Origin of the sequence: Bacteroides sp. AR29, from assembly GCF_900217715.1 — a bacterium.
In the GTDB taxonomy this organism is placed as follows: domain Bacteria; phylum Bacteroidota; class Bacteroidia; order Bacteroidales; family Bacteroidaceae; genus Bacteroides; species Bacteroides uniformis.
Genome location: NZ_OBMS01000003.1, coordinates 239748 through 297418, shown reverse-complemented (window position 1 = coordinate 297418; position 57671 = coordinate 239748). Strand labels below are relative to the sequence as shown.

Sequence of the window (57671 nt, the reverse complement as noted above, 5' to 3'; positions counted from 1 at the left end):
ATAAAGCCGTGAGTTGTATCATTTTCCAGATGGCAGGCAGTAATGCCACGCAGACCATCTCGGATATCGAGGCCCTACTGGACGACTATTCCAGCAAACTGCCCGCCGGCTTAAAGATAAACATTGCACAGAGTGCCAACGACTTCCTCTTCGCTTCCATACATGAGGTAATCAAGACATTGATCGAGGCCTTTATCCTGGTGTTCATCGTAGTGTATATCTTCCTGCAGGATATGCGCTCCACGTTGATTCCCGCCATCGCCATTCCCGTGGCGTTGATTGCCACCTTCTTCGTATTGAAACTGATTGGCTTCAGTATCAACTTGCTGACCCTTTCGGCCATGGTGCTTGCCATTGCGATTGTGGTCGATGATGCCATCGTCGTCGTCGAGGGCGTCCATGCCAAGCTGGACCAGGGCTACAAATCGGCCCGTACAGCTTCCATCGACGCCATGAGTGAACTGGGTGGTGCCATCGTCTCCATTACGTTGGTGATGATGTCCGTATTCGTTCCCGTGAGCTTCATGGGAGGTACGGCAGGTACTTTCTACCGTCAGTTCGGTTTGACCATGGCGATTGCCATCGGTTTCTCGGCTCTGAACGCCCTGACCCTGAGTCCTGCGCTGTGTGCCATCTTCCTGAAACCTCACAACGGCGGACACGAAAGTCTGAAAGAGCGTGTAGGCGTTGCCGCCAAGGAAGCCCGCAAGATTATGATTGCACGTTATGCCGACTCTATAGGCCGGTTGATGCGTCCCGGCATTACACTGCTCTTCGTGACGGTAGCTATCCTGGGCATGATTTTCGGTCTGTTCAGCTTCAGCGAACACCCCATTCTGTGTAGCTTGATGATTATCATCAGTGTGCTGGCGTTGGCAGGTATGACTACCGACAAGTTCAAACAATCCTTCAATGACTCATACAACGGTATCTTGGGCAAGTATAAGAAACAAGTGTTGTTCTTCATCCAGAAACGCTGGATATCGGCAGGACTGGTTATCGGCTCTATTGTACTGTTGGGCGTATTCATGCAGATAACCCCGACCGGTATGGTGCCCAACGAAGACACCGGTACCATCATGGGCGCTGTGACACTGCCTCCGGGCACTTCACAAGAACGCGCACAAGAGATTTTGAACCGTGTGGACAGCTTGGTTGCTGCAGACCCTGCCGTACAGTCACGTACCGTTATCTCAGGTTATAGCTTCTTGGGCGGTCAAGGCCCCTCCTACGGTTCACTCATCATCAAGCTGAAGAACTGGGAAGAACGTTCCACGATGCAGAACTCCACGATTGTGTACGCCACTTTGTACATGCGCGCCCAAAAGATTATCAAGGAAGCGCAGGTATTGTTCTTCGCGCCGCCTATGATTCCGGGTTACTCGGCTTCAAGCGACATCGAGTTGAACATGCAGGACAAGACGGGTGGTGATTTGAACCACTTCTTCGACGTGGTGAACAACTATAACGCAGCCCTGGAAGCACGCCCTGAAATCAACTCTGCCAAGACATCCTTCAACCCTCACTTCCCGCAATACCAGCTGGACATTGACGCTGCCGCTTGTAAGAAAGCAGGCATCAGCCCCAATGACATCTTGACTACCTTGCAGGGATATTACGGTGGTTTGTATGCTTCCAACTTCAACAGCTTCGGTAAGATGTACCGCGTAATAGTACAAGCCGAACCTGATGCTACCAAGAATATGGAAACACTGCAAAGCATCAAGGTGCGCAACGGCAACGAGATGGCACCTATCACGCAGTTCATCTCCATCAAGAAAGTATATGGTCCTGACGTCATCAGCCGTTTCAACCTCTACACCTCCATGAAGGTGATGGTGGCTCCCGCATCAGGCTACACTTCCGGTCAGGCTCTGCAAGCCATTGCCGAAGTGGCGCAGGAAAACCTGCCTGCCGGTTTCGGTTATGAGTTGGGAGGTATGGCGCGTGAAGAGGCCGAAACGAGTGGCAGCACTACGGGACTCATCTTCATATTGTGCTTCGTATTCGTTTATCTGTTGCTGAGTGCCCAGTACGAAAGCTACATCCTGCCTTTATCCGTATTGCTGTCCGTGCCGTTCGGTCTGCTGGGTAGCTTCCTCTTTGTAGGCGGTATAGGCGCATTGGGCAGCATCCCGGCACTGAAAATGATTCTGGGTACGATGTCCAATGACATCTATATGCAGATTGCCCTCATCATGTTGATGGGTCTGTTGGCCAAGAATGCCATCTTGATTGTAGAGTTTGCCCTCGAACGCCGCAGAATGGGTATGAGTATCACCTGGGCAGCCGTATTGGGTGCCGCAGCCCGTCTGCGTCCTATCTTGATGACGTCGTTGGCAATGATTGTCGGTCTGCTCCCGCTGATGTTTGCTTCCGGTGCGGGTGCCAACGGTAACCGTACGCTGGGTACGTCTGCCATCGGCGGTATGTTAATCGGTATGATTCTGCAAATCTTCATAGTGCCCGCACTGTTCGTGGCATTCCAGTACCTGCAGGAGAAATTCAAGCCGATGGAATGGGAAGATGTGGACAACTCGGATGCAGAACCGGAGATTGAACAATATACAAAATAGTGATTAACGATTAGCGATTATGAAGAAAATAATATGCCTGATGTGCGCAACTGCTTTATTGAGCAGTTGCCACATCTACAAATCATACGACAGACCCGAAGACATGACAACTGCCGGACTGTATCGCGACACGGCGTCCGTGAACGATACATTAGCCGCAGATACGGCCAACTTCGGTAATCTGCCTTGGAGAGAAGTGTTCACAGACCCACAGCTGCAGACACTTATCGAGCAAGCACTCACCAACAACGGTGACCTGCGCAGTGCCGCCTTGAACGTGAAACAAGCACAAGCCGCACTGATGTCTGCCCGCCTTGCCTATGCTCCGATGCTTGCCTTGTCTCCGCAAGGAACCGTCAGCAGCTGGGACAAGGGAAAGGCTACACAAATCTACTCCCTGCCCGTCACCGCAAGCTGGCAAGTCGACCTCTTCGGTCAACTGCTGAACCCGAAGCGACAAGCAAAGGTTAGCTTGAAGCAGACGCAATTCTACGAACAAGCCGTTCAGACGCAAGTCATCGCCGGCGTAGCCAACATGTACTACACCCTGCTGATGCTGGACCGCCAACTGCAAATCACCGAAGGCACCGTCGAGATTCTGAAAAAGAACCTGGAGACCGTGCAAGCCATGAAAGATGCAGGCATCTACGGAACCACTTCTGCTGCCGTAGAGCAGAGCCGCACTGCCTACGCTCAAGTCATGGCATCACTGCCCGACATACGCCAGAGCATACGCGAAACCGAAAACGCCCTCTGCCTGATGTTGCACCAACCGGCACAGAGCATCGCACGCGGTGTACTGGAAGAGCAACAGCTGCCTACGGAATTTTCAGTAGGTATCCCCTTGCAGTTGCTATCCAACCGTCCGGACGTGAAAGCTGCCGAGATGTCACTGGCTGCCAGCTACTATAATACCAACAGCGCCCGTGCCGCTTTCTACCCGCAGATTACATTGAGCGGTTCGGGAGGCTGGACCAATAACTCCGGTGCAGGTATCGTCAACCCGGGTAAACTGCTGGCTTCCGCCATCGGTTCGCTGACGCAACCCTTGTTCTATCGCGGTGCCAACATTGCCCGTCTGAAACAAGCCAAGGCACAAGAGGAGCAGGCTAAGATTCAGTTCCAAACCGCCCTGCTAAATGCCGGAAATGAAGTGAGCAACGCCCTGCACCTGTATCAAATGGAGAAGGACAAAGCCGTTTCACGCACTATTCAAGTAAATTCTGCCCGCCAAGCTGCCTCAGATACAAAAGAATTGTTTAACTTAGGCACGTCGACCTATCTGGAAGTCTTGTCTGCCGAGCAGTCTTACCTCAGCGCACAGCTTGCAGAAGTATCCGACACCTTCAGCAGCATGCAGGCAGTCATCAGTCTGTATCAAGCGCTTGGAGGAGGAAGAGAATAAAATGAGCGATAAGTGATTAGTGATTAGCGATTAATGAAATAGTAAATCCTAATCACTAACCATTTATCACTAATCATTAATCATTAATCGCTAATTACTATGATAAGTCCGTTAGCTTATGTAGATTCTGCCGCAAAAATCGGCAAGAATGTAACCATCCAGCCCTTTGCTTTTATCGAAGGGAACGTGGAAATCGGTGATGACTGTATTATTATGTCGGGTGCAAAAATTCTGCACGGTACCCGCATGGGAAAAGGGAACAAGGTGCATCACAATGCCGTTCTGGGTGCCGAACCGCAAGACTTCCACTATACGGGAGAGAGCAGTATGCTGATTATCGGTGATAATAACGACATCCGCGAGAACGTGGTTGTCAGCCGTGCTACCCATGCAGGAAGCGCTACCCGCATCGGTAATGAGAACTACCTGATGGATGGTGTACACCTCTGCCACGACGTGCAGATAGGCAACCATTGTGTACTGGGTATCAAGACTACCGTAGCCGGAGAATGTCAGATAGACGACTGTACCATTCTGAGCAGCAATGTCATTCTGCACCAATACTGCCACATTGGAAGTTGGGTACTGATTCAGGCAGGCTGCCGCATATCAAAAGATGTGCCGCCCTATATCATCATGAACGGTAATCCGGCAGAATACCACGGCATCAACGCTGCTGTGCTTCAACACAAACACCAGGTGACCGAACGTGTATTGCGCCATATCGTAAATGCCTACCGTCTGGTATACCAGGGAAACTTCAGCGTGCAGGATGCCTTGCAGAAGATTGAAGACCAAGTACCGATGAGTGACGAGATACACAATATCATCAACTTCATCAAGAATTCCAAAGGAATCGTGAAGTAAACACCCTTCTTCGGGCACGAATCACGCAGACAATACGGATGAATAAATTCTTTTCTGTAAGTCTGCGTAGTTCGTGCCTTTTTCTATATTCCTCTACAATAGTTCCTGCATTATCTTTTACTATTTTTTGATGCATATTCATTCCAGGCAGTATGCTAAGTAAAACAAACTGTTTCCTTTAACTAAACATTTTGTTTCCTTATAGAAAACACTTTGTTTCCCTTAACAAAACAGTTCGTTCCATTATATGAAAACAAAGTGTTTTTCTATACTGAAACAAAGTGTTCTCTAATGCTGGAACAAACTGTTCTGTGTTGTGAACTAACGGATTAAGTATATAAAGGGTATTTATTATACTGTTTCTGTAGACAATGGTCTGTCTTGTCCTATAAAAGACGGGGAAAGAAGCAGGAAGCAACCGGGTACGCTCGGAAGGGTGAGGGTAAAATTTGCCCTCACCCTTTTTATTTGCTCTCACTCACCCTTGAAAGGGCGATGAATAGGGAGTTTCAGAAAAGCGGTGATAGTGGTGAGGGCAGGTTGAGTAATTTTTTGTTCTACTACTACTCGAAATGCAGGGTACCGAAGAACTCCGGGCAATGGAAGTTCGGCTTCTCCAGACCTATCGGATTCCAGGAAAGGAAATGGGGAGTCTGGAGCTTGTCACCGCATTTATAAAAATTGGCACGGAGCGTCTTTCCATCCAACGAAGTGATGTCATGCAGGAAGAAAGCGGAATAAGGGATGACCAGGGCCACTTCCCAGGCACACTCACCTACTCTTTCGTCGAAAGCCTCACGTCCCAAAGAAGCCCAACGCTGTACTTTATCGAGCACCTCTTGCGGGGCATGCTGGCGGTTTCCACGTCCGGCACCTGCCCCAATAAGCAGAGTCCCGGCACAATTACACTCCATATTGTAGTACACTCCGTCATCGGCAGGCACAGAGAAGAACTCTACACACGCATCTTCCCAAACCGGACCGTTATCGTGGCCTGCAACTGCGCGTACACTCGCTTCCCTTACCTTGAAATGCAGCAGAATGGCATCTTCCGTATGCGCTATGCGGAATTCCACATCGGGAGTATAAGGAAAAGCAGCCCAATTCACAGTGTTTACGGGCTGAAACGCCACCTTCTCTTCATCCAGAAGAGCCGGAACCGACTCTACCGGTATATTGGCCACACTTACTTTCTTTACATTCAATTCTTTCATTTTACTATTTTGGGGATTAATTGCAGACAGCGGCAACATGCAAAGAGCTGCCGCCATCGTCATTAAAAACTTTTTCAGATACATGAGTCAATGAACTTTTTCATCTCCGGTGTATGTTCCTCCACACTCTGCAACAGTTTGAACTGAGCCTTGGTACGCACAAGATTGTGCTCCGGATACTGGATTTTATAATAAGTATCACCGTTGATATAATCTGCCAGGAAGCGTACGCACTGCATGTATGGGAACAAGGCAGCCGCATAAGGCAGATTCTCAATCTCTATCGGCAACAGGAAGGACTTGCCCGATTCCAGATAGCCCTTGGTAAATGCCCGGAATATTTCCATATTGAAGTTCACATTATCCGGATTCTTGTCGTCTTCCAACCCCGTGTTGGCACCTGAGCGAAGGAAATCGCCATAATCGGAGAAGATGAAGCTGGGCATCACCGTATCCAGGTCGATGACACAAAGCACCGTACCGTCTTCGTCGAACATCATATTGTTCACTTTCGTATCACAGTGGCATACCCGTTTGGGCAGTTTGCCTTCACGGAACAAGCGTTCTGCCTTGCACATTTCATCAGCGCGTTTTTCTATCTCATCCAGAAAATACCGCACCTCCTGCACACGTCCCGCCGCATCGGCAGCCACAGCATCACGGAGTTGCTTCAGGCGGAACTCCATGTTGTGGAAATCGGGAATTGTCTCGCCCAATGTATCTGGAATGTCGGCAAGCATAGCCTGGAAATTACCGAAGGCAGTTCCCGCATAATAGGAATATTCGGGGTTCACCGTCTCGTAAGTCTTGGCACGGGGAATAAAAGTCATGATACGCCAGTAGTTCTCACCGTCATACCAATAGGTTTTCCCTTCGGCCGTGGGGATGAAATGAAGCACTTTACGCTCGACATCGGCCTCTCCTTTCTCTTCCAGCTTCTTACGGATATGCCCGGTCACAGCCTCGATATTAGACTGTAACATCTCTACATTCTGGAAAATGGCATGATTGATACGTTGCAGAACATAGTCCGGCGCATCGGCCTCAACGGTGGTCACTTTGTACGTATCGTTAATCAGGCCTGAGCCTAAAGGCTTGATTTCACGAACCGTACCCTGCATTTGAAAATGAGATACAATAGATAAAAGGTCTTTCATGATAATAAATGAATTAATTTGTTTACAAAGATACGCCGATTGCCATCTATCAAAAGACAAGTATCGTTCGGCGCGCTTCCAAAATTATACATTTATCCAAACATAACCGCAAAAACTGCCTAATAAATAAGAAGTCTTGTACAAAATATACCTATATTTGTAACTGAAACCTTAAAAACTACCCGAAAAGTGCGAACGTTTATCATCCGGCTGCTTCTTGTTTCAGTAAGCATGATTGCTGCAACCCTGCAGGCGCAGAACATCACCTTCAACCATCTGACAACCGACGACGGTCTGTCACAATTCTCCGTGAACAGCCTTTACATCGATGAAAACGGTGTCTTATGGATTGGAACCCGAGAAGGCTTGAACCGTTATGACGGAGAAGACATACAAACTTACAAGCTGCAGAAGAACGACCCTTACAGCCTTTTCTGCAACACCGTGCTGCGCATGGCCGGCAACCGTAACGGAAAAATCTACCTGCTCTGTACGGAAGGAGTAGCCGAGTTCAATCTCGCCACCCAAAGATTCACCACCCTGCTGCAAGGAAATGTACACAGCATATATTACAAAGAGGCCCTTTTCATCGGAAAACAGAATGAAATCTACCGCTATAACGAGCAGACCGGGAACTTTGACCTCTATTACCAGCTTCCCGGAAAAAGTCTGGAAATCTGCTGTATGCATCTGGACAAAGGACAAATGTGGATTGGAACGACCACCGACGGAGCATACCGCCTGCAACTGGACAAGAACGAGCTGACCCACCCCATCCTGAAAGGCAACATCACCAGCATATACCAAGACAGCGAAGGCGAGTTATGGATTGGCAGCTGGGAAGAAGGGCTGCACCATGTAAAGACCGACGGAACCATCGAAATCTTTGAATACGACGCAAAGAACCCTTACAGCATCTCTTCCAACTTCGTGCGAGCCTGCTGTGAAGACAATCTGGGAAACATCTGGATTGGGACATTCAACGGATTGAACCGGTATGACAAAAGTACGGGACTCTTCCAGAACCACACTGCCAGTGATGCCCAGAGCGACGGACTGACACACTCTTCCATCTGGTGCATCGTAAAGGACAACCAAGGAACGCTGTGGCTGGGGACCTACTTTGGCGGCGTCAACTACTTCAACCCCGAGTACGAGATATACAGCCGCTATATGTATTCGCCCATCGAAAAGAAGGGGCTGAGCAATCCGGTTGTAGGCCGCACCATCGAAGACAAGGACGGCAATCTGTGGATTGGCACCGAAGGGGGCGGACTGAACTATTACAACCGCCGTACCCGTGAGTTCAAATGGTTCCGCCCGGAAATCGGTCCCAACAGTATTTCCCATAACAACATCAAGGCTCTCTATTATGATGCCTCCAAAGACATCATCTGGATAGGAACCCATCTGGGCGGACTGAACAGACTGGACATACGCTCGGGGCAATTCACACACTACCGCATGGAAGCAGGTAATCCGGAGACCTTGCCTTCCGACATCATCCGCGATATCGCGCCTTACCAAGACCACCTGGTGATAGCCACCCAAAACGGAATCTGCCTCTTCGACCCTGCCAACGGGAAATGCCAACAACTGTTCCAGGACAGCAAAGAAGGCAAAAAAATCAAGATGGTGGCAGATGTCACTTTCGACAGCAACGGTACGCTCTGGATTGCAGCCACGGGCGAAGGTGTGTTCAGCTACCGTTTCGATACCGGCAAACTGACCAACTACCGCCATGATACTGCCGACCCACACAGCATCAGCAACAACAATGTAAACAACATTACCCAAGACAGCAAAGGCAATCTGTGGTTCGCCACTTCGGGCAGCGGACTGGACTTATACCGCCCTGCCAGCAACGACTTCGAGAACTTTGACCAAGCGAAGAACGGCCTTTCCAGCGACTGTATCTATGAGACGGAGGAATCCCCCACCAGCGGCAAACTGCTGCTCATCACCAACGAGGGCTTCTCCATCTTCGACTACCGGCAAAAGGCATTCCTGAACTACAGTGCCGAAAACGGTTTCCCAATGACTGCCGTCAACGAGAATGCCCTTTGCGTGACCCGTGACGGAGAGATATTCCTGGGAGGCACGCAGGGAATGATTTCTTTCCATGAAATGGAGTTGAACTTCACGCCGAAACCCTACAAAATCATCCTCTCCCGCCTCATTGTGAACGGAACGGAAATACAAGTGGGAGATGAGACCGGTATCCTGCAGCAAGCCTTGTACTGCACCCCCGAGATTACGCTCAACGCTGACCAGTCCATGTTCAGCATAGAGTTTGCCACTTCAAACTATGTAGCCGCCAACAAAGACGACATCATCTATAAGCTGGAAGGCTTCTCCAACGACTGGAACAGTGCCCGTGGACTGCACAACATCACCTATACCAACCTGAACGCCGGAACCTATAACTTGATTATAAAGCCCAACGGAAAAGACGAGAGCCTTTGTCCGCAAGTCCACCTGACCATACACGTGTTGCCTCCCTACTACAAGACTCCCCTTGCCTATCTTATCTACCTGATAGTGACGGGAATCCTGCTCTGGTATCTGGTGCGTACCTACAAGTCCAGAATCAAGTTGCGTGAATCACTGAAGTACGAACAGAAGCACATCCGTGACGTAGAGGCCCTGAACCAGTCAAAGCTACGTTTCTTCACCAACATTTCCCATGAATTCCGCACCCCGCTGACACTCATCGTGGCCCAAGTGGAAACGCTGATGCAACTCCAGAACTTCACGCCTGCCATATATAACAAGGTACTGGGCATCTACAAGAACAGCATACAGCTACGGGAACTCATCACCGAGCTGCTCGACTTCCGCAAGCAGGAACAAGGGCACATGAAGATAAAGGTAAGTCCACACAACATCGTGAACTTCCTATACGAAAACTATCTGCTTTTCCTGGAATATGCCAGCGCCAAACAAATCAGCCTCTACTTCGAGAAGGAAACAGACAGCCTCGAAGTATGGTATGACCAAAAACAGATGCAGAAAGTGATAAACAACCTGCTGTCCAACGCCGTCAAGCATACCAAGGCGGAAGACAGCATCACCCTCAGCATCAAGACCGAAGGCAGCAATGCCGTCATCCGCGTAACCGATACCGGCAGCGGCATAGATGCCCGGGAAGTGGACAAGATATTCGACCGCTTCTACCAGATAGACCAAATGGACTCTACGGATGCAAGCAAGACGGGTACGGGTATCGGCCTGGCATTGACGAAGGGTATCGTGGAGCTCCATCACGGCACCATCCGTGTGGAAAGCGAACTGGGCAAAGGTAGCAGCTTCATCGTAAACCTGCAATTGGGGAACGCACAGTTTGACGAAGAGCAAATAAATAAGAATGCAGACAGTGTGCAACAAATAGAAATTCCCAAACCGGAAAACGATGCCCTGCTCAAGGCGGAGCTGGAAGAGAGTGCTCCCATCAAACGACTCCCGGATGCAAAAATCCTGATAGTGGAAGACAACGACTCCATCCGCGACATGCTGGCAGGTATCTTCAAGCCCTTCTACGAAGTGCTGACTGCGGCCGACGGAGCGGAAGGACTTGCACTGGTGCGCAGCGAAATGCCCAATATCGTAGTCAGCGACGTGGTGATGCCCAACATGTCGGGAACGGAACTGTGCAAACAGATAAAGAGCGACTTCAACACCTGCCATATTCCCGTGGTACTGCTCACGGCACGTACTGCCATCGAACAGAATATCGAGGGACTGCGCATCGGTGCGGATGACTATATCACCAAGCCGTTCAACACCAATCTATTGATTTCGCGCTGCAACAACCTCGTGAACTCGCGCATCCTCCTGCAGGAGAAGTTCAGCAAGCAGCCGCAAGCCTTTGTACAGATGCTTGCCACCAACCCCATAGACAAGGAGATTCTGGACCGTGCCATGGCAGTCATCGAGCAACATCTGGACGATACGGAATTCAACGTCAACGTCTTTGCCCGTGAAATGGCAATGGCACGCACCAATCTGTTCACCAAGCTGAAGGCTATCACCGGACAAACTCCGAACGACTTTATCCTGACCATCCGCCTGAAGAAAGGCGCTCTGATGCTGCGCAACAATCCGGAGCTGAATATCACTGAAATTGCGGACCGGATCGGTTTCAGTTCTTCACGCTATTTCTCCAAATGCTTCAAGGACATTTACCATGTCAGCCCACTGGCCTACCGCAAAGGAGAGAATGGAGGAGAGGAAAGTACGGAAGACAGTGAAGAGACATCTTAATATTGTACATCAAGCCATCGCATGATACGGTTTGTACTTTTTCTCCCTTCCCTTGTACTTCCTTATACACCCGATTCCATAAAACCTCTTACCTTTGACCTCAGAATTACAATCTAAAGTCAAAGAACTATGAAGCATTTTTCCCCCTTGTGGTCTCTGATTCCCGGTGCAGCCCTGATAGCGGGATGCGGAAGCCAACCTAAAGACAAGACTTCGGAGCACTCGCCGCAGAAGCCCAATGTAGTATATCTGATTGCTGATGACCTGGGTATCGGCGACCTGAGCTGTTACGGTGCCACCAAAGTAAGCACTCCCAACATTGACCGCCTTGCCGGACAAGGCATGCAGTTTACCAACGCTTATGCCACTTCTTCCACCAGCACCCCTTCCCGCTTCGGCCTGCTGACAGGCATGTATCCCTGGCGACAGAAGAATACCGGCATTGCTCCGGGCAATTCCGAACTCATCATCGATACCGCCTGCGTCACTATGGCCGATATGTTCAAGGAAGAAGGCTACGCCACTGCAGCAGTGGGCAAGTGGCACCTCGGCCTGGGCCCTAAAGGCGGTACAGACTTCAACCACTCCATCAAACCGAACACCCAAGACATCGGCTTTGACTATGAATACATCATCCCCGCTACCGTCGACCGCGTTCCCTGCGTCTTTGTAGAGAACGGACATGTAGTGGGTCTCGACCCCAACGACCCTATCACTGTGAGCTACGACCACAAGGTCGGTGACTGGCCCACCGGTCTCGAAAACCCCGAACTCGTCAAGATGAAACCCAGCCAGGGGCACAATAACACCATCATCAACGGCATCCCCCGCATCGGCTGGATGACCGGCGGCAAATCCGCCCTTTGGACAGACGAAGACATTGCCGACGTGATTACAGACAAAGCTAAGAACTTCATCACAGCCCATAAAGACGAACCTTTCTTCCTTTATATGGGTACGCAAGATGTACATGTTCCCCGCGTGCCACATCCGCGTTTCGCCGGCAAGAGTGGTTTGGGCGTACGTGGCGACGTCATCCTCCAGCTGGACTGGACCGTGGGTGAAATCATGCACACTTTGGATAGCCTCGGCATTGCCGACAACACCATTTTTGTATTCTGCAGTGACAACGGTCCCGTCATAGACGACGGCTATCAGGACCAGGCACGCGAACTGCTGAACGGCCATACTCCCATGAAGCACTACCGCGGCGGGAAGTACAGCGCTTTCGATGCCGGTACCCGCATTCCCTTCATTGTACGCTGGCCCAATGGCATCAAGCCCGGCAAACAACAAGCCCCCTTCTCCATGATTGATGTATACGCTTCACTCGCCGCCCTGCTGAACCATCCGCTGGAAGCAGGCATCGCTCCCGACAGCCGCGACCAGCTCAACAACTTCCTGGGAACCGATACTGCCGGATGTGACTATATTGTACAACAGAATCTGGACAATACACTCTCCATTATCCAAGGAGACTGGAAATACATAGAGCCCAGCGACAAGCCGGCACTGGAGTATTGGACAAAAATAGAAATGGGCAACGCCCCGCAGCCCCAACTGTACAATCTTTCCATTGATCCGTCCGAAAAAGACAATGTGGCAGAAGCCCATCCGGGCAAGGTAAAAACGCTCTCTGCCCTACTGGAAGAGGTGAAGGAAGCAAAGAACCAAAGTGAAAGGGAATAAAAGTACAAGAGTGGTATAGTTCGCAAGTTTTGTACGAATTCGTACTTTTTGCGAACTATTAACTAATGCATTTGTATATTCCATCCCCTACATTTGCGATGTGATTCAACTCTGAAGTGAGTACAAAACAAAGAAACAACCTTTATTAATAACTAATTAAATTAATATTTATGAAACAGAAATCCAGCTTCTTTAAAGCATTAGGTATTATGTTGCTTTCTGTCCTATTTGCCACGCAGGCCAATGCACAGAATCTCACAGTAACAGGTACAGTGACTGACAACTTAGGTCCGGTGATTGGTGCTTCTATCCAGGTGGAAGGAACAAGTAACGGATGTATCACAGACATTGACGGAAACTACACCCTTCCCAATGTTCCGGCAAACGCAACTCTCGTATTCTCCTATATCGGATATCAGACACAAAAGATTGCCGTAGGCGGAAAGACCAAAATCGACGTAAAACTGGCAGAAGACAGCCAATTGCTGCAGGAAGTTGTCGTAGTGGGTTACGGCGTTCAACGTAAGAGTGACCTGACCGGTGCAGTTGCTTCTGTAAAAGCAGCAGATGCATTGAAGAATACCCCGACCGGTAATGTATCCGATGCATTGCAGGGACGTATGGCCGGTGTATCAGTTCTCTCTGGTTCCGGTAATCCTACTGAAGACAATACCATCCGTGTACGTGGTATCAACTCTATCACAGCAGAAACCGGTCCTTTGGTTGTTATCGACGGTTTCATCGGTGGTTCCCTTCAGTCGTTGAATCCTTCCGATATTCAATCTATCGAAGTATTGAAAGACGCATCTGCAACAGCTGTTTACGGTTCTCGCGGTGCAAACGGTGTAATCTTGGTTACTACCAAAAACCCATCCCAAGACAAATTGACTGTATCTTTTAATGCATTTGCCAACATCAAGACTGTAGCCAAGTATGCTGATAATCTTTCTACCTATGAATATGCCAACCTGGTTAATGACTATGGTAAGGAATATTTTGGATACGGCGACAATCACTATTATAGTGCAGAGCAATTAGCAGCCTTCAAGTCTGGCAAAGCAGGTTATGATTACTCAAGAGAAATCTTCCGCAGCCCTGCCGTTACACAGAACTATGAAATGTCTATTGCAGGTGGTGGCGAAAAGACTACTTTCCTGGCATCTCTCCGCTATCAAAACGATGAAGGTATCATCAAGGAGTCAAGTAGCCAAATCTACAGCTGGCGTTTGAAAGTAGATACCAAAATCAAGAAATGGCTGAAAGCTGGTATGAACATCTATGGTCACTACAGAGAAACAAGTACTCCACGTGTCAATGAATATGATGGTTTAATCCAACAAGCAATGTACTTTCCCAGTACTATTGAACCGCAAGATGAAGATGGAAACTACAATAATTCATTTTTTGAGGGTAGTTCAACTTACAATCCAATGGGGCATATTTGGGAAGCAGACAATGCCAACAAGACAATAAATAATCGTATACAAGGTTATGTCCAGTTTGACATCATGGACGGTTTGAGCTTCCGCTCACAACTGGGAGTTCTGCTTGACAATAGACTAAACACTTCCGTACAAAATGACAAAAGTTACTATGCTTTCAAGAATAGCAATTTATCGCAAGGTCAAGCACGTAGTTACTGGAACACTTCCTGGTTAAACACCAACACATTAAGTTATGTAAAAGAATTTAATGCTAATCATCGTGTCAACGCAACTGCTGTTTTCGAACAGTCTTATGATAATAATTTCAATCATACCGGTACTGCTTATGGTTTGGATTATATTGATAGGATCGGTATAAACAACTTGGCATGGTCAAATGCAGAGCTTGCTACCAATAGCTCCGACCGTGTTATCAATACATTAATGTCAGGTATGTTACGTGTAAACTACGTATTTATGAACCGTTACATGGTTACTGCATCTATTCGCGCAGATGGTTCTTCACGTCTTGTTGATAAATGGAGCTATTTCCCATCTGCAGCTTTGGCTTGGGACTTGAAACAAGAAAGTTTTTTGAAAGACAACAGCTTTATCGACCAATTGAAACTTCGCCTCGGTTATGGTTCTGTAGGTAACCAAGCTGTAGAAGCTTACCGCCCCTATTCCAAACGTACTCCAATAAGAAATAGTGATGGCTCCACCTCTTATAAAGTAGACCGCCCTGCTGCTCCTTACCTAAAATGGGAACGTAACGACCAGTTCAATGCAGGTGTTGATTTTGGTATACTCAACGGTCGCATACGCTTGACTGCCGATTGGTATAGCAAATTATCCAAAGATATTTTGTTGGATCTGGCACAACCAACACACATGGGATTTCCCTCATTGTTGATGAACTCTGGCGAAATCAAGAATACTGGTATAGAGTTCACAATCAGTGCAGACCCATTTACCGGTAAAGGCTTCAGCTGGCATACCGACGTTACTTTATCGCATAATAAAGGAACTTTCAACAGCATACCTACAGCTAACCATCGCCAACAGCAAGCCGGAAGTTTCCAAAATCAATTATTCCAGATGATTGAAGGTGAAAAATTAGGTACATTCTGGGGATATACTTTCGGAGGTATCTGGCAGGAAGATGAAGTGAACGCTCCATTCGTAGACGCCAACGGTCAAACAAATGGCAAAACAAACGGTGAAGTCTATAAAGTCGTAGCTGGTAACTCTAAATATGTAGATACCAATAAAGACGGAGTACTGAATGATGCAGACCAAGGTATCATCGGCTGTGGTCAACCGACATTTAACTGGGGTTGGAACAATAGCTTCAATTACAAGAATTTTGATTTCTCATTCTTTATGGTAGGTTTCCATGGCTTTGATATATACAATGCAACTCATCAAATGGGATTCAATACAGTTTCCGGTCAGAACATGGCTGCAGTAACTCCAATGCGTGACTTCTTGAACCGTTGGACGCCAACCAATACAAATACAGATGTACCGGGTTTCGTACAAGGAGGCACAGAAAACAAAGTATTCAGCAGTCGTTTTGTAGAAAATGGAAGCTTTATCAAGATGAAAAGTATCACCTTGGGTTACACTTTGCCCGAATTAGCCTGCAAATCACTTGGTATCAGCAATCTCCGACTTTATGTTTCCATCCAGAATCCGTTCCATATCACCAACTATTCCGGTCTGGATCCTGAAGCAACAATGGGAAGCCCACTGATACAAGGTGTTGATTGGGGCTCATATCCTAACAGCCGTAATTATCTGATTGGTTTAAATTTTGCATTCTAATGATTTACCTTTTAAACAAGAATAATATGAAAAAATTAGCATATATAGCAACAATAGCCTGCAGTATGTTCCTGACAACTTCTTGTGTAGACCTGACCCAAGAGCCACAGTCTTTCATTACTGATGAAGATTACATTGCCAGCATGGACCTAACAGGTCTTCAACAAGCTGCAACAGGACTTTATAACGATTTATGGAATGGGAACTATGGTTTTAACTGCCGTTTACAACGCATAAATGTATGTGCAGATGATATTACTTATCGTGCGGCAAAAGCAAATAATGAATTGGCCAATTACTATAGACTATCTCCCAATATCACAGCCAACACTGCAGATTTCGATACTACTTGGTCACTATTTTTTGCCGTTATCAACCACTCCAATACACTTATTAATAAGACGGTATTACCGGAAAATGCAGACCAAGCCAAGAAGTTTGAAGAAGTATTAGGAGAAGCTTACTTCCTCCGTGGACTTTCTTATTTTTATTTGGTACGCATGTATGGTGATGTACCCCTAATTCTAGCAGAAACAGACGCTTCAACGTACATGCCGAGAACTGCTGTTGCAGAAATCTATGATCAAGCGATTATTCCTAGCTTGAAAAAAGCAGTAGAAATATTACCGGCAAAAAGTCGCAGCGGCTTCAGCTCTACTCCTTCCAAATGGGCAGCCGAAGCTTGTCTGGCAGACGCTTACATGACAATGGCCGGTTGGCCTTTGAAAAGAGGACAAGAGTATTACTCACTGGCAGCGGCTGCAGCTAAAGACATCATAGACAACTCTGGTTTGTACCTGACCGAAGAATATGCAGAATTGTGGAAAGAAGCCAATAAAGCACAACCCAATGAAGTAATGTTTGCCATCCACCATAATGCGAAGATGAAGACGGCAAGTAACTATGGAAAGTCTTACTACCCCAGCGATTTTGCCCCCAATGCCGGTTGGTCTGACTACTATGCAAACGAAAGCTTCTTTCTAAATTATCCGGATGATGCACGTAAAGAGTGGAATTATATGACAGAATGGGAAACTAAAAACGGTCATGTCACTTATAAAGAAAGTGCCGATAAGCTTCCCGCCATTTCCAAGTATTATGACTATGACAACGGCGCACCCGGTAAGAGTGCCCAAGCTAATGGTATCACTTGTATCTACCGTTACGCCGATGTCCTGCTGATGTACGCAGAAGCTTCCACCCGTGCCACAAACAGTGTAAACGCACAAGCTTTGGATGCCATTCAGAAAGTACAGAAACGTGCCGGTTATGCACAAGACCAGCTGACCACAACTACTGATCCTACAGCTTTCACAACAGCTGTATTCAACGAACGCGGTTGGGAATTCTTTGCAGAAATGAAACGTTGGTTCGAACTTGTTCGTCTGGAAAAGGTAAGTGAAGTTAGAGCCGAGACTTGGAATGGTTCGCTTTTCCAAAGCAACAACCATTATTACTTCCCCATACCTTATCAGCAAATCCGTCTGACACAGTGGACTAATAATGCAGGCTACTAATACTGATAAAAACGTAATAACACAAAACTTCTAACCTTATTTATCAAGAAATCAAATAGACCTTAATCAATTTGATATGTACGAAAGGGAGGGGCCGTGAGGTTCCTCCCTTTTATTTATCAATACAATGTAATACTACCCAAACAACATCCAACTAAATCAGGGAAAAGACATCCAGCTGGAAACTAAAAGCTTCATGCTGAAAACTAACAATATAAGACTATCCCTAATAGATAAAACAACGATATCACTCTATTTCCAATACTCTCATTAGAGCGTGATAGATAGGTATGAAAAAACACCTATCACACCCTAATAAATTTATAATCACATATATACTCCTTTGCGTGATAGCGTGACAGATGTTTTTATTTTTTTGTGTAGAAACAAAAATACCAGTAAATGCTATTTCTTTTCCGTACTTTCAAAGTGGCGTTGCTGCTGTTCCACCTGCTTCATTTCATTGATACGTTCCTGCTCTTCCCTGGCAAGGCGCTCTATTTCATTGAAGTCAATCTCTCCGACTTCAGTTTTTCCAAAGATTTCCGTCTTTTGCGGAACCGGAAGCTCTCTATACAAGGCTACACGTTCCGCAGGCAAAGTAGCTATTTCAATCACTGCCTGGGGATGGAACTGTATACCTGGATGCAAAAGACGTGCTTTTATTTTGATAGTACCTGCTTTCGTTGTTGTACGGATCAGTGCAGGTGCAGTCCCCCAACGACTGACACGGGGATTGGCTTCTACCTCTCTTCCACCGACCAACTCTCCTTCTCCTTCCACCTCAAAAATAACGGTTTCTTGAGAAAGGCGCTTTACATAGCCATCCTTATCGGTAATGGAAGCAATCACCGTGACCATATCCGAACCATTGGCACGCAGGGGTAGTCCAGAATCAACAGTCAGTACAAGCTGTTCATTACGTTTGGAAGGCATATTCTTGGTCCTAGCAACAATCTTGCCATCCAGGAATCCCTCAGCCACAATACTACATTGTTCCGGTTTCCCGGCCCGATGAAGTGCCCGGACATCCACAAAGCTATAAGCACCCTTAAAAACAACGGGAGGATGACGAATCCCCTTCTCCTCCAGCAACGGCACTTGCACAAGGGTGTCTTTTTCGTTCACAATGACACGTACACTATCACAGTTGGTATAAACCACTATATCCTCGGGGGAAAAAGGAGTCATGGCATTAGCTATATACACCATCGGCCCACTATCAGCCTGCTCCAAGTGCAGGTGCGGATCACGCTGGCTCATCATCATGTAATAGGAATACTTTGGCTGACGGAACATATCCATCAGTCCTCCCCAGAAAGGGTCAGGATGATAACCACGCTGGTGGTCAAACGAATGCCACAAGGCACCTCCTATATGCCCCCGAGGAGATTTGTAGAACTGATCAACCGTAAGAGAGCCGCCATAATCCTTGCGGGCATAGTGCTGGGCCTGGCGAATCTGTGGCTCTTCACCCCATTCACGTGCCACACGGCTGTAAGAATTGTGGGAATTCCAGTCATCCACACAGTCACCATACTCCCGGGTAAAGCAGGATTTGCCTGCATTCCGGTAAAACGCCTCGTTCTTGGGGGCTGTATAAACTACATCATATCCCATTGCTCCTTTGCTCTTGTCATCAATGGCAGCATAGCAACCCGGAGCCGGATACTCTTCATGAGTAGCCCGATAGGCATTCTGTGCGAAAGACTCCGGAAAAGCCGTCTCATTAAGTACCGGTTCCCACAGAAGGACAGACGGATGATTACGGTCTCGACGGACCATATTACGGATGTCGGAAAGGATACGTTCTTCAAACACCGGTTCCGGATTCCAGTACTGCCAGCCGGGAGTGGCTACAATAATGAACATGCCCAGTTCATCGCAGGCATCCATAAATGCAGGGTCTTGGGGATAGTGTGCCGAGCGTATAATCCGGAAACCAGCATCACGCATTTTCTTCACGTCCAGCCAATGCAGGTTGTTGGGTACGGCATTCCCGATATAAGCATAGTCCTGATGGCGGTTTACCCCCATCAGCTTGTCTCCGAACGGCTTACCGTTGATATAGAGACCGTCGGCACCGCGAAACTCAATGCTTCGGATACCGATACGGGAAACAACAGCGTCGCACAGCTTGCCGTTAAGATAGACAGAGGTGCGGAGCCGATACAGATTCGGAGTATCGGGATGCCACAAAGACGGATTTCTGACAGTGAGCTGCTGCATGACGTGTCCATCACTTCCGGCAGACAAGCTGAGACTTTTCCTTGTACTGGCCACCTGCTTGCCAACAGCATCCAGCAGGGTTGACTCCACTACCACCCGGCAACCACTCTCTCTATCATTGACGATATGAGTCTTGACATTCACCCGAGCCTTTTGGTCCGACACATCCTCATAGCTGACAAACACGCCTCCCCCAGCCACCTGGCCAGCCTCATTGGCATCGCTTACATGCACGTCACCGGTACAGATAAGATAACAATCACGGTAGATGCCACCAAATACACAAAAATCCATCGTATACTGTTTGCGCCCCGGCGGGAAAGAAGGGTCATCACTGTTATCAGCACATACGGCAACGGTTACCTCATCACCTGGACGCACACCAACAGCAGTCAAATCTATACTCACCGGGAGAAAACCACCGAAGTGCTCCTTTACCTTGTAACCATTGATATAAAAGCTGCTTTTACCCATAACCGCCTCAAAATAGAGGGACAACCGCTTACCTTGATACCGAGTATCGACAGTGAAACGCTTGGAATACCAGGCCGGCCCCTGATAATTGCGAGAACCGCTCGCCTCGGAAGGAACCAGCTGTACGGTATGCGGTAGGTTTACCAGCTCCCACTTGCTGTCATCCAGTTGCAAAGGATCAGCTTTTAAAGGAATATCCCCCCGATGAAAACGCCATCCGGGATTAAAGTCCAATACCTCGCGGCCGGAATTGGGCACCGGATAAAAACTGGCAGCAGAAAAGTGTTCTTGTGCTTGCAGTACACCGATGCAAGCCCAGAAAATAATTAATAAAAGAATCTTTTTCATAATCTATATCATTGATTTGTCATTCTATCCACACGTATTACCGCCGGTTTTCCACAAAGCATCCCCTGCGGCATAGGTACTTTGATTTCCCTTCCATTGAGAACAATCCGAATCCCTTTCAGAGCCGCATTCATGCAAGCATCGGTGACAGAAACCACAATCTCCCCTGCATCTTCCCTTATCAGCACCGCACACGGGGCAGAAGCGGAAAGAGACAAACCTTCTGCCTGCAAACCTTTATTGCCGGGATACAAGACAGCTTCCACCACCTTTCCATCCATAGAGCAGACCGCCTGCACCAGGGTATCGTTCTGCAATACCCGGAACGGCAGTTCATCCGACGGCATCTGCCGGCCTGCATAAACCACATAGCCATAGGTATCATCAACCGGACGCTGTCCATGATTTGCCCACAGACGGAGGATTCTGGCTTCTGAGGGCAAGCCTTGTTTCTTTTCATTCACCTTGTTCCGCTTCACCCAATCTGTGGGACGAGTCTCGCAAGTAACAAATGCTTCACGGGTATACTCAGGAAGTATCCGATAGGCAAACTTACCTTTCTGCACCAGCCAGAGGGGAGTACCATCTGCCGACAAAAGCGAGTGAGTGCCGGAAGCGACAAGCTCCATTTTTCCCCTTTTCATCGAGAAAACTTCATCCGTCCAAGCCGTCTGGTCGATGGTGGTACGAATCTCCCCATCCAGTTCAGGACGCTTATTGGTTACGCCCGCACCCAAAGCTACCATGTAATCTCCCAGAATGAAATAAGACTTATATGCCTTGAAGCCATAAAGAACCTCGTTCAAGCCCTCACTGTTCCCCTTGTCGTTCACACCCTCTTTCGCAGAAGCGTTCATCTTTTCGAAGATATATCCTGCAACGGCATTACTCCCGCCATCCGTAGCACCGGCAGCAAAATTACTCCTGCTGCAATAACCACGCCAATTCTCTACGGGAACCAGCTTGTCCATGCCTTCGCGTGCAGTCACACCCGGGGAAGCGGTGACATCCCAACCGCCCATAATCCGGAAATACTCATCGCCGCTGCGCTGGAACAACGTCATTCCATCCGTCGGATAGAAATTGTAGGCATCAGCAAAACTGGCGGCACTCTCCAGTCCGTCACAACGGACAGAGGCCATATTAATCGTGATATGATAGTCGGGGGTCTTCTTTATCAAGTCGTCGTTGTTGAAGAACCAACGGGTACCGGAATAGATGCCCGGAGCATACTCCTCCATCATGATGCGATTCTTCTTCACCTCTTGCTGCAATTGCAACAGTTCCCGCTGCTCTTCGGGGGTGAAAGAGTCCATCCAGTTGCCGATAAGGTTATCCAGCATTCCGGCATAAGGGATGGAAAGCTCTGTGGGATTATATACATACGAGCCACGGTCCAGGCAAGGAAGGCGATATCCCTTATAATAATACCAGGCACCACCACGCAGGAAATTAAGAAGTGCCTGCACATTATCCCGGCCCAGATTCTTGGCCCAGGGAGAGCCTTTCAGCATATTCAGCATTTTAAGTGCATTGGAAGTCCCGTCAATGGGATAACCCCAAATCAGGCATTGCTTTCCATGTCCCCAACCTGCTCCGTCGGCAGTGAATCCCTCAGTCCAAAAAGCATCGGAATACGTAGTTTGGGAGGTCATACTGATACCGCGCTGGCAAACTTCCGCCAGCAAGTCTATCATAGGAATGGAACGGTACATGGCGGCCACGGGCAATAGGGAACGATAGGCCAATGCATTGCCGCCCACCCACCACACATGGTTGCGGAAACGGGAAATGGAAACTACATTCTCATCGGTTTCGTCGTGGCGGAGAGGTTGGGTCCAAGCTTGTAAGGCAATGGTTTTCAACATATCGCACGCCTCTTGCAGCAATGTGCCGCCTTTCCCACCTTCAGCATCGTCCATCTGTTTCAGATAGCAGAAATAAGTATTGACCGCTGCCGTAGGTATGGCAAAGCAAGATGCATGGAAACGGGGACCGTCATTGGGGCGTCCTGCCTCGATACCGCCGTAATGCAAGATTGCCTTCAGCACTTTACCGGACAAGGCCTGCTCTTCTGTCAGTTCACCTTTACGATAGGCATCCGCTACTTTCCAGATACGGTTGAAGGCATCCGCCACGAACAAGCCTATTTCGGCCTGCGGGTTGGAGTAAGGCTTCTGAAAGGCATTCTCTTTGCGGAATTGCTCTTCCTGCTCCCTTAAACCAGAAAAGATACCGTCGGCAGTGAGTTGTGCCAGACACTCCTGCGCACTCAACCGGGTGTCCAGGGAATGATAACGGTAAGGATGCTGCGCAAAGGAAGCGCGGAAAGCCTTGATGGACTTCTCCTTCTCTGCATCCCCCCGCTGCCGGGCTTCGTTGTAGTAACGGTGATAATTATTGAAAGCAAACTGCGTTTCCTTCTCCTGCGGAAAAGCGGTTGCGGCCAAGCAAAGGCCGAGAATGGTCAGAATAAGGTTTCTCTGCATATTAGAATCGTATTGGTTATTGTATAATGTCCGATTATATTTTCAGCAAATATAATGAAAGGCAGAGGGAAGAAATGACGGCAATCATACAAAACAGATGCAGTTTTCGTACGGAACTGGCTGAGTGCGGCAACAGGCATAAAAAGATTGGCTATCTTTGTTTCATCATAATAATCTTATTAACAACACTCCCCATGAAAAGACATCATCTGCTTTTTCTCTTTGCCGCTTTCATAGCTATAACGTCTTCTGCCCAGAAGCTGGACAATCTGGTAGAACTGAAACAGAAGTCGGAAAACCCACTGTTTCATCACTTAGACAAAGCTCCACGTACACCAGCTTTCGAGTGCGAAGGCTATTGGGCCTGGGGAAGTTCGGTAGTGAAAGGAGATGACGGCAAGTACCATATGTTCGTTTCCCGCTTTCCCAAGAGCTTGCCGTTCCATCCGGGATGGATGGTAGCTTCGGAGATTGTACATGCCGTGTCCGAGGTACCGCAAGGACCTTATCGGTTCAGCGAAGTGGCCCTCCCTGCCCGTGGTGCGCAATACTGGGACGGACGCTCCACACACAATCCACGCATTTTGAGGCAGAACGGGAAATACTACCTTATCTATATGGGTTCCACCCACCCCTTTGCCGACCCTACTTACGAACAACTCACCCTGGAAAGCCCCTGGTGTACCGTTGCCCGTGCCAACAAACGTGTGGGACTGGCCGTTGCCGACTCGCCCTACGGTCCGTGGAAACGCTTGGACGAGCCCATCTTGAAGACCAAGCCCAATACTTTCTACAGTTTTCTGACCTCAAATCCCTCGCCTATCATTCAAGAAGACGGTTCGGTGATGATGATATTCAAGGGGCGACATTACACGAACGGTTACCTGCACTCGGCCATGAGCCTCGGAATGGCTTATGCTCCTACCATAGAAGGCCCTTATCGGGTGCTGAACAATGACCGTCCCATCTTTGAAGTAGACGGTCAGGGCGAAGCGGAAGACCCTTTCCTCTGGAAAGATGCAGACGGCTATCATGCCATCTTCAAAGACCATGTAGCCAAGTTTACCGGCGAACGGGGCGGAGGCGTCATGGCACATTCCAAAGACGGCATCCAATGGACGGTGGACAAAGACCCGAAAGCCTACTCGCTCACTGTGGAGTGGGAAGACGGCAGCGTGGAGAAGCAAGGACAACTGGAACGCCCCTTCATCCTCTTCGAGGACGGAAAGCCTGCCTACATCTTCTTTGCCACGATGGACGGGCCCGGAGGATTCGAAAATGCATCCCGTTCTTGGAATATGGTGATTCCCATCAAAGATCGGAAGTAAAAATGTGTATCTTTGCAGCCATGAACGAGAACATATTACCCATCCACTTCGCCCCGCTGCAAGGCTACACCGATGCCGTCTACCGGCGGGCGCATGCACGCATATTCGGCGGCATAGAGACCTATTACTCTCCTTTCGTACGCATGGAGCACGGAGAAATCCGGCGGAAAGATGCCCGTGACATTGAGCCGGACAACAACCCGGACCTGCACCTCATCCCCCAGCTCATTGCTCCGGATGCGGACAAGCTGGAGCACATAATGTCCCTTTTCATCGAAAAAGGATACCGGGAAGCGGACATCAATCTGGGTTGTCCTTTTCCGATGCTGGCCCGGCGCCACAATGGCTGCGGCATGCTGCCCTATCCCGAAGAAGTGAAGGCGCTGCTCTCCGAAGCCATCGACCGACATCCCGACATCCGTTTCTCCGTGAAGCTGCGTCTGGGCTGGGAGCAGGCAGAGGAGTGTCTTGCCCTGCTACCGCTGTTCAACGAACTCCCCCTCGCACACATCATCCTGCACCCGCGTCTGGGCAAGCAGCAATACAAAGGAGAGGTAGACCTGGAGGGATTTGAAGCTTTCTACAAAGAGTGCACCCACCCTCTGTTCTACAACGGAGACCTGCATACCGCGAATGATATCCGTTCTATCACCACACGGTTCCCCCGATTGGCAGGTATCGTCATCGGCCGCGGGCTACTCGCCAATCCTGCCCTGGCGCTGGAATACAAGCAAGGAACCCCGATTTCTTCCGATGAAATGGCGAAAAAAGTGGGACAACTACACACCGAGGTCTTCAACGCCTATCAAGAGCTACTGCAAGGCGGTGAGGCACAGCTATTAATGAAAATGAAAAGTTTCTGGGAGTACCTATTGCCGGACGGAGACCGCAAAGCGAGAAAGACCATTCATAAGACCAGCAAACTGGCAAACTATCAGTCAGCAGTAAGCAATCTGCTCGGAACATATTAAACAACCGTTTCCAGTATCTTTCTCTATAGGAGAGAAAGGCTAAGACTCCTATACCGAATACCCACAACACCCGGATGTATTACCCCAAAACATCCCCATGTTTTATAGCACAACACCCGGATGTTATGGGGTAAAACATCCGGGTGTTGTGGGTATTCAGTATCAATGTCTAACCTATACTCTCCCTACCTCTTTAGCTCTACCTCTAAGCTTGCAGCATCCCGGCAAGTAAAGCGCAGCACAGTCTGATTCTTGTCTGCCGACAACACCTTGCAATAGGGCGTCTCGGCAACCTTCCACTGTCCCTTCAAAGTAACGGTTACGGGAATCTCCTGACTCTCATTGTCAGTCCACGGGCGTGAATAGATACTGCGCTCAATACGTTTTCCGTCTTTATCGAAAGCCTCGTCACTCGGACCACGATACAAGGCCAAGTCGGGCTGGGAAACAGTCAGCAGAAGCTTGTCCTTATATTCGCGTATCATGACAAGGCACGATGTATCGGCTTTCTGCAACAATCCACCGTCGGGCAGAGCCTGCGGAGTCTCAAACAAGACGTAAGAAGTAAGACCGTCTGCCGGAGAACGCACAATGTGGGCGTTGCGGTCTTGCCGGAGAATCTTGTAAGTGGGTTTCTTGGCGAATGCCTTCAAAGCGGCGGCATCCGTGTGGGGCAGCACTGCATATTCGTAGGAAGCGCCTTTCGGGGCTTTGCCATGTTGCAATGTCAAGGACACCCAGTCGCCGGAAGTAGGCTTGGTGCTACGCTCGCCTACGGTCACTTGCGGGAAGTTCTTCTCATATCGGGCAGTAGGACGGGAAGCTTTGGAAATGTAATAACCTACGCCGTTGGGGTCTATATAAGTCTGTCCATCACTCTGATAGGACTCCCAGTACCGGCGGGTTTCGGGAGTGGTGGCGGCAAGCTGGAACACGGTGGTTTCCGTTGGATATTCGGTATTTAGGTTTTCGATGTCCGTACCGAGGCATACAATGGTGCCGTCGAAGAAATGGAACGACTTGCGGGCACGGTGAGAACCGTTATACTTATCATGTTCATGCAGCACCATACCGAAGTTACCGTTCAGATGTGCTTGGGACAAACCGCCGGCAAAAGCTTCGTCGGAATAGAGCATCTCCTCCATGCCGGAGAAGGTATCGACATTCAATACCCGGGCACGCAGCTGGTCGAAAGGCAAATGAATGCTCGTGACACCCGGAATACGATTCCAGTCGAAACCGGCCTCCTGCCAGCCACTGGTGGCAAAAGTAACCATTTCATCGGGTTTTCCGGTAAGAATCTGCATGCTGCCATGTGCCAGATAACGGCCATAGAAGTTGGCGGGGAGATAGTGCTCGGCAGCCCAGAGGTAACGGGAATGTCCGCGTACTACGGCAGCCCAGTTGCTGCGACGCTGTACGGATACACAACCGTAACCCAAAGCCAGATTGCCTTGCGGGTCGGGTTCCGGACGGAAGCCTTGGGCTTCGAGCAACTTCTTCATCTCCAATTCGTGGCAGGTAGAAGCCTTCGGCAGATAGTCGGGCGCATTCTTGTCCGGAGCTTCTGTATAGGCAACCAGGCGCAGATAGGCAGCAGCCATTTCGGGGTCATACTTCTGCTTGCCATCCGGCGTACCGGCAATGGCCATCGTGGCATATTGGATAGGTATCAGGCTTCCTCCCCCGTTGGGATGGCGTCCGGACATGGAGAGAGACCATTGCTTCAGATTGCAATAGAAACGCATGGTGAGAAGCACTTTCTTCACCGTCTCGTGTGCCTGCTCGGACAGACGGAACTCGGTACCACTCAGCAAGTAAATCATATTAGTGGCACCGTCCAGACCGCCCACTGCATAGGCAGGATAATTGTTGCAATGATGGAAGCAAGCACCGTCCGGCTTGAAAGAACCGGCCAATCCCGGCGCAGGAAGGCAGCCATTGTCCAGCCAACGGGAGAAGGAACGCAGGTATTGCAGTTTCTCCGGTGTATCCTCCATAATCAGAATGCTGGCTATGCGGCCTTGCAACTTGGTGTTGAACGTATCTATATCAATACCGTTGACGGCAGGTTCGGGATATACCTCATTGGTGATGGCATACCAGTTGAGCGTACGTACCGCCTCTTCCAGCTTACCTGCCTCACGCAACACGTCCTTCATCAAGAAATAAGCCACAAACAGACCGCGCATACTATATCCGTAATGGTGGATATTCCCCCAGCAACTGCCGTAGGCAATACCCTGGTCGGTGGCGTTATCGTACATGGCGATGAATTTCTGCTTCAACTCGTGTTTCAGCGCCGCATCCTCCGCATTGTTGTAGGCGATGGCGACGCGTTTCATCAGGTTGAAATAGTCGCTTATCTCTATCCCCAGTCTGGAGAACATATCTTTGTCCCAATCGGGTACCATACGTTCGTATGCCTCGGAGTGACGTACGAAATAGATAGGACGTCCTGCTACCTTGCCGTTCTTGTAGGTAATCCGATAAAAATCATACTTCTCACGGATGGACTGCATCTCCTTGTCCGAAAGCGCGGAAGGTGTGTAGAGCATGCCGCGGAAACGCTTCTCCATAACCCGTATATCCTGCTTCTGCGCCTCGGTCACGTCTGTTAGAGGGATGTCCGGTTTCCACAAGGAGTGTTCGTAGATAACCAGCCAGTGGTTGGTGGTTCCCTTATTTACAAACGGTACCTGCAAGTCGGCAGTCTGCTGGCGGGCATCTACCTTGCTGGCAGTAATCAGATGGTCGAAAAAGAGTTTCCCTTTCACGTCGGGGGCTACAATGCGGATTTCGTCCATCCCTTCTTCCGGGGTGCCTTGCATATCGCGTTCATAACATACCCATGCTCCGCGCCAACCGGTGAAGTTGATGCCAAAAGGAAAAGAGGTGCATACCTTGCCATCCTTCAGGAACTCGAACCGAATCTGCTTGTCCTGGGCCTGCTCATTGTACACCCATACGATGAAAGCCGAAAGATAGGTGTCTTTCCCCGTCGGGTCTTTCTTCTCAAACTTCAAGTCTTTTTTGATAGACAGTGCGGCACCCGGCTCGAAAGTCCAGCTCAAACTGTGGTCGCCATCCCTATAATGTTCGTCGCTAATGCCCAACTGCGAACCAGCTGCCGTAGTGACAAACGCCGGAACCTGCTTCTCCTCAAAAGAAAGCAAGCGCTCATTCTTCACGATTTGTGCGTGTACACTGCCCGGCAGCAACATGCAAACGAGCGCTACCGCTCCTATTTTCCATTTACTGAATTGCATCATGTCTGTTTATTTAAGGTTATCGATATTTGCTACTTGGAAATCTGCAAAACGTACGTGGTTCTGCCACAACCGTAAGGCGAAATAGCCGTCTCCTTTGCCATCGGCAACCGGTAAGCTGAAAAGCTCTTCACCATCCATGGCATAAGTGGTGGCTCCATTCTCCACACGGATTTTAACTTCATACCAATGGTTGGGCTTCAAAAGGTGGGCGGCATCGGTATACTCTTTCAAGATGGGTTTAATCTTTGCATCGTCCACTCCATAATACTCTCCATGGTATTCACGGAAACGCGTAGTTCCATTATCATTACCGCCGTAGCCCACATAGTAAAGGTCCAGCGTATTGTAATTCTTGAACTCGCCGTTGCGCCATGCACTGCGGGCAAAGAAGTCATCCGGATGCCGGGGGTCATCGGCCCCCCAAAAACAATTCAAGTCACTGAGACGGTCGTAGCTACCATTCTCAACCACCACTTGTACCCGGTAGGTAATCTCATAGTTTCCCGTCAACCGTTCCTTATACCAAAGGGACAGCCCGTCCGGAGATACAATATCCATCGTATCGCCGATACATGTAATTTCCACTTTTCCGGAAGAATCCTCCACGACCCAGGCGGTAAGCCGGCAGGAAGCGCCCATCTCCATACCGGGGAGGACACATAAGAGAAGTTGCATCAAAAGAAGTTGTAACCGCATATTTCAATGTATTAGTACGGTACAAAGAAACCCCTCTTTTTGGAAAAAGAGGGGCATAAATCGTACAGAAGAAGGATAAAATAATGATTGAGGCGGATTTCTGCCCCCACTTCATCAAGGATGAAGTTCTTCGAAAGCCTTGTTTTCCTCTTGTACCGCCTGAATAGTTTCTTCCAGTTCATTGATAGGGAGATCGAAGTTGTACCAGTCGTTATAGCAGTCGGTGACATACCACTTGCCATCCGTCAGTTCAAAGACCACACGAAGGGAAGGTTCTGATTCATCATAGCCTGCTTCGAACTCTTTATGGGCAGGCTCATTGACTGTGAAGTGAGAAATATAGGTACCTCCCTCCTCTTCGGTAGTACGTCCTTCCTTCAGCGTTTCTTCGTCTAGCAATGCCCACTTCTCGCGGGTGAAGGGAAAAGTCTGTTCCGTCTCACCGTCATCCTTCAAGAGGGCGATGGGAGACTTCAAAGGAAACTTGATTCGGGAATACTGGAATGAAGCACTGGACGTGAATTTCTGGAGAAATGTCTTGAAATCCTCCTCTTCGGCAGCCAGACCATTGAGAGTCGTCAGCATGAGTGCCGCAAACAGACAAAAAACAAAGCGGATAGCCTTCATATACTCGGATTATTTTTCAATGCGCAAAGATAATATAAAAGTAATAAAATGCTAAGGCTATGGGGCGATAATTATTATCATCTATGTTTCAGATACTCGTAACCAAACCGGCAACGCAAGCAGTCTTTCTTGTCACAATATTCCTTTTGAAGTTGAAGCAGAGCCTGCGAATCGGCAGCGGTAGATACCGGCAAACCGGCACCATCCCAAAGTCGGGTTACGTGATTGTTTTCGGCCTTCAAGGATTCAAGGAAACGGGTGGCACGGTCACACAAAACGTCATCGGCCTTGTGCAGGCCATAAGCATAAAGAAACGGGATGACCGTATTGATGGCAATCAGATTCAAGGCACCGTCCCCTACCCGCTTTTCCCTCCGGGGTGAAACCTTTCTGAAATTGAAGTGCTCCTCCCAATACGCGGAAGTCTTGGCAGCCAGTATCTTCTTCACCGCCTCCAGCGTTTCAGCCTCCATAACACGCGAGAAGAGCGACTGCTCCTTGTGATACAGACAGGCAAGCTGGGCGAGGCGTACATGTGGAAAGTTATCGGGACGAAGACGCAGAAACCGCCACTGCTCAACAGACATGGGAGCTGGCAGCTCGAACTTGTGTTGCAGGTAGCGGAACTCTTTCTGAAGTATCAAATAATAATCATCTGCCTCTGCCGAGACCTCCTCCAGCAGGCCTGCCTGCCCCAGGAAGAAAGCCTCCACTTGAAACAGACTGTCCCGATGCTTGTCTACGGCGCGGAATGGAAGGCGGTTTGCCCATGCCTCGAAAGCATCCCCATTCAGCCCGAAGCCGAAGTTACGAGCAAGAGTAATGAAGAAAACATCTTCCCAATGATGATTGCAGCGTTCGAGCCGCTGGGATATGACGCATGCTTTCTGCTCAAAACGCTCTACCTGCAAAGCGGACAGCCAGGAATGGACGGTCAGCTTTGGGAGGGAGGCAAGGATGGAATAGCAGGGAGGATAAATCTCTGTCTGCCGAAGCTCTTCATAGCGCAAGCGGACAGTGTCGGGGCAAGTGAGCACCATCTGGGGAACCAGCTCACCGTTCGTGCGGTACACATCACAATTCGATTCGCCCACCACGTGCAGGATGACGGTATCATACGCCTTGTCACGGTCGTGCCTATGGAGCAGCCAGTCTGATGCCTGCGTATGCACTTCGACGTTGCCCACCCAGAGCGTACCGTCTATTTTCAGTTTGGCATTAAAAAAATCGGGGCCTGCATTCATGTTCGGCAAACCGGGATCTATCACTTCTACCGGCCGGCCGGAGGTTGTCTGGAGCAATGACAAAGGAAATATTTTGTGCTTCCAAACATAATGCAGTAGTTGTTCCATGTTAACAAGACGTTAATGTTGAGCACAAATGTAAGAAAAAGATTATCTTTGCGACCTATAGTTTGTTGATAAACTAAATAAAAACAGATAGAAACAATGAAAATCGCATTAATCGGCTACGGAAAAATGGGCAAGGAAATCGAGAAAATAGCCCTTGGCCGCGGACACGAAATTGTAAGCATCATCGATGTCGACAATCAGGAAGACTTTGAATCGGCAGCCTTCAAGAGCGCCGACGTTGCCATAGAGTTCACCAACCCCATGGTTGCATACAATAACTATATGAAGGCATTCCGCGCCGGGGTCAAACTGGTATCCGGCAGTACGGGATGGATGGCAGAACATGGAGACGAAGTAAAGAGACTTTGTACCGAAGGCGGCAAGACACTGTTCTGGTCTTCCAACTTCAGCTTGGGAGTAAGCATCTTCTCTGCCGTCAACAAGTACCTCGCAAAGATAATGAACCAATTCCCTGCCTATGATGTGACAATGAGCGAAACGCACCACATCCACAAGATGGACGCTCCGAGCGGAACGGCCATCACGCTTGCCGAAGGTATTCTGGAGAATCTCGACCGTAAGGACAAATGGGTAGAAGGGACTTTCCAAGCTCCCGACGGAACCGTTTCGGGCTCTACGGAATGTGCAGCCAATGAGCTATCCATAAGTTCTATCCGCGAAGGAGAAGTACCGGGCATCCACAGCATCCGCTACGACTCCGAAGCCGACAGTATCACTATCACCCACGATGCCAAGAATCGCAGGGGATTTGCCTTGGGAGCTGTCCTTGCTGCCGAATATACCGCCAAGCACGAAGGTGCTTTGGGAATGAGTGACTTGTTTCCATTTTTAAAAGACTAAAACATCATGAGAAAAGCAACACGCACCCAATGGATTAAATTCAGTATAGTCACCCTGCTCTACCTTGCCTTTCTGGTTTGGGTAAAAAGCTGGCTGGGACTGATTGTACTACCCTTCATTTTTGACATCTACATCAGTAAGAAGATACCCTGGGGATTCTGGAAGAAATCGGAGAATCCTGCCGTACGCAGCATCATGAGTTGGGTGGATGCCATCGTATTTGCGCTGGTAGCCGTCTACTTCGTAAATATCTATGTGTTCCAGAATTATCAGATACCGTCTTCCTCATTGGAGAAATCCTTGTTGGTAGGCGATTTCCTTTACGTCAGCAAGATGAGTTATGGTCCGCGCGTACCGAATACGCCGCTTTCCATGCCGCTGGCACAACATACACTACCGGTATTCAACACCAAATCGTACATCGAATGGCCCCAATGGGAATACAAGCGTGTACCAGGCTTCAGCAAAGTGAAACTGAATGACATTGTGGTGTTCAACTTCCCGGCAGGCGACACGGTAGCCACCAATTTCCAGCAGACAGACTTCTATACCCTTGCTTACGAAGAAGGAAAACGCGTGTATCCCAACAAGGTGAATATGGACAGCCTGACACGCAAGCAGCAACGTACTGTCTACGACCTGTACTACAATGCCGGACGTAATCTTATCCGTTCCAATCCGAGAATGTACGGTGACATTGTCATACGCCCCGTTGACCGTCGTGAAAACTATGTAAAACGTTGCGTAGGCCTGCCCGGCGATACGTTGCAAATCAAGAAAGGACAGGTATACATCGACGGTAAAGCCATCGAGAACCCTACAGAAATGCAGTTCAACTACTTTGTACAGACTACAGGTCCTTATATCACCGATGATATGTTCCGTGAACTGGGCATCAGCAAAGAAGACCAGACACTGATGACCGACGGTCTGGGCTGGGAAGAGAATCTGATTGAAATGGGATTGGACCGCCGGGATGCCCAAGGCAGGCTGGCACCGGTCTATCATCTTCCGCTTACCAAAAAGATGTACGAGACCCTTTCGGGCAACAAGAAACTCATCAGTAATATTATCATTGAACCGGGAGAATTCTCGGGACAGATGTATCCGCTGAACCTTTACACTAAATGGGACCGCAACAACTACGGCCCGATATGGATTCCTGCCAAAGGCGCCACCATCAAGCTGACCGAGGACAACCTGCCTATCTACGAACGCTGCATCGTTGCCTATGAAGGCAACAAACTGGAAGTCAAGGAAGACGGCATCTACATCAATGGTGAAAAGACCGACTCTTATACCTTCAATATGGACTACTACTGGATGATGGGCGACAACCGCGACAAGTCCGCCGACTCCCGATACTGGGGTTTTGTGCCGGAAGACCATGTCGTAGGAAAGCCTATCGTAGTATGGTTGTCACTGGACAAAGACCGGGGCTGGTTTGACGGTAAGATACGCTGGAACCGGATATTCAAGTGGGTGGACGGCATTAAATGAAAAAAGGGTGTAAGATAGCAATCACAATAGTTGGAGTGGCACTCGTCGTGGTGCTGCTTCGGGGTTGTGTGGCAACTTCCTATCTTATCCCCTCTTCCGGCATGGAAAATTCACTGTACCAAAGTGAGCGTATTCTTGTAAACAAGTGGAGCTACGGTCTGCGGCTTCCTTTCATGAAGTTATGGGGGTATCATCGCTGGGCGGACAGTCCGGTGCAGAAAGAGGATATTCTTGTATTCAACAATCCTGCCAATCTTTCAGAACCCGTGATTGACCGACGGGAAGTCTTCATCAGCCGTTGCATCGGTATTCCCGGAGATACCTTGCTGATAGATTCGCTTTTTTCAGTGATTCCTTCCGAAAAGAATGCGCCCGACCAGAAGTTTCTTTATTCTTACCCCAGACAACGGGAACGACAGTTGGATTCATTGCTTTCCATACTTTCCATCGCTCCCAACCAACTATTGGGGCAGGACTCAACAAAGAATATACGCAGTTTCAGCCGTTATGAACACTACTTGCTGGAACAAGCCATGAACGGGAACTGCTGGATAGAACCTATTGTCAAGGAAGATTCTATGGAGATACTGAAACCTCTGATAATCCCCAGCAAAGGCAAAGCCGTGCGCGTATATCCGTGGAACAAGACTTTGTTGCGAAATACCCTGGTACTTCACGAAAAGAAACAAGCCGAAATCAAAAACGACACCCTTTATGTGGAAGGCAAACCCGTGCAACACTGCCATTTTACCAAAGACTACTACTGGGTAGGTGCCAACAATGCCATCAATCTTTCGGACTCCCGTCTTTTCGGTTTCGTCCCCGAAGACCACATCATAGGCAAGGCATCTATCATCTGGTTCTCCAAAGAAAAGGGAACAGGACCTTTCAGCGGTTACCGATGGGGCAGGATATGGAAAAGAGTGGAATGACAAACAAATGAAAGAATAAAAATGAAAATACAAACAATGCACAGTAGCTTCAATCGTAAATCGCAAATCATCTAATCGTAAATATACTGATGAAAACAGTTTTTCTTTCTTCCGCCTATTTGGCTCCCATAGAATATTATACCAAATTGCTGGCATACGATAAAGTATTCATCGAACAGCATGACCACTATATGAAGCAGACTTACCGGAACCGTTGTACCATTGCCGTACCGGACGGTGAACTGGCCCTTTCCATCCCCACCGTCAAACCGAATACCCTAAAATGCCCGATGCGCGATATACGCATTTCAGACCACGGGAACTGGAGGCATCTGCACTGGAATGCCATAGAATCTGCCTACAACCACACTCCTTTCTTTGAATATTATAAAGACGACTTCCGCCCTTTCTATGAAAAGAAGTATGAGTTTTTAGTCGATTTCAACGAAGAACTTTGCCATCTTATCTGTTCTCTGATAGACATACAGCCCGATATGGCACGCACCACCGAATACCGGACTGAATTCACTCCGAATGAAGCGGATTTCCGCGAACGCATTCATCCGAAAAAGGATTTTTCTCTGGAAGATACAGAATTCTCACCACAACCTTATTATCAAGTGTTTCAAGAGAGACTCGGGTTTCTGCCCAACTTGAGCATCATAGACCTGCTGTTCAATATGGGACCGGAGAGCTTATTGGTATTACAGAAGTCCATCACTCTAAAATAAGACATGAAACCGAAAGCAACAATACAATGGACGCTTGCATTCCTGCTTCTGGCATCTTGTATGCAAGCACAATCCATTTGGAACACAGCACACCTTGCAAATGTAAAGCACTCTATTCACGAGCCTTTCTATGCCACAACTTACGAGATATTGAAAGCGGAAGCGGACAGGTTATTGGACGCCCAGCCCCTTTCTGTCATGATGAAAGAAAAAACACCTGCCAGCGGTGACAAGCATGACTATATGAGCCAAGCCCGATACTATTGGCCCGACCCAACAAAGCCAAACGGCCTGCCTTACATCAACCGCGACGGCGTATCCAATCCTGAACTGAACAAACTAGACCGTAATCGGTTGGGAACAACAGCCGGCCGCATCACTACCCTGGCTCTGGTCTGGTACTTCAGCGGAGAAGAGCAGTATGCCCGGAAAGCCACAGAACTTATCCGCGTATGGTTTCTGAACAAAGACACCCGAATGAACCCCAACCTGGAATATGCACAAATGATACCGGGACACAATAACGACAAAGGTCGCTGCTATGGGCTGATAGACACCTACTCCTTCATAGAAATGCTGGATGCTGTGGCACTGCTAGAACAGTCAAAAGCATTTACTACCCAGGACAGCAAACAACTGAAGAAATGGTTTTCCAAACTGACCGACTGGATGCTCGCCAGTCCGCAAGGTAAGGAAGAAGCAGCCAGTGCCAACAACCACAGCGTAGCCTACGATGCCCAAATCATAGCTTTCGCCCTCTATACCGGTAACAAGAAACTGGCGCAGGAAATCATCAATGACTTCCCCCAAAAACGTATCTTCCCCCAGATAGCTCCTGACGGACGACAACCGCACGAACTGCAACGTACCCTTGCCTTCCACTACTCACAGTACAACCTGACCCACTTTATTGACATCATGCTGATGGCAAAAAATCTTGGAATCAAGCTGGATGACATCACCTCTACCGATGGACGTAACTTCTACAAAGCCATGGATTTCCTGGCTTCCTACGTCGGAAAGGGCCTCAGTGAATGGCCCTACCAGCAGATAAGCGGCTGGGAAAGCTCGATACAGAATTTCTGCAAAGACCTCTACCGTACTGCCGTCTACCTGAATCCTGCACGCAAAGACTACCTGAATCTTTATTATGCCCACCGTATCCTAAAACCGCATGACAACTTCAATCTACTGTATATACAAGCCACGGCATTGGACAACCCGATAAGGAAATAGCACTTTCTTCCGGACAACAAATGCATCTTTTTTGTATGATTGTTAGTCAGTGCAACGGATTATTCCGTATTTTTGCAACGCTAATCAAATAAAACACAACGTAATTTTTAAATGAACGAATCATGAAAAACTTATTTGACATTAAAGACAAAGTAGTGGTCATAACCGGTGGAACAGGAGTATTGGGGAAAGCCATCGCCTTTCATCTGGCAGAAGAAGGTGCAAAGGTCGTCATTTTGGGACGCAAGGCAGAAATAGGGGACGCCATTGCCGGAGAAATCAAGGCAAACGGTGGAGAAGCCATGTTCCTGACAACCGACGTGATGAACCGTGAACTGCTGGAACAGAACTTGGCTGACATCCTGAAAGCCTATGGCCGCATAGATGCCCTGCTGAATGCAGCCGGCGGAAATATGCCGGGTGCCACCATCGCGCCCACGGGCACTTTCTTCGATTTGAAGATAGAAGAGTTCCAACGGGTGCTGGAATTAAACCTGACCGGTACCGTACTGCCTACACAAGTCTTCCTCAAACCGATGGTGGAGCAGAAGGCAGGTGCTATTGTCAACTTCTCCAGCATGGCTGCTTTCCGCCCCATGACGCGTGTAGCCGGATATGCTGCCGCAAAAGCCGGTATCTCCAATTTCACAGCCTTCATGGCTACGGAAGTTGCCAAGAAGTTTGGTGAAGGTATTCGTGTAAATGCCATCGCACCCGGATTTTTCCTCACAGAGCAGAACCGTGCCCTGCTGACGAACCCGGATGGAAGCTACACGGAACGTGGGCAAGATGTGATTCGCCAAACTCCCTTCGGACGTATGGGCCGTGCAGAAGAGCTTTGCGGAACCATCCAATACCTCATCAGCGATGCTTCCAGCTTTGTCACCGGTACGGTGGCTGTAGTGGACGGAGGGTTCAACGCATTCGCCATGTAAATAGTAAATTGCAAATCATCAAACAATAAATAACATGATTCTTTGTGAACAAACCTGGCGCTGGTACGGTCCCAACGACCCGGTAAGCCTTTGGGACATCAAACAAGCCGGGGCTACCGGCATTGTAAACGCCTTGCATCATATTCCAAACGGGGAAATATGGACAGTAGAGGAAATCAAGAAACGGAAAGAAATGATTGAAGCCGTAGGTCTGCGCTGGTCTGTAGTAGAAAGTGTACCCGTACACGAACATATCAAGACCCAAACCGGAGACTTCCAGAAGTATATCGACAACTATAAAGAGAGCTTGCGTAACCTGGGCAAATGCGGCATTCACATTGTCACCTACAACTTTATGCCCGTACTGGACTGGACACGTACCGACCTCGCCTACGAACTACCCGACGGCAGTCGTGCCCTCCGCTTTGAACGTGCCGCTTTCATCGCCTTCGACCTCTTCCTGCTACGTCGTCCCGGTGCAGAAGGCGAATACACCGATGAAGAAAAGGCCAAAGCCCGTGCCCGCTTCGAACAGATGACAGAGGCAGACAAACAACTGCTTGTACGCAACATGATTGCCGGACTTCCCGGCTCAGAAGAAAGCTTCACCCTGGAACAGTTCCAACAGGAACTGGACCGCTACAAGGGCATCACTCCGGAACGCCTGCGTGCCAACCTGATCTATTTCCTGCAAGAAATCACTCCGGTAGCCGACGAAGCAGGTGTCATGCTCGTTATCCATCCGGACGACCCACCGTGCTCCATCCTCGGCCTGCCACGCATCATGAGCTGTGCTGCCGATTTCCAGGCACTGATTGACGCTGTTCCCAACAAGAGCAACGGTCTTTGCCTCTGCACCGGTTCGCTCGGTGTAAGCAGCGCCAACGATTGTGCAGCCATCATGCAGCAATTTGCCGACCGCATCAACTTTGTCCATCTGCGCAGTACACAACGCGACGCCGAAGGCAATTTCTACGAAGCCAACCACCTGGAAGGAGACGTGGACATGTATCACGTGATGAAAGCCTTCCTTGAACTGCAACAACGCCGTGGTGTCTCTATCCCGATGCGACCCGACCACGGACACCAGATGGTAGACGACTTGAAGAAGAAAACCAATCCCGGCTATTCCTGTATCGGCCGTCTGCGCGGACTGGCAGAGCTTCGTGGACTGGAAATGGGTATAGCCAAATCGCTGTACGAATAAGGCACAAGATATAGCAAGCATAAGGAAAGAACAGGAAGCCCTCCGTCCGAAACTTTGAAGTTTCGGACGGAGGGCTTCCCTTTATAAGTTTTCTGCCATCAGCCGCCTCTTCTTAAGGCACTGTCTGCCGACATTTATTTACCTTCTTTTGCAGCAAGCACTTTCCATACAACGGCACTCAGCGCAGCACCCACAAACGGAGCTACAATGAACAGCCACAACTGAGAGAGAGCCTCGCCACCCTGGAACAGTGCCGGACCGATGCTACGGGCAGGATTGACAGAAGTTCCCGTAACAGGAATACAAACAATGTGCACTAATACCAACGTAAGACCAATGGCCAATCCTGCAAGATTACCCGCCCCCTTCTCGGAATCAGTAGAACCTAACACAACCAGCACAAAGATAAACGTGAACACAGCCTCTGCAATGAATGCCTGCAACATCATTCCGTCAGCAAACCCATTGGAACCGGTAGCCGTAGGACCACCATGAGCGCCCGTAGACACCAATGCATAAAGAATGGCAGAACCGATAACCGCCCCGATAACCTGAAACACCATATACATGGCTGCATCTTTCCCGCTCATCCTGCCGGACAACAGAACGCCCAGGGTAATGGCAGGATTAATATGACAGCCCGAGATTCCTCCGATAGCGTATGCCATCGCCACAACGGACAAGCCGAAAGCAAAAGCCACTCCCAGCGTTCCGACACCTGCACTAACCGCCCCCGCCGCACTTCCGGCAAAGACAGCACTACCACATCCCATCAGGACAAGAACCATTGTCCCGATCATTTCTGTAAAAATAAATATAAAAGATGAAAATCTGCCCAAACACGGCGGTAAAAACTCACCCATTACTACAAAACATCACTGCTTTAACTCTAACATCCAGCATATCTGCATCTTCCTTAGCCAACCCGAAGAAACTCAGAAATATAAGAAAACATATTGGCTTGTAAAGAGTACAAAGAAAGGGTGCAACCTCACGGCCACACCCTCCATCTACACTATCTTTGATAATAACCTAAAAGGAAACTTTATTTTCCTACATCATTTCAATTCAAAAGGAACCGTTCCCTTCACATCGGCTGCCGAAGCTGCTATGACAGCCTCGAACTTGCCCGGCTCGGCCACCCAAGCGTGCTGGGTGTCATCGAAGAAGCTAAGAGCCTCCTTATCAATGGTAAATGTGACTTCCTTTGTTTCGCCCGGAGCCAGTTTCACCTTTTGGAAACCTTTCAGTTCCTTGACGGGACGAGGCAGAGAGGACTTCTTGTCACTGATGTACAGTTGGACAACTTCCTGCCCTTCGCGCGCTCCGGTATTCTTTACAGAAACCTTCACGGTCAGCGTACCGTCGGCCTGCATGGTCTTGCTGTCGGCCGTCGGCTTGCCATATTCGAAAGTGGTATAGCTCAAACCGTGGCCGAAGGGGAACAACGGTTTCACCTTCTTCTGCTTATCGGCCCAACGGTAGCCCACGAAGATGCTTTCATTATACTTGATGTCGATGATGTCCTTGCTCCGTTTGCCGGTATATTCGCCCAAGCTGTGGGCCGGGCAGTCCTCCAGCTTCACGGGGAAGGTGAACGGAAGCTTGCCGCTGGGATTGACATCACCCATGAGGATGGCGGCAAGGGAACTGCCGGCTTCGGAACCCAGATACCAGTCCTGCACGATGGCAGGCACCTCGTTCACCCACGGCATGGCAATGGCGTTGCCGGAGATGTTGACGACAATCAGATTCTTGTTCGCCTCGGCCAGTGCGGAGATAACGGCATCCTGACCGTAGGACAAGCCCAGACCCTTACGGTCGGAGTCCTCGCAGTCCTGGCCGTTGCTCTTGTTCAGGCCGCCGATGAAGATGACATAATCGGCATCCCGGGCCTCTTTCACGGCTTCAGCTATCAGCTCTTCGGGAGTACGGTCATCCTTCAGATTCTGTCCGGTCACCACCCCGTTGTATTCACCGCTTGCATCGCCCACGTAGCCACGGGCATAGACCACCTCGGCCTTGCCGGCCACACGCTGCTTGATGCCGTCCAACGGAGAGAGTTCGCGCTGTACCTTCAGGGAAGAACTACCACCGCCTACGGTCATCATCTTGATGGCATTCTCGCCCACTACAAGAATCTTTTTAGCCCGGTTCAGGTCTATCGGGAGCACATTGCCCTTGTTCTGCAACAGTACGATGCCCTCCTCACCGATGCGGCGGGCAGCCTCGTAATGTTCCGGAGAGAGCATGCTTCCCCACGGACGGTCGGGGTTCATCACCGTACGGAAGATAAGGCGCAGAATGCGGCGTACCTTGTCGTCCAGTTCCGTGGTACCTACCTTACCTTCGCGGATGAGGTTCAGATAGGGATTTGCCAGATAATAGTTATCGTATGCGTTGCTGGCACCGTTCGAGAGCCCGTTGGTCCAACTGCCAAATTCCATATCCAGCCCGTTGGTGATGGCTTGCCAGGTATCGTGCGTGCCGCCCCAGTCGGAAATGACTACGCCGTCGAATCCCCATTCGCCCTTCAATATATCGTTCAATGTGTATTGGTTGTGACAAAGATGTTGGCCTTTGTATAGGTTGTAGGCACCCATGATGCTCCACGCTCCGCCTTCCTGCACGGCCATCTTGAAAGCAGGCAGATAGATTTCATAAAGAGCACGGTCGTCCACGATGACGTTGGTGGTGTGGCGGTTCACTTCGTGGTTGTTCAAGGCGAAGTGTTTCACGCAGGCAGCCACGCCGTTCTGCTGCACGCCCCGGATATAGGGCGACACCATCTTTCCGGCCAGATAAGGGTCCTCACCCATATACTCGAAGTTGCGTCCGTTGAGCGGTGTGCGGTAGATATTGACACCGGGGCCCAGCAGGACGGACTTGTTGCGGTAGCGTGCCTCTTCACCGATGCTCTGTCCGTAAAGGAGAGACATTTCGGGGTTCCAGGTTGCCGCCAGACAGGTCAGGGCAGGGAAAGCCACGCAGGAGTCGTTGGTGCATCCGGCTTGTTCCCACTCGTCCCACAACACATCGGGACGTATGCCGTGGGGGCCGTCGTCCGTCCATACATCGGGAATGCCCAGACGGGGCACACCCGCACTGCTGAACTTGCTTTGCGCATGAGTCAACTTCACTTTCTCTTCCAGGGTCAGACGGCTCAAGGCGTCTTCCACTCTTTCTTCAATAGGTTTGCTTGCGTCCAGATAGACGGGCTTCTGCTGGGCCGAAAGAGGCAGCGCGACAGCGGCCAGAACCAAACCGAATAATACTTTTTTCATTGTTGTATAATTAAGTTGTTATATAAATAAGCAATCATAATCAGTCCGTACCATTGATAATCCCCAACATACAAGGGAATATGACTTAGCCCTACCTACATAGGAACTGAAGTCCTTACACCCGTATAGTGAGTACCCATAACATCCGGATGTTGTTGTCCAAAACATCCCCATGTTTTACCCCAAAACACCCGGATGTTTTGGATGCTCAGTCCTATGGTGTGTACAGCTCAGTCCCTACCTCTTTCATACTAAGTCCCGGCATCTCATCCTCTGGGACTTGATACGTACTGTTTGCAGCGAGGCAGCACCCGCTACTTCATTCCCAATGACCGGATATAACCCTCCTGAACCACACAATTCTTCAGTTTGCATGCCTCGATAAAGTCCATCATCGCCTTGCGGGACATGGCCTGCGCGGGACGTGCCTCACGGATTTCCTTGTACGTGGCACGCGGTGCTTCGGAGAAATACACGATGTTTGCCCAGTTCTCCGGCGGAGTGATGCCGACGAAAGAAGAACCGTCCATCTTCTTGTAGGGCCAGAAGGTATAGCCGATGTTGTTCTCGCGCATCGTCTGGCAGAAAGCGGCCTGCCATTCGTCCGTATTGTGGCCTATCTCACCCATGTACATGGGCAGGTTCACACTGTCGCGGAAGTTGATAATCGTCTGGATGGCAGCTTGGGTAGGTTCGCCTCCGTAACGGTGGCAAGTGTACATTATCTTGTCGTCGAACTTGGAGTCCTTGAAAGGCTTGAAATTACCGTTCCATTGCGCACCGCCCAGCAGAATGATGTGGTTGCTGTCCACCTCGCGGATGGCGGCTACACCTTTCTTATATACATCTTCCAGCTTGCCGTTGAGTTCCTCCATGTTCTCGAAGTAAGGGGCAATGGGCTCGTTGAAGAGTTCGTAACCGAGGATGACCGGTTCGTTCTTGTAGCGGTCGGCTATCCGGCGCCAGATGTCACAGTAGAGTTGCTGGCTGACTTCGCTGTCGAACAGCCAGGGATAGCCGTAGCTGTCGTCGATATTGTCGCCCGTCTGTCCGCCGGGAGCGTCGTGCATGTCGAGGATGAGGTACAAGTCCGATTCGCGGCACCACTCTACCAGGCTGTCCACGCGGGCAAATCCGTCCTGGGCGGCGGTCAGCCCCATATAGTCCTCATCGGTAAACAGCTTGTAGTGGAAAGGCAGGCGGATGGTGTTGGCACCCTGCTCCTTGATGAAGCGGATGTCCTCGCGCGTTACATAATTGTCCTTGAATGCTTTCCAGAAGTCGGCCGTAAAGTCCGGTCCCACCAACTGGCAGAACATCTCATTGATGAAACGGCCGGAATTGGTCTTGTTGAACTTGAACATGTATCCTTCCGGATTCAGCCAGTTGCCCAGGTTGGTACCCATGATGAAGAGTTTGGTACCGTCGGGCTTTATCAAGTCCTGACCCTGAATGGTTACGAATGCATCCGAAGTTACTTCTTTTGTCGCTTGTTTCTCACCGCATCCCGCAAGGCCCAAAGAGAGCAGGGCGATGGTAATGCTTGTCGCTAATAAATGTTTCATGGCAATAATTTTGGTTATAGTATTAGTTGCGATATTCGCTTTTGCTTCCCCAAAGTTAGGAAAGATAAGAACACCTCGTACCGGCGAATCGGGAATAGGTGGAAGAAGTGAAGAAGCATGAACAAACAAACAACTAATAATCAGAAATATAATCAGAAGAAGAGAAAGGCAGAAAGTGGATTCAAAAAGCCAGTTTGACGTATTGTCAGCGTATCTGCATCAGCCGTATTTCAAAGTCCTCGCGCGAAATGCGGGCCTTGTTCTTCACTTTGGCACGGTAATTATAGATGGTGTTTACGGAATAACGGAGGAATTCTGCAATCTGCGAACTGTCGTCGATGCCCAGACGAATCAAGGCGAAAATGCGGAGTTCCGTATTCAGCAACTCGCCTTTACGGAGCACGATGCGTTCTTCGGGCTGCAGCAAGTCATTGAATTTATCGACAAAATCGGGGAAAAGGTGCAAGAAGGCAGTATCAAAGTTATCATAGAGTTCCTTCAGTCCGGTGTCCAGCACCTCGCGGGAACGCACCATCTTCAGCAGCTCTTCCATCTGCCCGGCAGAGATTTTCTTGTTGACCATCCGCCGGTAGGTATCCAGCCGGTTGATATAAACGGAGCAGAGATTCATGAAACGGCCCACATACTCCTCCTTGATGTTGTTTGAGAGTTGCAGTTGCTCGTTGGCATGCTCCAGCTTGTTCCGTGCGGCAGAGAGTCGCTGCATCTGCCGGTAGATAAAGCCCACTGCCACCACCAACAGCACAATCAAAGCGCTGATGAGCCAGAGGTACAGCCGGAGCCGGTCATTCTGCTTCTCACGCATGGCCTGATAAGTGAGGTCTATCAGTGAAAGGATGCCGGCAGTCTGGAGGCTGCGGCTACGGGCGTTGTATCGGTTGGTTTCGTCCCACGAGAAACGGATGTAACGGTAGGCATGCTCCATATCCCCTTCCTCATAAAGAAGTTCCGCCAGGTTCCAGAGTGAGGCATGGTCTGTGATGCTCAGGCGAATATCGGTCAGTGCAGACAAAGCCAGATAGCGCTTCTCCTCCTCCCGGTTCCCGAGCCGGCGGTAGAGCAATGAGCGCTGATAGGTCACCAGCGCATATTCGGGAGTATTGGGCTTGGCATGTGCCAGACGCGTATCATTGATGCTCAAGGCTTCGTCCGGATGGCCTGCAGCGGCCTCCCGCGTCTCTCTTCGTTCCAGATAGAGGGGGGATGAAGGCAGAAGTACCTGCATCAAAGAATCGTCATAATGGGTAGCCAAAGCCTGATAATGCTTCTTGAAAGAATCGTCCAGCGTATAGAAACTCAGTTCTGTGTAAAGTTTATGACAGGCATTGTAATAGTCCGGCAGCAGATGGGAGGGAAGGGAGGCTTTGTCCGTCTGCCTCAAGAGTTCGGCGGCTTCCTCGTACATGCCTGCCGAAGCCATCAGGTGGGCAAGCTCCAGCCTTGTTTCGAGTGCTGCATTCCGTTGGCCATAGCGTTCTGCCCAATCCAGATTGACACGAAGATAATGGATGGCAGAGTCGCAGATATATGCCTTGTACTCCTTATAAATTTCCCCATTCCATCGAAAAAAAGAGAGATTGGCGGTGTCGGCATCCAGCAATTGGCACTTCAGCCGGGCAATGCGCCCTTCACGCACGGCGACATAGTGCCGATGCGCCTCGATAGCCTCATCCAAAGAAGCCGTCAGTGCAGTGAAAGACGACGTGCCGGCAGCCAAAGCCACACTTTGCCATACCACGACGGCAAGAAAACAAAAAATGAACAATCTCCTTTCCATGACCATAAAGTTCATGCAAATATAGCAAGAAATCCTGCAAAGCAGTAGCATCGGAAAGAATAGTTTCCTATATTTGCGTTCAAAACCCCCAAACAAATTATCTATCATGAAAAGCTTAACACCCCAACGGATTGCCGCGGTAGACGTATTCCGCGCACTCACCATGTTCCTCATGCTCTTTGTCAACGACATTCCCGGACTGAAAAACGTCCCCCACTGGCTGATGCATGCCAGGATAGACGAAGACATGATGGGATTCTCCGACACCATCTTCCCCGCTTTCCTTTTCTGTATGGGCATGTCCGTATCCTTTGCCATACAAAACCGGTACAAAAAGGGAGACAACACCCTGCAAGTCGTGGCCCATATCTTCTGGCGGACAGTGGCACTGATTGCCATGGGACTGTTTTCACTGAACAGCGGAGGCATCGAAGGCGGCCTCTCGCACCCATGGTTCTCCATCCTGATGGTCATCGGTTTCTTCCTCACCTGGGGGGTATATCCCAAAGCGGTAGGAACGAAAAAGGTCCTTTTCACCGCAATGAAAACAGCAGGCGTGCTTCTGCTTGCCTTCCTCGTCATCTACAAGGACATGAACGGGAAACCGTTCCAGATAAGCTGGTGGGGCATCCTCGGACTTATCGGCTGGACGTATGCGGTATGTGCAGGCATCTATCTATTCACTCGGGAGAACCTGCGGAAGAATGCCATTGCCTGGTTCGTGGTCGTATTGCTTGCCGTAGTCAGCCATTCCGACTTGATACCGGGAGAGTACGGCAGCCGGATTGTCCTGCTTCCCTTTATCCCGAGCGACTGGACGCTGCATGCCCTTGGTATGTCCGGCGTACTGACCTCCCTGCTCATGCAGCGCTATGCCGACCGGGAACGGCCGGGACGGTTCATCGGCATGCTCTGTGCCCTCGGCATAGGAATGCTTGTCCTTGCCCTCGTCTCACACCCGTTCTGGATTATATCCAAAATACAAGCCACACCGACATGGCTGTTCTACTGCCTCGCCATGTTCTTCCCCTTGTTCGGCTTCTTCTACTGGCTGACGGACGTGAAAGGCAAGACCAACTGGTTCGATATTATCAAACCCGCAGGCACGGCAACGCTGACCTGCTATATTATCCCTTACATCTGGTATGCTGTCCAGCAACTGCTGCATCTGCACTATCCCGAAGCATTGGGAAGCGGTGTACCGGGGCTGCTCAAGTCCCTCGTCTTCTCGCTTGTCATTGTGGGGCTGACCGGCCTGCTGGTGAAAGGCAAGATTAAACTGAAAGTATAATGTTGAAAGTCCAAACACCCAACGGTGACCGCAAGGTGCTGCTGCATTCGTGCTGCGCACCTTGCTCCTCTGCCATCATCGAGTGCATGCTGGAGAACGGCATACGCCCCACCGTATTCTACTGCAATCCCAACATCTATCCGCAGGCGGAATATGAGATAAGGAAAAACGAGGCTATCCGTTTCGTAACCTCCAAAAACATCGATTTCATCGATGCAGACTACGATTATGCACACTGGCTGCACACCATGCAAGGCCTGGAGCACGAACCGGAACGCGGCAGCCGTTGCCTGAAGTGCTTCACCCTGCGCCTGACAGAGACAGCCCGCTACGCCTCCGAACACGGTTTCTCCGTATTCACCACTACCCTCGCCTCTTCGCGCTGGAAAAGCCTGGAACAAATCAATGAAGCCGGACGCCGTGCCGCCGCGCTCTACCCGGGCACCCTCTTCTGGGAACAGAACTGGCGGAAAGGCGGACTTCAGGACCGGCGCAACCAACTGCTGAAAGAGTATGACTTCTACAACCAGCAGTATTGCGGCTGTGAATTCAGCATGCAACGGTTGGAAAAGAACGAAACGATATAAAATCGGCCGGATTATGTACGATATCGTACTAAAACTAGGTACGTTTCCCGTAACTTTGTTTCATGTTAACAATAAGAACTAAAGAAAACATGAAGAAACTGACTTTTACATTATTCATCGCCCTAGCAGTGGCATGCCTCTTTTCAGTTCCCTGCAATGCCAAGGGAAAAGCAAAACACGTAGTTTTCATCGGTCTTGACGGCTGGGGTAGCTACAGTGTTCCCAAAGCAGACATCCCCCACATCAAGCAACTGATGGCAGACGGTTCTTATACATTAGAAAAACGGACTGTACTTCCCTCCTCCAGCGCCGTCAACTGGGCAAGCATGTTTATGGGGGCAGGTCCTGAATTGCACGGATATACGCAATGGGGCTCCAAGACTCCCGAGCTTCCGTCACGCGTACTGAACCAGCACGGCATATTTCCTACCATCTTCCAGCTGCTACGTGATGCCCGGCCGGAAGCGGAAATAGGCTGCCTGTATGAATGGGACGGTATCAAATACCTTGTAGACACTCTTGCCTTAAGCCACTATGCGCAAGCGCCCGACTACAACAAACATCCCGAAGCCTTATGCGGTATGGCAGAAAAGTATATCAAGGAGAAACAACCGACCCTTCTTGCCATTTGCTTTGACAACCCCGACCATGTAGGCCATCAAGCCGGACACAATACTCCTGAATATTACGCCAAACTGAAAGAACTCGACGGTTATGTGAGCCGCATCATCCAGGCCGTTACAGAGGCAGGCATGCTGAAAGAAACAATCTTCGTCGTTACTGCCGACCACGGAGGTATTGAAAAAGGACATGGCGGCAAGACCATGCAGGAAATGCAGACTCCCTTCATCATCTCCGGAAAGAACATTAAGAAAGAAGGCGAATTCCACGAAAGCATGATGCAGTATGACGTTGCCTCCACCATTGCCCACATCTTCGGGCTGAAACAGCCACAAGTATGGATAGGACGTCCTATGTTGCAGGTTTTCAAATAAAAAAAGCGGTCAGCGATAAATGAGCGTCGAAAGATAGTCCTCGGCAAACATCTCGTTCGCCACCTCTAACAGAGCTTCCGAAGTGAGCTGTTCAATGCGATGGAACACGGCTTCGGAAGTTTCGCATTTATTATAATGCAGGAAAGTCTTTCCCATACCCAGCGCATTGTTCTCATTATTATCCGAAGCTACACCGATTTGCCCGATAAGCTGCTTCTTGGCGGCCGCAAGCTGCGAGGAAGTCATCCGGACATCACGCAAGCGTTTCAATTCCTTATATACCAGGCGGGTGCAGTAGTCCAAATCTGCAGGGTCGCAACCGAAGTAGATGCAGAAAGTTCCCGTATCGGTATAGGAAGTCAAGTTGGATTCTACGTTATAGACCAGCCCACGACGTTCACGGAGAGAGACGTTCAAGCGGCTGTTCATGCCCGGGCCACCCAAGACATTGTTCAGCAGGTAAAGTGCGGTGCGCTTGTCATCGTATGCATTATATCCCCGGCTGCCAATCATGACATGTGCCTGGTGAGTATCCTTATGCACTACAAGATGCTCGGGTACATAGAGGGGCGGCAGAGTACGACCATAATGCACCGGTGTTGCCGGTATATCCGCCAGAAGTTTTTTTGCCATAAGCACAACTTTCTTGAAACTCAGATTACCCAGAACAAAGAAAACCATATTGTTGGGATGGTAGAAGCGGGCAGTGAATGCGGCAGCATCCTCACTGCGAAACTGCTTTAACTGCTCGGGATTGCCCAGAATGTTGCGTCCCAAGGGATGCCCCCTGAATATCAAGTCCTCAAAATCATCGAAGATTAGCTCGGAAGGGTTGTCTTCGTAGGATTGTATCTCGTCGATAATCACCTCTGTCTCCTTCTCTATCTCGCGTTGCGGAAAGGTGGAGTGGAATACAATATCCACCAGAAGTTCGAAGGCACGGCCGAAATGCTCGGTCAGGAAAGCAGAGTAAATCACCGTCTCTTCCTTGTTGGTGTAAGCGTTGAGGTCACCGCCCACATTCTCCATGCGGTTCAGAATGTGCCATGCCTTGCGCTTGGCGGTACCTTTAAATATAAGGTGCTCCACAAAATGCGCCATACCCTGCTCGTTTTCAAGCTCGTCGCGCGTACCCGCATCTACGGCAAAACCACAATAAGCCACTTTGGAGGCTGAGGGTTCGTGAATGATGCGCATGCCATTGGGCAGAGTATATTGATTGAAAGTTGGCAGTAAATTTTCTTTTAAGTTCTTCATTCTGACGTTTCAAACTATTTGAGGCGACAAAAATACAATAAAACTTATTGCCGTTTATAGAAAATTGCAGATATTTGCAATTGCTATAATTTTAAGCACATTAATCAAATTAGCACATTAAGTATGATTGCATCCATTCAAGAGCTTTTGCAGAAAGAGGCACAGGCCGTACTGAACATTCCAGTGACGGACGCTTATGAAAGAGCTGTAGAACTCATCGTAGAACAAGTGCACCGCAAAAAAGGGAAACTGGTAACTTCGGGTATGGGCAAGGCAGGACAGATAGCCATGAACATCGCTACCACCTTCTGCTCTACCGGTATTCCGTCCGTTTTCCTGCACCCCAGCGAAGCACAGCATGGTGACCTCGGCATCCTCCAGGAGAATGACTTGTTGCTGCTCATCTCCAATTCGGGCAAAACTCGCGAAATCGTGGAGCTGACACAGCTGGCACATAACCTGAACCCGGGACTGAAGTTCATCGTCATCACCGGAAACCCCGACAGCCCCCTGGCACACGAATCCAACGTATGCCTCAGCACCGGGAAACCGCAAGAAGTATGTGTACTGGGCATGACACCCACGACTTCGACCACCGCCATGACCGTCATCGGCGACATCCTGGTGGTACAGACCATGAAAGAAACAGGATTCACCATTGAAGACTACTCCAAGCGCCATCACGGTGGTTACCTCGGAGAAAAATCAAGATCGCTATGCGTAAAGTAATAGGCATCGGAGAAACCATACTGGACATCATATTCCGTGGCGAACAGCCCACAGCAGCCGTTCCGGGCGGTTCGGTATTCAACGGCATCGTTTCACTGGGACGTATCGGTGTTCCCATCTGCTTTATCAGTGAAACGGGCAACGACCACGTGGGCAATATCATCCTCAACTTCATGCGCGAGAACAATATTCCCACAGACCATGTCAATGTGTTCCCCGACGGGAAGTCCCCCGTATCACTCGCTTTCCTGAACAACCGGAGCGATGCGGAATACATCTTCTACAAAGATTATCCCAAGCAGCGCCTGGACGTGGAATATCCGCAGATTCAGGAAGACGACATCGTAATCATAGGGTCGTACTATGCCCTGAATCCGGTACTGCGCGACAAAGTGGTGGAGCTACTGGAACGCGCACACGACATGCATGCCATTATCTACTACGATCCCAATTTCCGTTCGTCCCATAAAGAGGAGGCCATCAAGCTGGCTCCCACCATCATCGAGAATCTGGAATACGCCAACATTGTACGCGGCTCGCAAGAGGATTTCTTCTATATGTGGGGCCTGCAGGAGGCCGACAAGATATACAAAGACAAAGTAAAGTTCTACTGCCGCAACTTCCTCTGCACAGCCGGCGCGGAGCAGGTTTCATTGCGCACCGGCACGATTTCCAAGGAATATTCCATCCCCCCACTGGAGGCGGTCAGCACCATCGGTGCAGGAGACAACTTCAACGCAGGCATCATCTTCGGGCTGCTGAAACATAATGTACGCTACGAGGACCTCGATACCATGGACGAGGCTACTTGGGACCAAGTTATCCAATACGGCATTGAGTTTGCCGCCGAGGTATGCAAGAGTTTCAACAACTCCGTTTCAAAGGAATTTGCAGAAGCACGAAAATACCAGCCATAGACACCCTTACAAAAGGGTGTTCACCACAGATTACATGGCCTGAAAATCCATGCAATCTGTGGTAGAACAGCTTCCGGATTAACAAAATTCTCCCGCTTTTCCTTTCATTTCTGCTTTTTTTTTGCTTTATTTGTCTATCCTTTATACCTTAAGCATTCGCGCTATGAATACAAAAGGAAGCAGACAGCACTCTCCAACCCCTCCTAAGCAGAAATGGCAAAACATCTGCCTTGCCTTGTGCATTCTTTTAGGAATACTCGCCTCTTGCGAAACAGAAGAATCCTTCTATCAACCCCGATTCCCGGCAAACGATGTCCCGTTGACCCGGCACGCGTTATTCAAGCCGGAAAACTTCTTTGCCTACACCGACTCTACCCTAAAAGCCGTGATTTCCGCACTACGCAGAGTGGAAGAAGAAAAGCATTTCACCGCTTCTTTCCTGTTGAAATACGGCATTCCTCTCTGGAACTTCACCTATAAATTGACTGGAGAAGAGACCTGTATCTTCGTTCCCCTCTACCGCCTTGACAAGCCACACTGCATCGATGCCATCTGGCTGTTGCACATCAAAGACGGATGGATGAAGTTTTTTCCATTGAAGCGTGATGACGAACTCATAAGAGAAAGCGACCAAGTGTTCATATTCGACTTGTTAAGCTATCTAGTATTTGGCGAAGAGAATGCGCAAGGACTCACATTCAAGCCTCATGCCCAGACCCGTTCGGTAATAACCGTCACCCAATGCTGGGATGTATATACCGGACCTAAAGACCAGCTGGAATACAGCTATACCAACTGCGTTAGTCATTCCTATTGGGTAGATGATGCCCTTATAAATAATAGCAACTGGAACAGTGAAGGAGGAGGAAGCGGCGATGTGTGGATTGGAGGAGGAAGTTCAGGAGGTTCCGGCTCTTCATCGGGCACTCCGGCAGGAAATATATTCAAGAAAGAGGCCGACCAAGACTCGCTTTTATGGGTAATCACCGAAAACATGACAGCCCGAATCATGGAAGACTGTTTGGGAGGAGACCTATACAGCCAACTGAAAGAGAAAGTCAAAAACAACAAAATCAATCTGGAATTCGATTTCGGCAAAGGGTATTCCTACAATTGGGAAGAGCATACCTTGCACATCGGATTGGAAGAATTGGAAGCAAACAACCTTCTGCATGAAATGTTCCATGTTTTCCAAACCACACAAGAGCCTATATCATCGTTCAAAAGTTCTATGATGAACAGAGAGATAGAAGCGCACTATGCGCAATACCTGTTCTTACAAAGGAGCGCGGAGTGGACGGACAAAAAACAAGATAAATATGCAAAAAGCCAACGCCTAAGAGCAACAACTTCATTGACTAAATATGTAAATCAGCAAGGTCATGTTACAACTTCATTCTTGGATATCTTTGAAACCTATATATCTAATAATGTCGTTAATGCTTTCCGTCAGGAAGGATACGACAATTATCCATTTAAAGAGTATTTGGATATCACCAATATTTTTCCCAACATAAAATTAACAACTAAAAATTGTGACGAATGAAAAGACTATTGCTTATTACACTGCTTATAGGATACATCTACCCTTGTGTAGCACAGGACAAACCTATCAGAACAGAAGAATCACTTGAAGGAACAGTCATTTATAAAAAGACCACCACTTTCGAGGTAGATGGTTATACGTACCAATGCGACGTAGATGACGGTAGCCAGTTTGTGACTCTTTATAACAAAGAAAACAAACTGACATACGAAAAGATTGTGTATAAAGACACGGGGAAGACATATATTGGCAGCTGGAGTAGCAATGTAATTGAATATGACAGATTCATGAGTCAGCAAGCAGATTTCATAGTAGACCAAGCATTCACCAAAGCCATGGCAGATGAAATTGGGAAAACGGAACTTATGATAACCATGTTGCTCAGTCCAAATACGGGAGAAGTAATGGAAGTGAATTTCAATTTTTTCACCTTTGAGCCATACGCCAAAGTGCCACTACATGTATATAGGGAAATCGAAGTAAAACTGAAAGAACAAATTCATTTTAAACCCATAGAGGAAGGAAAACAACTCAACTACATTATGCTGGCATGGATGCAAAAGCCCCAAGGGAAACTCCCCCCATTACCTCCTCCCGGTTCGCTAATGTAAGCAACATACAAAATTAACAACTAAAAATTGTGACGAATGAAAAGACTATTGCTTATTACACTGCTTATAGGATACATCTACCCTTGTGTAGCACAGGATAAACCTATCAGAACAGAAGAATCGCTTGAAGGAACAGTCATTTATAAAAAAACCACCACTTTCGAGGTAGATGGTTATACGTATCAATGTGACGTAGATGACGGTAGCCAGTTTGTGACTCTTTATAACAAAGAGAACAAGTTGACATACAAAGATATTGTATATAAAGCCACAGGAAAAATATACATCGGTAGCTGGAATGAAAAAAAAGTAATTGAATACAATAGCTCCATGAGTAAACAAGCAGACTTCATTGTGGACGAAGCTTTTACCAAAGCCATGGCAGATGAACTCGGAAAGCGTGAGTTCACAATAACCATGCTACTCAGTCCGGATACGGGGAAAGTAATGGAAGTGAATTTCAATTTCACGACCTTTAGCCCATACGCCAGAGTACCACTGCATGTATATAGGGAAATCGAAGTAAAACTGAAAGAACAAATACACTTTAAACCCGGAGAAGTGGGAAAACAACTCAATTACATCATGCTGTCATGGAGACAAAAGCCCCAAGGGAAACTCCCCCCATTACCACCTCCCGGTTCGCTGATGTAACATTGTAAACCAACCTGCCTATGCACGAAAGAATCTATAGCAGTTTTTTTAAAGTTCAAAAAAGAAATATAAAAGCTTGGCATTGCTGTTACCTTCTGTGGGTAAATTACATATATTTGTGATTAACGACATCAGAGAGGTTACGAATTATGTATAAGAACTTATTGAACTTGCTTGTTTTGGCAGTGCTGCTCCCTTCCTGCAATGGCACTGCCCCTCACATTTCCGTTGTATGCGAAGAAAACAACGTGGGCAACTGCATTGTAAAATGGGAAATGGCCCCTCTCATCAAAGGAAATGTGAAGGTATATGCTTCGACCAATCCCAACCATATCCCCGAAGATGTTCCCGTTGCCGTCGCCAACATCTCCGACCTGAAGATGACTGTCATCACTACCGACCCTACACAACGATACTACTACACACTTGTATTCGCTGACAAATACCGGGTAAAGATTGCCACCCGCAACATCAACATCCCCGGCATACAGAACTTCCGAGACCTGGGAGGCTATTCCTCCTATCCCACCCAAAAGAAAGTGCATTGGGGCATGCTGTACCGCTCTGCCGAAATAGATAAACTGAAACCGTGTTCGCGCAAAGAGCTCAAGAACATAGGCATAAGGACTATCATCGACCTGCGTTCATCTGTCGAAGCGAATAGACAAAGCCCTTTGCAACAGGCATTCAAAGTGATCCATATCCCCATTCCTACCGGCGACATGGAGTATATCCTGAAAGGTGTACAGGAACAGAAAATCAAGAGCGATACTGTCTACCGAATCGTGGAGCAGATGAACCGCGAGCTCATCAGCAACTACACCAAAGAATACCGCCGGATTTTCGATATTCTGCTGGACAAGAACAATTATCCCGTCGTTATCCATTGCTCGTCGGGCAAAGGGCGCACAGGCATCGTATCGGCACTTGTGCTTGCCTCCCTTGGAGTGGACGAAGACATCATCATGGAAGACTACCGCCTCAGCAACGACTACTTCAACATCCCGGCGGCCTCCCGATACGCCTACCAGCTTCCGGCACGCTCGCAAGAGGCCATCACCACCCTCTTCTCGGCACGCGAGGATTTCCTGAATGCCGCCATCGAAGAAATGGAACGAAGGTATGGAGATACCGACACCTACCTGCAAAGAGGCATCGGTCTGACAAAAGAAGAAAGAAAGAGACTGCAAGACATTCTTTTAACGGATAATTGACAATGGATAATGGATAATGAGTAGCCAATAAAAAACGATTTTATCATGTAATTGCATAATTATCAACCATCAATTATCAATTATCCATTGAAAAGCACTATCTTTGCGCCCGAAATATAAAGATAAAGATATACAGAAGATTTAATGAAGACATTTGAAGAGCTCGGTGTGTCGCCGGAGATACGCCGCGCCATCGAAGAAATGGGTTACGAGCAGCCCATGCCGGTACAAGAGGAAGTAATTCCCTACCTTTTAGGAGAAAACAATGATGTAGTAGCACTGGCACAAACAGGAACAGGAAAGACCGCAGCGTTCGGCCTGCCGCTCATACAGAAGATTAACGTCAACAACCGAATTCCCCAATCACTTATTCTCTGCCCCACCCGCGAACTTTGTTTGCAGATAGCAGGCGACTTGAACGATTATTCTAAATATACCGATGGCTTGCGAGTGTTGCCCGTATATGGAGGCTCGTCCATCGAAAGCCAGATACGCGCCCTGAAACGGGGTGTACACATCATCGTAGCCACACCGGGACGACTGCTGGACCTGATGGAACGCAAAACCGTGTCCCTCGCCACCATACAGAACGTGGTTATGGACGAAGCGGACGAAATGCTGAACATGGGATTCACAGACAGCATCAACGCCATTCTCGCCGATGTGCCGCAGGAGCGCAACACCTTGCTGTTCTCCGCTACCATGAGCCCGGAAATCGCACGCATCTCCAAGAAGTACCTGCGCGATGCCAAGGAAATCACCATCGGACGCAAAAATGAAAGCACCAGCAACGTGAAACACGTAGCCTTCTGTGTACATGCCAAAGACAAGTATGCTGCCCTGAAACGTATTGTGGACTACTATCCGCAGATATACGGCATCATCTTCTGCCGTACCCGCAAAGAAACGCAGGAAATAGCTGACAAGTTGATGCAGGAAGGCTATAATGCCGACTCGCTGCACGGCGAACTGAGTCAGGCGCAGCGTGACGCCGTGATGCAGAAGTTCCGCATCCGCAACCTACAACTGCTGGTTGCCACGGACGTTGCCGCACGCGGCCTCGATGTGGACGACCTGACACACGTCATCAACTACGGATTGCCCGATGACACCGAGAGTTATACCCACCGCAGCGGCCGTACGGGACGTGCCGGCAAAACCGGGACTTCCATCGCCATCATCAACCTGCGAGAGAAAGGCAAAATGCGCGAGATTGAGCGCATCATCGGCAAGAAATTCATTGCAGGCGAAATGCCCACCGGCAAACAGATATGCGAAAAGCAACTGCTCAAAGTGATAGACGATCTTGAAAAGGTGAAAGTGAACGAGGAGGAAATCGCCGACTTTATGACCGACATCTACCGCAAGCTGGACTGGCTGAGCAAAGAGGACCTGATTAAACGCATGGTTTCGCATGAATTCAACCGTTTCCTGGATTACTATCGCGGCCGTGACGAGATAGAGACAGCAACCGGTAGTGAGCGTGGTGCAAGAAGTGGCGAGAGGGGCGACCGCAACGACCGTAGAAGCAGCCGCAAAGCAGAACCCGGCTTTACCCGCTTGTTCATCAACCTGGGTAAAATGGACAACTTCTTCCCCAACGAATTAATCAGCCTGCTGAACAACAATACACGTGGACGTGTAGAGCTGGGACGAATTGACCTGATGCAGAAGTTCTCCTTCTTCGAAGTGGAGGAAAAGGAAGCCACCAATGTAGTGAAGGCCCTGAACCGCGCCAGCTGGAACGGCCGTAAAGTATCCGTAGAGGTTGCCGGAGACGAGGGTAAGGAGGCTCCGAGGGGCAAACGTCCGGGTACAGCCGGAAGCTATGGGAAAAAAGAGTTTGACAGCAAGAAGCGCAGCTACAAGGAAGACGGCAAACGGAACGATGCCACCGGCAAACGCAGCGAAAAGGCCGAAAGTCCTGCAAACGACAAGAAGAAAGGCAAGCCCAGCCGCGAAGAGCGGGGTTACACCAAAGCCCGTGGCAAAAAGGATGACTGGAAACAGTTCTTCCAGGGCAACAATGACTTTAAGGATGCAGAGCCCGACTTCAGTGAAGAAGGGTGGGCAAGACGGACACCGAAGAAGAAGAA

General features: G+C 49.1%; 39 protein-coding genes (2 of these 39 cut by a window edge). 26 read left to right on the top strand and 13 right to left on the bottom strand.

Features of this window, described 5'->3' with window-relative positions; translation table 11 throughout:
• From CSD97_RS02645 to lpxA, 3 genes are all read left to right on the top strand, one after another.
• Positions 1 to 2576: the 3' portion of an efflux RND transporter permease subunit gene (locus CSD97_RS02645; RefSeq protein WP_098031926.1), read on the top strand. 844 nt of this gene lie to the left of the window's left edge; 2576 of the gene's 3420 nt are visible here — the last part of the coding sequence; its start codon lies off the left edge, out of view; its stop codon occupies positions 2574 to 2576.
• 19 nt (positions 2577 to 2595) lie between these two features.
• Positions 2596 to 3981 (top strand): TolC family protein, encoded by a 1386-nt coding sequence (locus CSD97_RS02640; RefSeq protein ID WP_005826021.1) that lies wholly within the window; start codon positions 2596 to 2598, stop codon positions 3979 to 3981.
• 99 nt (positions 3982 to 4080) lie between these two features.
• Positions 4081 to 4848 carry an acyl-ACP--UDP-N-acetylglucosamine O-acyltransferase gene (lpxA, locus tag CSD97_RS02635; protein WP_098031925.1) on the top strand — a complete coding sequence of 256 codons (768 nt, stop codon included), beginning with the start codon at positions 4081 to 4083 and terminating at the stop codon, positions 4846 to 4848.
• A 563-nt stretch (positions 4849 to 5411) separates the two neighbouring features.
• On the opposite strand, the gene CSD97_RS02625 is transcribed toward lpxA, so the two are convergent.
• Positions 5412 to 6146, bottom strand: a complete 735-nt coding sequence (locus tag CSD97_RS02625) for a carbohydrate-binding family 9-like protein (RefSeq protein ID WP_098031924.1) — start codon at positions 6144 to 6146, stop codon at positions 5412 to 5414.
• Entirely contained in the window at positions 6137 to 7219 is a 1083-nt protein-coding gene (locus tag CSD97_RS02620) for an aminoglycoside phosphotransferase family protein (RefSeq protein ID WP_008662096.1), read from the bottom strand. The genes CSD97_RS02625 and CSD97_RS02620 overlap by 10 nt, the downstream gene beginning before the upstream one ends.
• A 189-nt stretch (positions 7220 to 7408) precedes the next feature.
• Here CSD97_RS02620 and CSD97_RS02615 point away from each other — a divergent pair, with 189 nt between their 5' ends.
• The 4 genes from CSD97_RS02615 to CSD97_RS02600 all read left to right on the top strand — a co-directional run bounded on the left by CSD97_RS02615 (position 7409) and on the right by CSD97_RS02600 (position 17939).
• The gene (locus CSD97_RS02615) at positions 7409 to 11482 is read left to right on the top strand and encodes a hybrid sensor histidine kinase/response regulator transcription factor (RefSeq protein WP_098031923.1); all 4074 of its coding nucleotides are present in this window, start codon (positions 7409 to 7411) and stop codon (positions 11480 to 11482) included.
• A 129-nt stretch (positions 11483 to 11611) separates the two neighbouring features.
• Complete coding sequence (locus tag CSD97_RS02610; protein WP_098031922.1) at positions 11612 to 13171, top strand: arylsulfatase; 1560 nt, start codon at positions 11612 to 11614, stop codon at positions 13169 to 13171.
• A gap of 170 nt (positions 13172 to 13341) precedes the next feature.
• Entirely contained in the window at positions 13342 to 16422 is a 3081-nt protein-coding gene (locus tag CSD97_RS02605) for a TonB-dependent receptor (protein ID WP_005826038.1), read from the top strand.
• Between the two features lie 26 nt (positions 16423 to 16448).
• Positions 16449 to 17939 (top strand): RagB/SusD family nutrient uptake outer membrane protein, encoded by a 1491-nt coding sequence (locus CSD97_RS02600; protein ID WP_034522898.1) that lies wholly within the window; start codon positions 16449 to 16451, stop codon positions 17937 to 17939.
• 405 nt (positions 17940 to 18344) lie between these two features.
• Here CSD97_RS02600 and CSD97_RS02595 read toward each other — a convergent pair whose 3' ends face one another.
• Positions 18345 to 20990, bottom strand: coding sequence for a glycoside hydrolase family 2 (locus CSD97_RS02595; protein WP_005826042.1), 2646 nt, complete (start codon positions 20988 to 20990; stop codon positions 18345 to 18347).
• Positions 20991 to 20998: 8 nt separating this feature from the next.
• Positions 20999 to 23479, bottom strand: a complete 2481-nt coding sequence (locus tag CSD97_RS02590; protein ID WP_098031921.1) for a polysaccharide lyase family 8 super-sandwich domain-containing protein — start codon at positions 23477 to 23479, stop codon at positions 20999 to 21001.
• A 194-nt stretch (positions 23480 to 23673) separates the two neighbouring features.
• Here CSD97_RS02590 and CSD97_RS02585 point away from each other — a divergent pair, with 194 nt between their 5' ends.
• Positions 23674 to 24807 carry a glycoside hydrolase family protein gene (locus CSD97_RS02585; RefSeq protein WP_022401877.1) on the top strand — a complete coding sequence of 378 codons (1134 nt, stop codon included), beginning with the start codon at positions 23674 to 23676 and terminating at the stop codon, positions 24805 to 24807.
• A 2-nt stretch (positions 24808 to 24809) separates the two neighbouring features.
• Positions 24810 to 25778 (top strand): tRNA-dihydrouridine synthase family protein, encoded by a 969-nt coding sequence (locus tag CSD97_RS02580; protein WP_022401878.1) that lies wholly within the window; start codon positions 24810 to 24812, stop codon positions 25776 to 25778.
• A 185-nt stretch (positions 25779 to 25963) separates the two neighbouring features.
• Here CSD97_RS02580 and CSD97_RS02575 read toward each other — a convergent pair whose 3' ends face one another.
• From CSD97_RS02575 to CSD97_RS02560, 4 genes are all read right to left on the bottom strand, one after another.
• The gene (locus tag CSD97_RS02575; protein WP_098031920.1) at positions 25964 to 29050 is read right to left on the bottom strand and encodes a chondroitinase family polysaccharide lyase; all 3087 of its coding nucleotides are present in this window, start codon (positions 29048 to 29050) and stop codon (positions 25964 to 25966) included.
• 6 nt (positions 29051 to 29056) lie between these two features.
• Positions 29057 to 29746, bottom strand: a complete 690-nt coding sequence (locus CSD97_RS02570) for a DUF6250 domain-containing protein (RefSeq protein ID WP_005826049.1) — start codon at positions 29744 to 29746, stop codon at positions 29057 to 29059.
• 114 nt (positions 29747 to 29860) lie between these two features.
• Complete coding sequence (locus tag CSD97_RS02565) at positions 29861 to 30373, bottom strand: hypothetical protein (protein WP_005826053.1); 513 nt, start codon at positions 30371 to 30373, stop codon at positions 29861 to 29863.
• A gap of 77 nt (positions 30374 to 30450) precedes the next feature.
• Positions 30451 to 31725, bottom strand: a complete 1275-nt coding sequence (locus CSD97_RS02560; RefSeq protein ID WP_005826054.1) for a DUF2851 family protein — start codon at positions 31723 to 31725, stop codon at positions 30451 to 30453.
• Positions 31726 to 31821: 96 nt separating this feature from the next.
• On the opposite strand from CSD97_RS02560, the gene dapB reads away from it, so the two are divergent.
• From dapB to uxuA, 7 genes are all read left to right on the top strand, one after another.
• Complete coding sequence (gene dapB, locus CSD97_RS02555) at positions 31822 to 32586, top strand: 4-hydroxy-tetrahydrodipicolinate reductase (protein WP_005826055.1); 765 nt, start codon at positions 31822 to 31824, stop codon at positions 32584 to 32586.
• A gap of 6 nt (positions 32587 to 32592) precedes the next feature.
• On the top strand, positions 32593 to 34086 hold the full coding sequence (lepB, locus tag CSD97_RS02550) for a signal peptidase I (RefSeq protein ID WP_098031919.1): 1494 nt from the start codon (positions 32593 to 32595) through the stop codon (positions 34084 to 34086).
• A complete protein-coding gene (gene lepB / locus CSD97_RS02545) occupies positions 34083 to 35018 on the top strand; it encodes a signal peptidase I (RefSeq protein WP_057256583.1) in 936 nt (311 codons plus the stop codon). The genes lepB (CSD97_RS02550) and lepB (CSD97_RS02545) overlap by 4 nt, the downstream gene beginning before the upstream one ends.
• Before the next feature lie 89 nt (positions 35019 to 35107).
• Positions 35108 to 35749 carry a WbqC family protein gene (locus CSD97_RS02540; RefSeq protein ID WP_005826060.1) on the top strand — a complete coding sequence of 214 codons (642 nt, stop codon included), beginning with the start codon at positions 35108 to 35110 and terminating at the stop codon, positions 35747 to 35749.
• 3 nt (positions 35750 to 35752) lie between these two features.
• Positions 35753 to 36985: an alginate lyase family protein gene (locus tag CSD97_RS02535; RefSeq protein WP_057256584.1), complete on the top strand. Its 1233-nt coding sequence runs from the start codon at positions 35753 to 35755 to the stop codon at positions 36983 to 36985.
• Between the two features lie 122 nt (positions 36986 to 37107).
• Positions 37108 to 37920 (top strand): SDR family oxidoreductase, encoded by an 813-nt coding sequence (locus CSD97_RS02530; protein WP_057097399.1) that lies wholly within the window; start codon positions 37108 to 37110, stop codon positions 37918 to 37920.
• Positions 37921 to 37954: 34 nt separating this feature from the next.
• Complete coding sequence (gene uxuA, locus CSD97_RS02525; RefSeq protein WP_057256585.1) at positions 37955 to 39127, top strand: mannonate dehydratase; 1173 nt, start codon at positions 37955 to 37957, stop codon at positions 39125 to 39127.
• Positions 39128 to 39261: 134 nt separating this feature from the next.
• On the opposite strand, the gene CSD97_RS02520 is transcribed toward uxuA, so the two are convergent.
• The 4 genes from CSD97_RS02520 to CSD97_RS02505 form a co-directional block, all read right to left on the bottom strand.
• The gene (locus CSD97_RS02520) at positions 39262 to 39927 is read right to left on the bottom strand and encodes an MIP family channel protein (protein WP_085931073.1); all 666 of its coding nucleotides are present in this window, start codon (positions 39925 to 39927) and stop codon (positions 39262 to 39264) included.
• Positions 39928 to 40185: 258 nt separating this feature from the next.
• Positions 40186 to 42411, bottom strand: a complete 2226-nt coding sequence (locus tag CSD97_RS02515) for a glycoside hydrolase family 3 C-terminal domain-containing protein (protein WP_061412225.1) — start codon at positions 42409 to 42411, stop codon at positions 40186 to 40188.
• Positions 42412 to 42725: 314 nt separating this feature from the next.
• Positions 42726 to 43976 (bottom strand): glycoside hydrolase family 5 protein, encoded by a 1251-nt coding sequence (locus CSD97_RS02510; RefSeq protein WP_098031918.1) that lies wholly within the window; start codon positions 43974 to 43976, stop codon positions 42726 to 42728.
• Positions 43977 to 44181: 205 nt separating this feature from the next.
• Positions 44182 to 45774 carry a DUF6377 domain-containing protein gene (locus tag CSD97_RS02505; RefSeq protein ID WP_229075256.1) on the bottom strand — a complete coding sequence of 531 codons (1593 nt, stop codon included), beginning with the start codon at positions 45772 to 45774 and terminating at the stop codon, positions 44182 to 44184.
• A 106-nt stretch (positions 45775 to 45880) separates the two neighbouring features.
• Between CSD97_RS02505 and CSD97_RS02500 the strand changes: the two genes are divergently transcribed.
• The 3 genes from CSD97_RS02500 to CSD97_RS02490 all read left to right on the top strand — a co-directional run bounded on the left by CSD97_RS02500 (position 45881) and on the right by CSD97_RS02490 (position 48647).
• Entirely contained in the window at positions 45881 to 47065 is a 1185-nt protein-coding gene (locus CSD97_RS02500) for a DUF5009 domain-containing protein (protein ID WP_061412230.1), read from the top strand.
• Positions 47065 to 47652: an epoxyqueuosine reductase QueH gene (locus CSD97_RS02495; protein ID WP_009037437.1), complete on the top strand. Its 588-nt coding sequence runs from the start codon at positions 47065 to 47067 to the stop codon at positions 47650 to 47652. The genes CSD97_RS02500 and CSD97_RS02495 overlap by 1 nt, the downstream gene beginning before the upstream one ends.
• Before the next feature lie 89 nt (positions 47653 to 47741).
• Positions 47742 to 48647 (top strand): alkaline phosphatase, encoded by a 906-nt coding sequence (locus CSD97_RS02490; RefSeq protein ID WP_044468248.1) that lies wholly within the window; start codon positions 47742 to 47744, stop codon positions 48645 to 48647.
• A gap of 9 nt (positions 48648 to 48656) precedes the next feature.
• Here the strand turns inward: CSD97_RS02490 and CSD97_RS02485 are convergent, their stop codons facing one another.
• Positions 48657 to 49904, bottom strand: a complete 1248-nt coding sequence (locus CSD97_RS02485; RefSeq protein WP_009037438.1) for a pitrilysin family protein — start codon at positions 49902 to 49904, stop codon at positions 48657 to 48659.
• 123 nt (positions 49905 to 50027) lie between these two features.
• Between CSD97_RS02485 and CSD97_RS02480 the strand changes: the two genes are divergently transcribed.
• The 7 genes from CSD97_RS02480 to CSD97_RS02450 form a co-directional block, all read left to right on the top strand.
• The gene (locus CSD97_RS02480) at positions 50028 to 50633 is read left to right on the top strand and encodes an SIS domain-containing protein (protein ID WP_005826081.1); all 606 of its coding nucleotides are present in this window, start codon (positions 50028 to 50030) and stop codon (positions 50631 to 50633) included.
• Entirely contained in the window at positions 50621 to 51550 is a 930-nt protein-coding gene (locus tag CSD97_RS02475) for a carbohydrate kinase (protein ID WP_005833892.1), read from the top strand. The genes CSD97_RS02480 and CSD97_RS02475 overlap by 13 nt, the downstream gene beginning before the upstream one ends.
• A 163-nt stretch (positions 51551 to 51713) precedes the next feature.
• Positions 51714 to 53096 carry a hypothetical protein gene (locus CSD97_RS02470; protein ID WP_098031917.1) on the top strand — a complete coding sequence of 461 codons (1383 nt, stop codon included), beginning with the start codon at positions 51714 to 51716 and terminating at the stop codon, positions 53094 to 53096.
• On the top strand, positions 53093 to 53707 hold the full coding sequence (locus CSD97_RS02465; RefSeq protein ID WP_005826095.1) for a DUF5043 domain-containing protein: 615 nt from the start codon (positions 53093 to 53095) through the stop codon (positions 53705 to 53707). Before CSD97_RS02470 ends, CSD97_RS02465 begins: the two co-directional genes overlap by 4 nt.
• Before the next feature lie 36 nt (positions 53708 to 53743).
• Entirely contained in the window at positions 53744 to 54361 is a 618-nt protein-coding gene (locus tag CSD97_RS02460) for a DUF5043 domain-containing protein (RefSeq protein ID WP_005826097.1), read from the top strand.
• A gap of 149 nt (positions 54362 to 54510) precedes the next feature.
• Entirely contained in the window at positions 54511 to 55575 is a 1065-nt protein-coding gene (locus CSD97_RS02455) for a tyrosine-protein phosphatase (RefSeq protein ID WP_022401897.1), read from the top strand.
• A gap of 144 nt (positions 55576 to 55719) precedes the next feature.
• Positions 55720 to 57671, top strand: the 5' portion of a protein-coding gene (locus CSD97_RS02450) for a DEAD/DEAH box helicase (RefSeq protein ID WP_022401898.1). 4 nt of this gene lie beyond the right edge of the window; only the first 1952 of its 1956 coding nucleotides appear in the window; its start codon is at positions 55720 to 55722; its stop codon lies off the right edge, out of view.

Bases quoted from the DNA above. Each gene is read 5' to 3' on its own strand.
- CSD97_RS02640 (WP_005826021.1), top strand. From the start codon at position 2,596: ATGAAGAAAATAATATGCCTGATGTGCGCAACTGCTTTATTGAGCAGT.
- lpxA (WP_098031925.1), top strand. From the start codon at position 4,081: ATGATAAGTCCGTTAGCTTATGTAGATTCTGCCGCAAAAATCGGCAAG.
- CSD97_RS02625 (WP_098031924.1), bottom strand. From the start codon at position 6,146: ATGTATCTGAAAAAGTTTTTAATGACGATGGCGGCAGCTCTTTGCATG.
- CSD97_RS02620 (WP_008662096.1), bottom strand. From the start codon at position 7,219: ATGAAAGACCTTTTATCTATTGTATCTCATTTTCAAATGCAGGGTACG.
- CSD97_RS02610 (WP_098031922.1), top strand. From the start codon at position 11,612: ATGAAGCATTTTTCCCCCTTGTGGTCTCTGATTCCCGGTGCAGCCCTG.
- CSD97_RS02605 (WP_005826038.1), top strand. From the start codon at position 13,342: ATGAAACAGAAATCCAGCTTCTTTAAAGCATTAGGTATTATGTTGCTT.
- CSD97_RS02600 (WP_034522898.1), top strand. From the start codon at position 16,449: ATGAAAAAATTAGCATATATAGCAACAATAGCCTGCAGTATGTTCCTG.
- CSD97_RS02595 (WP_005826042.1), bottom strand. From the start codon at position 20,990: ATGAAAAAGATTCTTTTATTAATTATTTTCTGGGCTTGCATCGGTGTA.
- CSD97_RS02590 (WP_098031921.1), bottom strand. From the start codon at position 23,479: ATGCAGAGAAACCTTATTCTGACCATTCTCGGCCTTTGCTTGGCCGCA.
- CSD97_RS02585 (WP_022401877.1), top strand. From the start codon at position 23,674: ATGAAAAGACATCATCTGCTTTTTCTCTTTGCCGCTTTCATAGCTATA.
- CSD97_RS02580 (WP_022401878.1), top strand. From the start codon at position 24,810: ATGTGTATCTTTGCAGCCATGAACGAGAACATATTACCCATCCACTTC.
- CSD97_RS02575 (WP_098031920.1), bottom strand. From the start codon at position 29,050: ATGATGCAATTCAGTAAATGGAAAATAGGAGCGGTAGCGCTCGTTTGC.
- CSD97_RS02570 (WP_005826049.1), bottom strand. From the start codon at position 29,746: ATGCGGTTACAACTTCTTTTGATGCAACTTCTCTTATGTGTCCTCCCC.
- CSD97_RS02565 (WP_005826053.1), bottom strand. From the start codon at position 30,373: ATGAAGGCTATCCGCTTTGTTTTTTGTCTGTTTGCGGCACTCATGCTG.
- CSD97_RS02560 (WP_005826054.1), bottom strand. From the start codon at position 31,725: ATGGAACAACTACTGCATTATGTTTGGAAGCACAAAATATTTCCTTTG.
- dapB (WP_005826055.1), top strand. From the start codon at position 31,822: ATGAAAATCGCATTAATCGGCTACGGAAAAATGGGCAAGGAAATCGAG.
- lepB (WP_098031919.1), top strand. From the start codon at position 32,593: ATGAGAAAAGCAACACGCACCCAATGGATTAAATTCAGTATAGTCACC.
- lepB (WP_057256583.1), top strand. From the start codon at position 34,083: ATGAAAAAAGGGTGTAAGATAGCAATCACAATAGTTGGAGTGGCACTC.
- CSD97_RS02540 (WP_005826060.1), top strand. From the start codon at position 35,108: ATGAAAACAGTTTTTCTTTCTTCCGCCTATTTGGCTCCCATAGAATAT.
- CSD97_RS02535 (WP_057256584.1), top strand. From the start codon at position 35,753: ATGAAACCGAAAGCAACAATACAATGGACGCTTGCATTCCTGCTTCTG.
- CSD97_RS02530 (WP_057097399.1), top strand. From the start codon at position 37,108: ATGAAAAACTTATTTGACATTAAAGACAAAGTAGTGGTCATAACCGGT.
- uxuA (WP_057256585.1), top strand. From the start codon at position 37,955: ATGATTCTTTGTGAACAAACCTGGCGCTGGTACGGTCCCAACGACCCG.
- CSD97_RS02520 (WP_085931073.1), bottom strand. From the start codon at position 39,927: ATGATCGGGACAATGGTTCTTGTCCTGATGGGATGTGGTAGTGCTGTC.
- CSD97_RS02515 (WP_061412225.1), bottom strand. From the start codon at position 42,411: ATGAAAAAAGTATTATTCGGTTTGGTTCTGGCCGCTGTCGCGCTGCCT.
- CSD97_RS02510 (WP_098031918.1), bottom strand. From the start codon at position 43,976: ATGAAACATTTATTAGCGACAAGCATTACCATCGCCCTGCTCTCTTTG.
- CSD97_RS02505 (WP_229075256.1), bottom strand. From the start codon at position 45,774: ATGGAAAGGAGATTGTTCATTTTTTGTTTTCTTGCCGTCGTGGTATGG.
- CSD97_RS02500 (WP_061412230.1), top strand. From the start codon at position 45,881: ATGAAAAGCTTAACACCCCAACGGATTGCCGCGGTAGACGTATTCCGC.
- CSD97_RS02495 (WP_009037437.1), top strand. From the start codon at position 47,065: ATGTTGAAAGTCCAAACACCCAACGGTGACCGCAAGGTGCTGCTGCAT.
- CSD97_RS02490 (WP_044468248.1), top strand. From the start codon at position 47,742: ATGAAGAAACTGACTTTTACATTATTCATCGCCCTAGCAGTGGCATGC.
- CSD97_RS02485 (WP_009037438.1), bottom strand. From the start codon at position 49,904: ATGAAGAACTTAAAAGAAAATTTACTGCCAACTTTCAATCAATATACT.
- CSD97_RS02480 (WP_005826081.1), top strand. From the start codon at position 50,028: ATGATTGCATCCATTCAAGAGCTTTTGCAGAAAGAGGCACAGGCCGTA.
- CSD97_RS02475 (WP_005833892.1), top strand. From the start codon at position 50,621: ATGCGTAAAGTAATAGGCATCGGAGAAACCATACTGGACATCATATTC.
- CSD97_RS02470 (WP_098031917.1), top strand. From the start codon at position 51,714: ATGAATACAAAAGGAAGCAGACAGCACTCTCCAACCCCTCCTAAGCAG.
- CSD97_RS02465 (WP_005826095.1), top strand. From the start codon at position 53,093: ATGAAAAGACTATTGCTTATTACACTGCTTATAGGATACATCTACCCT.
- CSD97_RS02460 (WP_005826097.1), top strand. From the start codon at position 53,744: ATGAAAAGACTATTGCTTATTACACTGCTTATAGGATACATCTACCCT.
- CSD97_RS02455 (WP_022401897.1), top strand. From the start codon at position 54,511: ATGTATAAGAACTTATTGAACTTGCTTGTTTTGGCAGTGCTGCTCCCT.